The organism is Dietzia aurantiaca (genome assembly GCF_021033825.1).
Classification (GTDB): Bacteria; Actinomycetota; Actinomycetes; order Mycobacteriales; family Mycobacteriaceae; genus Dietzia; species Dietzia aurantiaca.
Genome location: NZ_JAIFXZ010000009.1, coordinates 1 through 57,671 on the forward strand (window position 1 = coordinate 1; position 57,671 = coordinate 57,671).

The following is a 57,671-nucleotide window of genomic DNA, read 5'->3' on the forward strand; positions in this document are numbered from 1 at the left end:
GTGCCGGGCCCGGGTGCGCCCACCTCGGTGGGTGAGCCGCCGACCGCGGTGGCGGCGCCCGGCCCGGATCCCGCGTACGCCGCGGTGGTGGCGTTGATCGCGCCCGCCGCGCTCGTATCCGCGCCGAGCATCCCGGGCATTCGGGGCGCGCCCGGGATCCCGGCGGCGATCGCGTGCATCTCCGCCGTGGGCGCCCTGAGCTCGGTCTGGACCCGCTCCGCGACCTGGATGCCGCGCGCCAGATGCTCGGTGGCCAACGCGAGGAGCGCGGCCTGCCCGGGCGGTGTCACGAGGGTGGGTCCGAGGGCGGCGGCGCGCGCGATGAACTCGTTGACGATCCCGATCACCTCGATCGTCCCGCGCACGACGATCTCGGCGGCCACGGCGGTGACCCGCGCGATCTCCACAGCGGAGTCGGTGAGCGCGCCGACGGTCCGTCCGACCTCTGCGATCGACTGGGCGGCACCCAGGGCGGCGAGGGAGTCCCACGACTCGGACAGCAGCCGCTCGAGGGGCGGCCCCAGCTGCTCGGCCACCTCCAGGCAGTCGCTGACCGGCCGCATGACGTTCTGCGTCTCCGCGGGGACGAACTCCTCGGTCGAGAGCAGGTCGAGGACCTGCCTGATGGGGCCGACATAGGCCAATGCGTCCGCGATCACCGGATCACACCGTCCATTCGGTCAAACCCTGGCCGGCCGCGCCGATGGCCCGGGCGCCCGCGGCGTCGGTGTCCTCGAACAACCGGGCCGACTCCAACACCAGATCCCCGGCCGCATCGGTCACCCGGGCGACCCCGGCGAGCACCTCCCGGTGGCGGGAGGTGGCGGCCAACAGGGCCGACATGAAATCCGCCCCCACCGGCCCCACCACCGGCACCACCGCCGCGAGCGGCAGCGAGTCGACCGCGTCGAGCGCTCCCCCCAGCGTCTCGGCCAGGGTGGTCAGCCCCGTGCCCAGCTCACGTAAACCGTCGACATGGACCTCGATCGCCCCGTCTGCCATGGTCGCGCCCCCTTGTCCTGCCTTCTGTCCCGTCACAGGGTTCGACGAGCAGGGGAGACGGTCCGGTTCCAGCACCCGCGAAAATCTTCTCGTGTGGAATCCTGACGGGCATGGACATCATCGTCGTGGACCACCCCCTGGTCGGGGATCGCCTCCGTACGCTGCGCGATTCCGGCACCGATACCGCGGGTTTCCGGGCCGCGATGGACGCTCTCGGCACCATGCTCTGTTACGAGGCCTTCCGTTCGGTGCCGACGGTAGAGATCCCCGTGACCACCCCCGTGACCGAGACGACCGGTGTCGCGGTGGACGGCGTCCCGCTCATCGTGCCGGTGCTCCGGGCCGGGCTCGGCCTGTTGGAGCCGGCGACCCGCCTGCTGCCCGGCGCGCAGGTCGGCTTCATCGGCCTGGCGCGCGATGAGCAGACCCACGAGCCCTTCTCCTACCTGTGCTCGCTGCCAGATGACCTCGCCGGCAAGCACGTGGTGGTGCTCGACCCGATGCTCGCGACCGGCGGTTCGCTGGTCACCACCCTGGAGACGCTGACCGCCCGTGGCGCGACGGGCATCACCGTGGTGTGCGTGCTGTGTGCGCCGGAGGGCGTCGAACTCGTGCGCGGCTCCGGGCTCGCGGGCACGCTCGTGACCGCGACGATCGACGAGCGACTCGACGAGGCGGCCTTCATCGTCCCGGGTCTCGGTGACGCCGGCGACCGTCTCTTCGGTCCGCGCTAACGCGCCCGGCCGGCGATGGCGTCCGCGACCTGACCGGCCAGACCCGCGAGCCGCTGTTCGACCCCGGCTCGGTCCGCCGGGGAGGGCGCCGGCGGTGTCCACGCCTCGACGTAGGTCTTGAGCAGCGGCTCGGTCCCCGAGGGGCGGATCACCGCGCGGGCGCCATCGACGTCCACACGCAGGCCAGCGGTCCCGTCGAGGGAGTGAACCGCGGGCCGGGCCCCGCCGCCCGCGCCCCCGAGCAGCGTCGCGGCCCTCGCCAGCGCGACGGCGGGATCCGCTCCGACCGCCAGTGGCAGCGTCTCGTTGCGCCGGACGTGCACGCCGAATTCCCGCCCCAGCGCGTCGATTCGTTCACCGACAGTGGGCCCGCCGGCCCCGACCATCGCGGACCAGAGCGCGGCGGCGGAGATGCCGTCCTTGTCGGCCACGACCTCCGGCAGCACGCAGTGCCCGATCGCCTCCTCGTACGCGTACCGCAGCGGCCGTCCGGCGCGCACGAGCCACTTGAACCCGGTCAGCGTCTCCACGTGGCGACCGCCGCGCGCGGGAACGATGAGCGATGGCAACCGCGACGACACGATCGTCGATGCCACCACCGGGAAGTCCTCGCCGACGCCTGCCCCCGGCAGCGGCGCCCGCAGCAGGTGGTCGGCGAGCACGGCACCGGTCTCGTCGCCGTCGAGCATCCGCCAACGCCCGTCCGGCCCGGCCACACCCACGGCACACCGGTCGGCGTCGGGGTCGAGCGCGATCGCCACATCGGCCTCGATCTCCGCCGCCAGCGCGAGCAGCCGTTCGGTGGTCTGCGCGCGCTCCGGGTTGGGGGAGTCGACGGTCGGGAAGTCGGGGTCGGGCTCGGCCTGCTCGGCCACCATCACCACGTCCCGCACCCCGATCCCGGCGAGAACGCGCCGGCAGACCTCGCCGCCCACCCCGTGGACGGGCGTCAGCGCTACGCGCGGAGGCCGGGCGGGAGCGGGGATCCGGGCCACGACGGCGGCGACGTAGTCGTCGACCAGCGCCGGGTCTACCCGCACCTCACCGCGACCGGGGTTGACCGCGGTGCCCCCGCGCGGCGCGGTCTCGTCGTCGTTCCATTCTGACGCGACGGGGACGGTGACGCCCTCTCGCGCGGCCGCCACCAGGTGCGCCTCGATGTGGGCGTCGGTGGGCGGCACGATCTGCGCGCCCCCGCGCCCGTAGACCTTGATGCCGTTGTCGCCTGCCGGATTGTGCGACGCGGTCACCATGAGCCCCGCCGCCGCGCCACGCGACCGAACCGCCGCCGCCACGACGGGGGTCGGGACCGGGCCCGGGGGAACGACGACGACGAAGCCGGCCGCCGCCACCACCGCAGCCGCGACCTCGACGAACCGCGCCGACCCGTGGCGTGCGTCCCCGCCGACGACGACCGTCGACCCGGGCGGCTCCTGCTCACGCAGGTGGCGGGCGACGGCGGTCGCGACCAGGGCGACCGTCCCCTCGTTCATCCGGGCGGGGCCGTCCCCGAGTGGGGCGCGGACACCCGCCGTGCCGAACCGCAGCGGCGCGAGGTCGGGGGCGGCGTCGGAGGTCGGGTCGGGGGGAGTGGGCACGGTCGGCCTCGCTCAGGCGCGGGCGACGGCCGGCACGAGGGCGCGGAGCGCCGTGGTGAGGCGGGTGGCACCGGCCGCCCCGGCGGCGAGCACCTCTGTGTGGTCCAGCGGCTGCCCGGTGACCCCGGCGGCGAGGTTGGTGACCAGGGACATCGCGACCACGTCCAGGCCCAGTCCGCGGGCGGCGATGGTCTCGGGCACGGTCGACATCCCCACCAGGTCCGCGCCGAGCACACGCAGCATGCCGATCTCGGCGGGGGACTCGTACTGGGGGCCGGGCATCGCGGCGTACACGCCCTCGCCCGGGCGGGAGTCGGTGACCCCGGCGGCGGCATCGGAGGCGGCGATGGCGTCGGCGGCCGCCTCGCGCAGAGTCGGGCGGTAGGCGTCCACCAGATCGACGAACAGGGGGCCGGTCAGCGGGGAGCGGCCGGTGAGGTTGAGGTGGTCGCGGATGAGGACCAGGTCGCCCACGGCCAGGCCGTCGCGCAGGCCGCCGGCGGCGTTGGTGAGCACCAGCACGCGGGAGCCGGTGGCGGCGGCGACGTGGGCGGGATGGACGACCGGCTCGGTGCCGCGACCCTCGTACAGGTGTGTGCGGCCGGCGATCGACAGGAGGGTGACGCCGTCCACCAGGCAGCTGGTGACGGTCCCGCGGTGACCGACGGCCGACGGCGTGGCGAACCCCGGCAGCTCCGACACCGGCATCGTCACCGCGGTGCCCGGGTCGGCGAGTCCGGTCACGACCTCCGACCAGCCCGAGCCCAGCACCAGGGTGACCTCGTGCGAAGGGCGGCCGGTGGCGCGGGTGATGGCGTCGGCCGCCGCGGCGGCGTCGGCGGTGGGGGTCAGGAGCGGGGCCACCTCAGGCGCCGGGGCCGACGTTGCGGGACTCGCGGGTGCGCAGCTCGCGCACGTACTGTTCGGGCGCGCCCGCGCACTCGGCGGCGTCGGCCAGCAGGCCGAGGTAGCGCGCCGACGGCAGCCCGCCCTCGAACGCGTCCATCACGTACAGCCACGCGAGGACGGTGTCCTCGGCGGCCGACGCGGCACCGGGCCCGTCCGCCGGGCCGGAGTCGACGGCGAACTCCGACTCCTGGGCGCCCACAGGGGGGCCGTCCGGGACGGTCGGCTGGCGCGTGATGCGCACGCGGATCTTCCGGGCGGGCATCTGGTCGGTGCCCTCCCAACGGTCGAGGGAGAGCGCGTCCTCCTCGGGGACGTCGTAGAGCACGACGAACACCCGCGAGTCACGGTCCTGCACCAGGGTCGCCACCGCGCCCTCCCAGGTGGGGTCGTCGCCGGCGAAGGTGAGTCGCCAGCCCTCGAGCCACCCCGACCCGGCGAAAGGGGAGTGCGGCGCGCGGGTGGTCATCTGATCGGGATGCATGTTGGTCCCGTACGCGGCATAGAGAGGCACGACCCCGACTCTAGTCCGTTCGGCAAGCCCGGTCGGCGCACACTCGGGCCCGGCGCGGGTGGATCGGGTGGCGGATCGGGTGGGTCCGCCACCCTCGTCCACCCGTCTGACGCGGGCCAGTCGACTACCGTGTACGGCGGACGCGACGAGTTCTGCCACCGCGGAACCGGCGCCCGGCCCTGACACCCCGTGAGCCGTGGAGGAATCTTCAGTGACGCAACGCATCATCATCATCGGCGGCGGACCCGCCGGATACGAGGCGGCGCTGGTCGCCGCCCAGTACGGTGCGGATGTCACGATCGTCGACGCGGACGGCATCGGCGGCAACTGCGTCCTCTACGACTGCGTCCCCTCCAAGACCTTCATCGCCACCACCGGCGTGCGCACCGACATGCGCCGCGCGGAGGAGATGGGCGTCCAGGCGCACTTCGACCCCACCGCATACCGGCTCGGCCAGGTCAACGGCCGCGTCAAGTCACTCGCGCGGGCCCAGTCCGCGGACATCCGAACGCAGCTCCAGCGCGAGGGCGTCCGCCTGCTGTCGGGGTGGGCGAAGGTCCACGACTCCCAGCCGGGCATGGCCTCGCACCAGGTCGCCGTGACCTTCGAGAACGGCCAGCAGAAGATCCTCGACGCCGACGTGGTGCTCATGGCCACCGGCTCCAGCCCCCGCGTGCTCTCCGGTGCGGAGCCCGACGGCGAGCGGATCCTCAACTGGCGTCAGCTGTACGACCTCACCGAGCTGCCCTCGCACCTGGTGGTCATCGGTTCCGGTGTGACCGGCGCCGAGTTCGTCTCCGCGTTCACCGAGATGGGCGTCAAGGTCACCATGGTCTCCAGTCGGGACCGCGTACTGCCGCACGAGGACGCCGACGCCGCGCTGGTGCTGGAGGAGGCGCTCAGCGAGCGCGGTGTCTCCCTGGTCAAGCACGCCCGCGCCGACGCCGTGGAGCATCACGAGGACGGCATCATCGTCCGCCTCGGTGACGGCCGCACGGTCAAGGGCTCCCACGCCCTCATCTGCGTCGGCTCGGTTCCCAACACCGACGGACTCGGCCTGCAGAACGCCGGAGTCGAGCTGCAGCGCAGCGGCCATATCAAGGTCGACCGCGTCTCCCGGACCACCGCGCCCGGCATCTATGCCGCCGGCGACTGCACGGACCTGTTCCCGCTCGCCTCCGTGGCGGCCATGCAGGGCCGCATCGCCATGTATCACGCGCTCGGCGAGGGCGTCAGCCCGATCCGCCTGCGCACCGTCGCCTCCGCGGTGTTCACCCGCCCGGAGATCGCCACCGTCGGCATCTCGCACGCTCAGATCGAGAGCGGTGAGGTCCCCGCCCGCGTCGAGGTCATGCCGCTGTCCGGAAACCCGCGCGCCAAGATGCGCAGTCTGCGCCGCGGCTTCGTCAAGCTCTTCTGTCGCCCCGCCTCGGGCGTGGTGATCGGTGGCGTCGTGGTGGCGCCCACGGCCTCCGAGCTCATCCTGCCGATCTCGGTCGCGGTGCGGAACCAGCTCACCGTGGCCGACCTCGCGGGGTCCTTCTCCGTCTACCCGTCGATGACCGGGACCATCACCGAGGCCGCCCGCCAGCTCATCCGCCACGACGATCTGGACTGATCCGCCTCGGTGGGCCGCCCGGCCGGTGGCCGCCCGGCCGGTGGCCTGCCCGGCCCGCTGGTGCCTCCCGCCCCACGTGACACTGCTCCGGGTGACACTGCCCCGAGTGGGGTGCGTGCCCGGAATGCACCTTTTCCACCCACTTGTGCGCCCTGTTTGCTGCAAACAGGGCGCACAAGTCGGTCTGCATGCTGCACACAGGGCGCACAACCCGGCGGTGGCGGGCAGCGGTGGCGGGTGGGCGCGGAGGCAGGAGGCTCAGCCCTCGGCGTCGGCCCAGCCCAGCGTCCGCTCGACCGCATCGCGCCAGCGGGCCATCAGCCGCTCCCGCTCCTCCTCGGGCATCTCCGGCGACCAGCGGTGGTCTTCCCGCCACAGCTCACGCAGCCGGTCGATCGAGTCCCAGGTGCCCACGGCCAGCCCGGCCGCGAACGCCGCGCCCAGAGCCGTGGTCTCGGTGACCTCGGGGCGCACCACGTCGACGCCCAGCAGGTCGGCCTGGAACTGCATCAGGTACCCGTTGCCGACCATCCCGCCGTCCACCCGCAGCGAACCGGCGGCCTCGCCCGCGTCCGCGCACATGGCGTCGACCATCTCGCGGGTCTGGAACGCGGTCGCCTCCAGCGCCGCACGCGCCATGTGGGCCTTCGTGTGGAAGCGAGTCAGACCCACCAGTGCGCCCCGGGCATCCGGACGCCAGTGCGGTGCCAGCAGACCCGAGAACGCGGGGACCAGATAGCAGTCACCGTTGTCCTCCAGTGACATGGCGAGCCCTTCCGTCTCGGCCGCGGTCGAGATGATCCCGAGGTTGTCGCGCAGCCACTGGACCAACGACCCGGCCATCGCGACCGAGCCCTCCAGCGCATAGACCGGATCGGCGTCACCGAGTTGGTAGGCCACGGTGGTGAGCAGCCCGTTGTCGCTGGTCTGGGGCGTCGTGCCGGTGTTCAGCAACAGGAACGCGCCGGTCCCGTACGTGTTCTTGGTGTCACCGGGCTCGAAGCAGGTCTGGCCGAACAGCGCCGCCTGCTGATCGCCGAGAATCCCCGAGATGGGTGTCCCGCCGAACATCCGGCGCCTGGTGACGCGCCCCAGCACACCGGACGAGGGCACGATCTCCGGGAGCATCGCCAGGGGAACGCCGATCTCGCGACAGATCTCCTCGCTCCACTGCATGGTCCCCAGGTCCATGAGCAGAGTACGGGACGCGTTGGTGACATCCGTGACGTGCAGGGCGGCCTCGCCGTCGTCGTCACCACGCCGCCCACCCGTGAGGTTCCACACCACCCACGAATCCATGGTGCCCGCCAGCAGTTCCCCCGCCTCGGCCCGCTCCGTCCCGCGCTCGCCCCGCTCGTCCAGGTGGTCCAGGATCCAGCGGATCTTGGGGCCCGCGAAGTAGGTCGACAGCGGCAGCCCGGTCGTCTCCCGGAAACGATCGGCGCCCGCCGGGTGGCCCTCCGCCAGGCGCGCGCAGATCCCCGACGTGCGCGTGTCCTGCCACACGATCGCGTTGTACACCGGCTTCCCGGTGGCCTTGTCCCACACCACCACGGTCTCCCGCTGGTTGGTGATGCCGATCGCCCGCACCGACGCCGGCTCGAGATCGGCGTCCCCGGCCACGTGCCCCATCGCGGTCCGCACGTTGGACCAGATCTCCATCGGGTCGTGCTCGACCCAGCCCGCGCGCGGCAGGATCTGCGAGTGCTCGATCTGCGCGGTGGCGGTGGCGACAGGCAGGCCCTTCTCATCGAACAGGATCGCCCGCGTCGAGGTGGTGCCCTGGTCAATGGCCAGAATGTAGGTGTTGCGACTCACATCCCCGAGACTACGTCCGCGCGGGCGTAGAGTCGGCCTCGACCGGCCGGAACACCTCACCCCGGCCGCGGAGGGAGACCCCATGCCCACGATCAGGTCCCGGTCCGTCCTCGGCCCCGAACGCCGCGCCGAGGCGTGGCGCAGGCTTTCCGAGGAGACGTTCGACGTCGTGATCGTCGGCGGCGGCGTCGTGGGAACCGGCAGCGCAGTGGACGCGGCCACCCGCGGACTGAACGTCGCGATGGTCGAGGCCCGGGACTTCGCCGCGGGGACCTCCTCGCGCAGTTCCAAGATGTTCCACGGCGGTTTGCGTTACCTCGAACAGCTCGACTTCGGACTCGTCGCCGAGGCACTGCACGAGCGCGAACTCAGCATGACCCGACTCGCCCCGCACCTGGTCACCCCCCTGAAGTTCCTGTTCCCGCTGACCCGCCGCTTCTGGGAACGCCCCTACATGGCCGCCGGCTTCGTCCTCTACGACGTCATGGGCGGCGCCAAGAGCGTGCCCCCACAGAAGCACTACAGCCGCGCCGGCGCACACCGCATCGCCCCCGGTCTGCGCGAGGACGTGGTGGTCGGCGGTATCCGCTACTGGGACACCCTCGTCGACGACGCGCGGCACACCCTCACCCTGGCCCGCACCGCCGCGCGGCACGGGGCGGTCGTGTCCAACTCGACCCAGGTGATCGGCTACCTGCGTGACGGTGAGCGGGTCACCGGGGTGCGGGTCAGGGATGCCGAGACGGGCGCGGAGACGGACGTGCGCGCCGGGGTCGTGCTCAACGCCGCCGGCGTGTGGACCGACCAGCTGCAGCGCATGCTCGGGGACGAGGGCGGCTTCACCGTCCGCGCGTCCAAGGGTGTGCATATCGTCGTGGACCGCGACAAGGTCGACTCGGAGGCCGCGCTGATCCTGCGTACCGAGAAATCCGTGTTGTTCATCATCCCGTGGGGCGAGTACTGGATCATCGGCACCACGGACACCGACTGGCAACTCGACCTCGCGCACCCGGCTGCCACGAGCGCGGACATCGAGTACATCCTCGGCCACGTGAACTCCGTGCTCACCGAGCCGATCACCCGCGAGGACGTGCGCGGCGTGTATGCGGGGCTGCGGCCGCTGTTGTCCGGCGGCGCCGACTCCACCGCCAAGCTGTCCCGCGAGCACGCCGTCATGACGGTCGCCCCGGGCGCAGTGGTGGTGGCCGGCGGAAAGTACACCACCTACCGGGTGATGGCCGCCGACGCCGTGGACGCCGCGGTGGCCGAGATGGGGGAGCGGGCCGAGGAGGTGCCGTCGTCGACGACCGAGCGGATCCCGCTCATGGGCGCCGACGGCTACCCGGCGATGGTCAACCGCGCGGACCGGATCGCGGACGACTACGAGATCCGTGAGGAACAGGTCGAGCACCTGCTGGGCCGGTACGGGACCCTCACCGAGGAGGTGCTCGAGATGGCCGCCGATCGTCCCGAGCTTCTCGAGCCGCTCGCCGGGGCGGAGCGGTATCTGCGCGTCGAGGTGGTCTACGCGGCGGCCGCGGAGGCGGCGCTCCATCTGGAGGACGTCCTGGTGCGGCGCACCCGCATCTCCATGGAGTACCAGCACGGCGGGGTTGCCTGCGCGCGCGAGGCCGCAGAACTCATGGCCGGGGTCCTCGGCTGGGATGCCGGCCGGGTCGAGCGTGAGGTGGGCCTGTTCGAACAGCGGATCGCCGCGGAGGAGGCGAGCCAGGTCACCGAGTCCGACGACGAGGCCGACCGATTTCTGCGCAATGTGCCCGAGGCCCGCGAGTTCCTCACGGACACCTCGTTCGATCCGGCGGTCGCGGAGCCGGTGGTGGCCGGGTCGGTGGCCGCCGACTGACAGCCGCGCGGTCGACACGGCTGCGCTGCGGCAGGCGCCTGAAACACGAGAATCCGCTGCCCCGGATCAGACGTCCGGGTAGCGGATTCTCGCGTGTGCCTGGTCAGGCGGGGGCGACGGCGCCGACCGGCAGGTCCGGCGCCGTCAGCAGATCACTTGATCTCGCAGAGCACCGTGCCCTGGGTCACGGCGGCGCCGGCTTCGACGGACAGGTCGGTGATGACACCGTCCTTGTGCGCGGTGACCGGGTTCTCCATCTTCATGGCCTCGAGCACGGCGACCATCTCGCCGGCCTTGACCTCCTGGCCCTCCTCGACGGCCACCTTGACGACGGTGCCCTGCATGGGGGCCGACACGGCGTCACCGGACGCGGCGGCACCGGCAGCGCCGCCACGGGTGCGGGACTTGGCCTTGCGACGGACCGTGCCACCGTTGTGCGAGCCGCCGAAGGCGAGATCACCGGGCAGCGAGACCTCGACGCGACGGCCGTCCACCTCGACGACGACCTTCTTGCGCTCCACGGGCTCGTCCTCGTCAGCCGGGGCACCGGTCGGCGTCCACGGCTCGATCGGGTTGTCCCACTCCTCTTCGATCCACTTGGTGTAGACGTCGAAGCTCTTGCCGTCACCGACGAACGCCGGGTTGGCGACGATGTGAGCGTGGAACGGCACGACCGTGGCCATGCCCTCGATCTTGTACTCGGCCAGGGCGCGGGCCGAGCGGGCGAGCGCCTGGTCGCGGTCCTCGCCCCACACGATCAGCTTGGCGAGCATGGAGTCGAACTGGCCACCGATGGTGTCGCCCTGCTCGACGCCGGAGTCCATGCGGACGCCCGGTCCGGCCGGCTCCTCGTAGGTGGTGATGGTGCCGGGGGCGGGAAGGAAGCCACGGCCGGCGTCCTCGCCGTTGATCCGGAACTCGAACGCGTGGCCGCGGGGCTCGGGGTCCTCGGTGAACTCGAGCACCTCGCCCTCGGCGATCTTGAACTGCTGCAGCACCAGGTCGATGCCAGCGGTCTCCTCGGTGATGGGGTGCTCCACCTGGAGGCGGGTGTTGACCTCGAGGAACGAGATCGTGTCGCCCTGGACCATGTACTCGACGGTGCCGGCGCCGTAGTAGCCGGCCTCCTTGCAGATGCGCTTGGCGGACTCGTGGATCCGGCTGCGCTGGTCGTCGGTGAGGAACGGGGCCGGGGCCTCCTCGACGAGCTTCTGGAACCGGCGCTGCAGGGTGCAGTCGCGCGTACCGGCCACGACGACGTTGCCGTGCTGGTCGGCGAGGACCTGCGCCTCGACGTGGCGGGCCTTGTCGAGGTACTGCTCGACGAAGCACTCGCCGCGGCCGAAGGCGGCGACGGCCTCACGGGTGGCCGACTCGAAGAGCTCGGCGACCTCCTCCATCTTGTGCGCGACCTTCATGCCGCGACCGCCGCCACCGAAGGCAGCCTTGATGGCGATGGGCAGACCGTACTGCTCGGCGAACTTGACCACCTCGTCGGCATTGGCGACAGGGTCCTTGGTGCCGGCGGCCATGGGGGCCTCGGCGCGCTCGGCGATGTGGCGCGCGGTGACCTTGTCACCGAGGTCGCGGATGGCGTGCGGCGGCGGGCCGATCCAGATCAGACCGGCGTCGATGACGGCCTGCGCGAAGTCGGCGTTCTCGGAGAGGAAACCGTAGCCGGGGTGGATCGCGTCGGCGCCGGACTTGGCCGCGGCGTCGAGGATCTTGTCGAACACGAGGTACGACTCGGCGGACGTGGTGCCGCCGAGCGCGAATGCCTCATCCGCCAGCTTGACGAACAGTGCGTCGGCGTCGGGCTCGGCGTATACGGCCACGCTGGCCAGACCGGCGTCCTTCGCCGCACGGATCACACGGACGGCGATCTCGCCGCGGTTGGCGACGAGGACCTTCGTGATATGAGAGCTGGCATGACTGGGCACTCAGGGCCTCCTGATGATGGACGTCTGAAACGACGGTGTCCCCGATGGGCCCACCGATATTCCTTCGCAGTCTAATGAGAGGCCTCCCTCATGTGTGGTGTTGGGGGTCACCGGGTGCGATGGCGGGGGAGGGGCCGTGAATCCGCTATCGCTCTGACCTGCGGCGCGGCCGACGCGGCGTCGATCTCACGGCCGCAACTCGGGCCGCCAGAGGCTGTGCGCGTGTATCCCGGCGTCCTCGAGGAGCCGCCGCAGCAACGGAAGGCTGAGCCCGATGACGCTCGACGGGTCGCCGTCGATGCGGTCGATGAACCAGCCGCCGAGCGACTCGATCGTGAACGCCCCCGCGCACTCGAGAGGTTCGCCCGTGCGGAGGTAGACGTCGAGGTCCGCATCGGAGGGTGCGCCGAAATGGACCGTGGTGTCCGAGGTGTCCGCGCCGGTGTAGGTGACGACGACAACGCTGTCGTCGTCGTCACCTACACCGGGAACAGCCCCGCCGCCGAGGTCGGCGACCAGCATCGCGTGTCCGGTGAGCAGCACCCCGTGCCGGCCGCGCATCCGGCGCCACCGCTCCATCGCGCGCTCGTAGGTGTGCGGCTTGCCCTCCAGTTGGCCGTCGACCAGCAGCATCGAATCGCAACCCACCACGACCAGTGAGGTGGCCCCGGCGGCGCGGGCCTCGGCGGCGAGCGCCGCGCCCTCACGGTCCATGACGTCCTGCGCCTTGGCCCGGGCCAACTCCTCCACCACGCGGACGTGCGGCGTGCCCGGCGGGAGGGAGGCCTGGAGGGCGTCCTCGTCGACACGGGAGGGTCGGACGACCGGATCCACCCCGGCCTGCTCGAGGATCCGCAGGCGGGACGGGGAGGCGGAGGCCAGGACGAAGGAGATCATGGGCTCAGCGTAGCGAGCCGCTCACTCACGCGGCAGGAGCATCGTGACGGTCAGCGTGGTGGGCTCGAGGGCCCGCACCCGGTGACGCAGCTTAGGCGTGAGGTGCAGAATCTCGCCCGGTCTTAGCCGGATCGTGCGATCGGGGAGTCCGAAGTCCACCCGGCCCCGCAGGATCTGGATGAGCACCGGGTGGAACGCCGCGTGGTCAGGTAGTTCCTGGCCCTCGCCGAACTCGAACGCGACGATCTTGGTGGTCTCGTCCTGGTGGACGATCGAGGCCCCGGGGCGCTCGGGCGCGGGATCGGCCCGGCCGATCACGTCCGTGTGGTGCGTCGCGGTGCCCTCGTCCGTTCCGGCGCGGCGACCGTGCTCGCGATCCTCGCGGCCGGGTTCGCGGGCGGCCGCGGCGCTGTCGGCCGTGCCGGGTGCCGGGGCGGCGTCTTCCGTGGTCATGTCGGGTCCTCCTCGGGGCCGGATATGCGCCAGCCTACTGCCGAGTGGGGGCCCGGAAACGGCGGCGGCCCCGGCCTCCCTCGTGGGGGAGGCCGGGGCCGCGGCGTGGACCGGTGGGTCCTCTCTCACCGACTGACCGTCAGTACTGCCGGCGGTTGAGGAACGAGCTCGGGTTGTAGCCGAACGGTGGCCGGAGGCGGTCCTCGTAGGAGCCCCAGTCGTTCTTGATCCCGTTGTGGCTCTCGCCCGCGTGCGCGGCGTTGCCCTCGGCGGTCGCGAAGACCGCCGTGAGGATGCCCACCTCGACCGCGGACGGGTTGCCACCGACGACCTGGAAGAACGGCTTCTCCTGCTTGGTGGCGTCGCCCGTGTCGGCCGTGCTCTGCTCGCCGGTCACAGCGGGATGTTCCCGTGCTTCTTGGCGGGCACCTCGACGACCTTGCGGTCGAGCAGGCGCAGCGCCTGGGCCACCTGGAGGCGGGTGTGCGACGGCGGGATGACCGCGTCGACGTACCCGCGCTCGGCGGCGACGTACGGGTTGACGAGGGTGTCCTCGTACTCGGCCTGCAGCTTCAGACGCAGTGCGTCGACGTCCTCACCGTTCGCCGCGGCCTCCTTGAGCTGCGGGCGGTAGACGAACCCGACGGCGCCGGAGGCGCCCATGACGGCGATCTCGGCGGTGGGCCAGGCCAGGTTGATGTCCGCGCCCATGTGCTTGGAGCCCATGACGTCGTACGCGCCGCCGTAGGCCTTACGGGTGATGACGGTGACCTTGCCGACCGTCGCCTCGCCGTAGGCGTAGAGCAGCTTGGCGCCGCGACGGATGATGCCGTCGAACTCCTGGCCGGTGCCGGGCAGGAAGCCCGGAACGTCGACCAGGGTGAGGATCGGGACGTTGAAGGCGTCGCAGGTGCGGACGAACCGCGCGGCCTTCTCGGAGGCCTTGATGTCGAGGCAGCCCGCGAACTGGGTGGGCTGATTGGCGACGATGCCGACGCTGCGGCCCTCGACGCGACCGAAGCCGACGATGACGTTCATCGCGTACTGGCCCTGGACCTCGAGGAACTCGGCGTCATCCACGATGTGGCCGATGACCTCGTGCATGTCGTACGGGCTGTTCGACGAGTCCGGGATGATCGTGTCGAGCTCGAGGTCCTCGGGGGTGAGGTTGTCCTCGATGGCGCCCTCGGCGACCGGGAACGGGAAGCGCGGCGCCTCCGCACGGTTGTTGCTCGGCAGGTACGAGAGCAGGTCCTTGACGTAGTCGAGGGCGTCCTGCTCGTCGGCGGCGGTGTAGTGGGACACGCCGGACTTGGTCATGTGCGTGTTGGCCCCGCCCAGCTCCTCCTGGGTGACCTCCTCGCCGGTGACCGTCTTGATGACGTCCGGGCCCGTGACGAACATCTGCGAGGTCTTGTCGACCATCACGGTGAAGTCGGTGAGGGCGGGGGAGTAGACGTGGCCGCCGGCTGACGGGCCCATGATCAGGGAGATCTGCGGGATGACGCCGGAGGACAAAACGTTGCGGTGGAAGATCTCGCCGTACAGGCCGAGCGAGACGACGCCCTCCTGGATTCGGGCGCCGGCACCGTGGTTGATGCCGATCATCGGGCGGCCGGTCTTGAGCGCCAGGTCCATGACCTTGACGATCTTCTCGCCGTAGACCTCGCCGAGCGAGCCGCCGAACACGGTGGCGTCCTGCGAGAAGATGCACACGGCGCGGCCGTCGATGGTGCCGTAGCCGGTGATCACGCCGTCGCCCAGCGGGCGGCGCTCGGCCAGTCCGAAGGTGGTGGCGCGGTGACGGGCCAGCGCGTCGATCTCCACGAAGGAGCCCGGGTCGAGGAGATTCTCGATCCGCTCGCGGGCCGTCAGCAGGCCCTTGTCGTGGGTCCTGTCGATCGCGGCCTGTCCCATCGGGGCGCGGGCCTCGTCGAGGCGGCGCCGCAACTCGGACAGCTTCCCGGCGGTGGTGTGGATGTCGGGGGTCGCGGCGTCCGTGGGGACGTCGGCGCTCACGTCCGGTTCTGAGGCAGTCGTCATGTTGCAAGACTCTAACGAGTCAGTCCCGTCCGTGGCGACGTGACCCGGCCTACATCCCCCGACAGGCGACCCCGCCGCCCTCGTGAGGGAGCCCGTTCAGCCCCGGCGGGGCGCGTCTGACCGGGCACGGGGCGCGCGCGGGCGCGGGATGTCGTACCGGCGACCTACATTGGAAGACGTGCATGCCGACCCCGCAACCGTCACCCCGCCCAGGCTGGACGCCGCCGCGCTCCGCCACGCCCTGGTGGAGGTCGCCGGTGCGCCGTACACCTCTCTCGACGTCGTGGACGAGATCGGATCCACCAACGCCGAGCTGCTTGCGCGTGCGGCGGACGGGGCCCCGGACCGGAGTGTGCTGTTGGCCGAGTACCAGGCCTCGGGCCGCGGTCGACTCGGTCGCGAGTGGACGGCCCCGCCCCGGACCCAGGTCGCCGTGAGCATCCTGCTGCGGCCCGGTGCCGTCACGCCCACGCTCTTCGGGTGGCTGCCGCTGGTGACCGGCCTGGCCGTGCGGGACGGGCTGCGCGAGGCCGCCGGGGTGGACGCCACGCTCAAATGGCCCAACGACGTCCTGATCGAGGGGCGCAAGCTGTCCGGCATCCTCGCGGAGATGACCACCGTGCCCGCGGCCGGGGACTTCCGGGTGCGGCTGCCCGCGGTCGTGGTGGGCGTCGGAATCAACATCTCGCTCACGCAGGACCAGCTCCCGGTCCCGCACGCCACCTCACTCACGCTCGCCGGGGGCTCGGCGGACCGGGACGCGATCGCCCGTGCCGTACTGGAGGCACTCGCGCTGCGTCACCAGCAGTGGCGGGAGTGCGAACGGGGCAGCGGTTCGACCATCTCGGACGAACTCATGTCGACCTACACGGAGGCCTGCTCGACCATCGGGGCCGAGGTCCGCGTCGAGATGCCCGGGGACATCGTCAGGACCGGACGGGCGGCGAGGGTGGACCGGGAGGGCCGGCTCGTCGTCGTCCCCCACGAGGGCGGGGCCTCCGGCGAGGAGTTCGCCGTCGCGGCCGGGGACGTCACCCACGTCCGCGGCGCCGGCGGTCGGTGGGGCGGCTGACCCGTGGGGTTCGTCCGAACGGTCGTCGCGCCGGGGGAGGCGCTGATCGTCCACACCCACCCCCACTGGCGGCAGCTCATCCGACCCGCGCTGGTCGCCGTCGTCGCCGCCGGGCTGGCCGGGATCGCCGGCGGGTTCATCGAAGCGCAGATCCCGGACCCGTCCGACCGCAGCGTCACCTGGGCCATGGTCGCGGTGATGTACCTGCTCGTCGTGCTGCGACTGGCGCTGTGGCCGGCGGTCCGCTGGGCGCGCACAGACCTGATCGTCACCGACGAACGCGTGCTCTACCGGCCGGCCGGCTCGTCGCGAAAGTGCGTCGACGTGCCGTTGCGGCGCATCAGCGCGGTCCGGTTCCGGCACACCCTCAGCGACCGCGCGATGGGCACCGGCTGTCTGATCCTCGAGCTCGGACACCTGCCGCCGGTGGAGATCGAGGACGTTCCCGAGGTGGCCCGAGTCCACGCCGCCGTGTACGACGAACTTCTCCGGCTCCCGCCCCCGCCGCCGCCCACTCCGCTCGCTCCGGCGCCCCGGTTCCGCTGGGGGCTTCCGGGGCGTAGGTGAGCACCCCGCTCCTCGTGAGACGATGAACGGCGTGAACGACGACTCGCGCATCCGCCGCAATCCGCTCGGTACCCCAGTCGTGGCGATGATCGGCGGCGGGCAGCTGGCCCGCATGACCCATCAGTCCGCCGTGGCCCTCGGCCAGACCCTGCGCGTCCTCGCCGCGGACCCGCAGGATCCGGCCGCCCAGGTCACCCCCGACGTGGTGATCGGCGCCCACGACGACCCGGACGCGGTGCGCGCCGCGGCCGAGGGCGCCGACGTGATGACCTTCGACCACGAGCACGTCCCACCGCAGATCCTGCTCGCGCTCGAGGCGGACGGCATCGCCGTGCGGCCCCGCGCCTCCGCGCTCATCCACGCGCAGGACAAGCTCGTGATGCGCAACGCGCTCGCGGAGATCGGCGCGCCCGTGCCCGCCTTTGCCGGCATCGACTCCCTCGACGATGTGCGGCGGTTCCACGACGAGCAGGAGGGGCGGATCGTCCTCAAGGCCGCGCGCGGCGGATATGACGGTCGCGGGGTGTGGATGCCCGACTCACTCGAGGAGGCCGAGCGCATCGCCGCCGAGCAGCTCGAGGCCGGCGTGCCGATGATGGCCGAAGCCCGCGTGCCGTGGACCCGCGAGCTGTCCGCGATGGTGGCGCGCTCGCCGTTCGGGCAGGGCGCCGTGTGGCCGGTCGTGGAGACCGTGCAGCGGGACGGCATCTGCGCTGTGGTCGTCGCGCCGGCCCCCGGCCTGCCCGACGACCTGCGCTCCGCGGTCCAGGCCACCGCGCTGCGCCTGGCCGAGCACCTCGACGTGACGGGGGTGATGGCGGTCGAGTTGTTCGAGGTCGTCGGGTCCGACGGTCGACCGGGCGTGCTGATCAACGAGCTGGCCATGCGTCCGCACAATTCCGGGCACTGGACCATGGACGGCGCCACGACCAGCCAGTTCGAGCAGCACCTGCGGGCCGTCCTCGACTACCCGCTCGGCTCCACCGTCCCCACCGCGCCCGTCACGGTGATGGCCAACGTGCTCGGCGCCGCCGAGACGCCCGAGATGAGCATGGACGAGCGCGTCCACCATCTCGGAGCCCGGTTCCCGCACGCCAAGGTGCACCTCTACGGCAAGTCCGAGCGACCCGGCCGCAAGATCGGCCACGTTAACGTCCTGGGCGATCCGGGGCTCGACCCGGACGACGCGGATCAGGTCGCGGCTGTGCGCTCGGTGGCCGAGCTCGCCGCGCACTGGCTCTCCCACGGGCGTTGGGCCGACGGGTGGGACCCCCACACGGGGGCGCCGGTCGCAGACTTCGAACGCTGATCCTGCGAGCGCTCAGCGGAACATCACGGTGACACCACCTCGACGAAAGGCGACGACATGACCGCGCGACAGAGCGGGCCGCAGGTCGGTCTGATCATGGGCAGCGACTCCGACTGGCCCACCATGGAGGCCGCTGCCGAGGCGCTGGCCGAGTTCGGGATCCCCTTCGAGGTGGGGGTCGTCTCCGCCCACCGCACCCCACAGAAGATGCTCGACTACGCGCAGTCGGCCGCCGGCCGCGGCATCAGGGTGATCATCGCCGGTGCCGGGGGAGCAGCGCACCTGCCGGGCATGGTGGCCTCGGCCACGCCGCTGCCGGTCATCGGCGTCCCGGTCCCGCTGAAATACCTCGACGGCATGGACTCGCTGCTGTCGATCGTGCAGATGCCGGCGGGCGTGCCGGTCGCGACGGTGTCGATCGGCGGGGCGCGTAACGCGGGTCTGCTGGCCGTGCGCATCCTCGGGGCCTCCGACCCCGCTCTGCTCGAGCGCATGGAGGCCTTCCAGGCCGACCTCGAGGCGATGGTCGAGCGCAAGGACCAGGCGCTGCGCGACCGTCTCCTGGGCTGACGCCCACCATCGGTTCCGCGATGCGGAACGAGCTGGCTTTCTCCGGCGGGAACCACAGTTAACCGCTGGTAACGTGGGCGCCTGGGTGCAGCCTGGGATCCCCGGGTCGACATCGGTGCCGGCGAACGACGGACACCTCGGACGGCTCGGCTCGACGCCCGCTGCGCGACCAGCACCGACGATTCCCTCATGGAGGCCCGCACATGTCCGGCAACCCCGATTTCGACCTGTACCGCCCGGCGGAGGAGCACGAGGAGCTCCGGGCAGCGATCCGCGCTCTGGCAGAGAAGGAGATCGAGCCCCACGCCGCGGACGTCGACGAGCAGGAGCGGTTCCCCCAGGAGGCGCTCGACGCACTCAACGCCTCGGGCTTCAACGCCGTCCACGTTCCGGAGGAGTACGACGGCCAGGGCGCCGATTCGGTGGCCGCCTGCATCGTGATCGAGGAGGTCGCGCGTGTCTGTGGTTCGTCCTCGCTGATCCCGGCGGTCAACAAGCTCGGCACCATGGGTCTGATCCTGGCCGGCGACGACGCCCTCAAGAAGCTGGTCCTGCCGGAGATCGCCGGAGGCAAGATGGCCTCGTACGCGCTGTCGGAGCGTGAGGCCGGTTCGGACGCCGCCGCCATGCGCACCCGCGCCAAGGCCGACGGCGACGACTGGATCCTCAACGGCTCCAAGGCGTGGATCACCAACGGCGGCAAGTCGACCTGGTACACCGTCATGGCCGTGACGGACCCGGAGAAGGGCGCCAGCGGGATCTCGGCGTTCATGGTCAACGCGGCCGACGAGGGCTTCGGTGTCTCCAAGACCGAGAAGAAGCTCGGCATCAAGGGCTCACCCACTGCCGAGCTGTACTTCGAGAACGTCCGCATCCCCGGTGACCGCATCATCGGTGAGCCGGGCTCCGGGTTCAAGACCGCCCTGCAGACGCTCGATCACACGCGCCCCACCATCGGTGCGCAGGCCGTCGGCATCGCCCAGGGCGCGCTGGATGCGGCGATCGCCTACACCAAGGAGCGCAAGCAGTTCGGCCGCGCGATCTCGGACTTCCAGAACACCCAGTTCATGCTGGCCGATATGGCGATGAAGGTCGAGGCCGCACGCCTGATGGTCTACACCGCGGCCGCCAATGCCGAGCGCGGCATCGCGCCCGGTGGTCAGAAGCTGGGCTTCCTGGCCGCCGCCTCCAAGACCTTCGCCTCGGATGTGGCGATGGAGGTCACCACCAACGCCGTGCAGCTCTTCGGCGGCGCCGGCTACACGCGGGACTTCCCGGTCGAGCGCATGATGCGCGACGCCAAGATCACCCAGATCTACGAGGGCACCAACCAGGTCTGCCGCATGGTCATGGCCCGCCAGGTCCTGAGCTGATCCCGGAGGCGTACGCGCCTCGAACACCCGCCCGCCCGGAATCCGCTACCCGAGCACCGGATCCGCTACCCGCATTCGGGTAGCGGATCGGGACGCAGGGTAGCGGCTTCCGGCATTTCGGGGCAGTGCGAGCGCAGCGGGCGACCTCAGCGGCGTGGAAACACCCGGCCGGGGCGGGAATCAGGGCCGCGGACGTCTGCCGGGTGGCCTCAGAGTGTCAGCGTGGTGCGTTCGGTGGCGGCGACGTCGGCGACGCCGTCGTCGTCGGCCCCGGCACCGGTGACCAGCACGGCGGTGCCACCGGAGGCGAAGACCCGGGCGAGCACCGACACGATGTCGGTGCGGTCCGGGCCGGGCACGAGGACGCGCGCAGCGAGCTCCGCGTCGACCAGATCGGCCAGGGCGGCGCCGTCGAGTGCGAGAGCGCCACCACCGGAGGGGACGAACGCGTCGGGGTGGATGCGGCACGCCTCGGCGAGGTCGGTGACGCCGGGCGGCACGTCGACGCCGGCCGCCGCGAGCGGCCGCCCCATCGGGTCGGTGGTCATGAGGAGGGTCTCGACATCCGCGGGGTGGCGGTCGAGGCGGTCGGGGGTGGTGATGACGACGACGGCGTCGTCGGCGTCGCGCGTGCAGACCTCGGCACCCGCCCACCACGCTCCGAGCAGGACGCCGGCGGTCAACCAGTGGGCCGGGAGGTCACACACGATCCGCTCGCCCGGCGTCACGCCGATCTCGTCGCGGAGCAGTCCCGCGATCTTGGCGGCCCAGTTCGCGGTGGACGTGACCGACAGCTCGATCCGGGACGGTGCCGCGAGATCGTAGTGCGTGATCATCGGCGCGCCCGGATCGGCGGCGAGGAGCGGCTGGAAGACGGTGTCTGCGGCGGTGTTCACTCGGGGGCCTCCGGGGCTCGGCGGGTCAGTTGACGCAGGGGACGTCCGTTCCGCCTGCATCGAAGGTGGGCCGCTGTGCGATCGACGGCGGCAGCGGGGCGTACGTGGTGGTGGCGGGGGATGCGGACTCGATGCCCGCGGCCTCGCCGGTGGGGCCGCTGTAGTCCTCTGCCAGGACCACCCGGACCGCGCCCGCGGGGATCGCGGGGTCGACCTGGACGGGCAGGCCGCCGAGCGCGTCGGAGACGGCGAACGCGGCGGCGTCGCCGGCGGACGGGGCCGCGACGTGCGAGGTGTAGGCGGCGGCCGGGTCGGTAAGCAGCTCGCCCGGGGCGTAGCCGAGTTCGGCAAGCGATCCGGACACGCGCGAGGCCAGGCCGTCGATGGCGGTGGTGTTGACGACGGCCACGGACACCTCGGCGGGGTCGATGCCGGGGGGCACGGCGGCGGAGGTCTCCTCCTCCACGGCATCGTTCTCGCCCTCTCCGCTGGCGAACCCGGCCACGAACTCGGTGACCTGCTCCGGGTCGGCGGTGACGATGGATTCGCCCCACTCGGTGACCGAATCGATGCTGGTGACCGGGATGGTCTCGAAGCGGACGCTGCCGCCGCTGATGTCCTTGAGCTTGAGCGCGAAGTCCACGAAGTCCCAGTTCTCGTCGATCACGAACGAGCGGCGGGCGGCGTCGATGAGCGCGCCGAGCTTGGTGGGGTCGGCGAGCGTGCCGGCGGACAGGGTCTTCTTGACCAGCTGCGACATGAACGCCTGCTGGCGGACGATCCGGTCGAGGTCACCGGCGGGAAGGTCGTGGCGCTGGCGGACGAAGCTCAGCGCGTCCGACCCGGAGATCGTCTGGACGCCGGCGTGGAAGTTCGCGCCGGACAGCGGCTCGTCGACGTCGGTGTTCAGGCACACCGGGACCCCGCCGACCGCGTCGGTGAGCAGGACGAAGCCCAGCAGCCCTATCTCGGCGTAGTGGTCGGCCCGTACCCCGGTGAGATCCTCGACGGCGCTGATGAGGCCGTTCCGGCCATCCTGAACCGCGGCGCGCTGGTCGTCCTCGGTGAGCGCGCCGTCCGGGGTCGAGGCCACGGCTTCGGCGAGCGAGGCCTCCTTGGAGGCCCCGTACACGCCGTTGATCTTGCTCGGGCCGATCGTGCTGGTCTCCACGTACACATCGCGCGGGATGGAGATCGCGGTGGCGGAGCTGCCGTCCTCGGGGATGCGCACGAGCAGGATGGTGTCGGTGTTCTCGCCGTCCTCCTCGCCGGTCCGGATCGTGGCGAGCTCCTCCTGGCTCAGCGGGTTGCCCTGGGCGTCGGTCCGGTTGTCGGTGCCGACCAGCAGGATGTCGACGGCGCCGTCGAGACCACCGTCTCCCACCTCGAGCCCGCCGGCCGATGACAGGTCGGAGCTGAGGCCGTTGAACAGGGACCACCCGATACCGGTGACCACGAGGCAGAGGACCGCGACGATCGAGGCGACCGCCCGGGCGATGCGCGCGGGCACGGGGCTCGGGGGCGTGGCCCGCCGTCGGCCCTGCGCCCGGCCGGGGGCGCGACGGGGCGTCGCTGGCTGCTCGGCGCTCATCCACCGTCCTTGTCGTCGAGGTCGTAGATTCTGAGCGCGCCAGAAAGTCGGCGGCTCAAGATTTCCCCACGTTACCGCGCCGCGCGCCGGGCGTCGGAATCGGAGGCGCTCGCCGTAGGGTGTTTCGCGTGACGAGCCGACTACCCGTCGTGACGGTGACCTATTCTCCCGGCGACCATCTCCGCGCCTTCGTCGACACGTTGCCCGCTGCCACCGGGCGCCCTGTGGGGCTGGTGATGGCAGACAACGGGTCGACGGACGGTGTTCCCGAGGCGGTGGCCGCCGATTACGACTTCGCCGAGTTCTTCCCGACCGGTGGGAACCTGGGATACGGGACAGCCATCAACCGCGCGGTGACGGAGATCTCCCGGCGCCCCGAGGAGTTCGACCAGGAGTTCGTCCTCGTCGTCAACCCGGACGTGACCTTCGAGCCCGGTTGCGTGGACGAGCTGTTGGCCGCCGTCCGGCGTTGGCCGCGCGGGGCGGCGTTCGGCCCGCGCATCGCCGAGACCGACGGTTCGGTCTACCCGTCGGCGCGGTCGGTGCCGACTCTGGGCGCCGGGATCGGGCACGCCGTGCTCGGCCCGGTGTGGCCGGGTAACCCGTGGACGTCGCGATATCTCGCCGATCAGGACATGTCGACGGAGCGGGCCGCCGGCTGGCTGTCCGGGTCGTGCCTGCTGCTTCGCCGGTCCGCCTTCGACGCCCTCGGCGGTTTCGACGAGCGCTACTTCATGTATCTGGAGGATGTCGACCTGGGGGATCGGCTCGGGCAGGCGGGCTGGCAGAACGTCTACGTGCCGTCGTCGGTCATCCACCACGACCAGGGTCACGCGGCGAAGACCGTGCCGGAGTTCACGCTCCGCGCCCATCACCGCAGCGCCTACCTGTTCCAGGCGGACCGGCACCCACATGCATGGCAGGCGCCGATACGCTGGGCCCTCAAGGCGGGGCTGGAGCTCCGGTGCCGCCTCGCGATCCGATCCGCCGAGCGCGCCCTGCGCTAGTGGGCCGGACCTCAACGACACGAACCGGCCCGCCGGGACCGCACCCGCGCGTCCCCGGGCCCACGAGAGCGGGAGCAGACACGTGACCTCGACGATCTCCGGGAGCGCCGCGGACGACGACCTCATCGCGGACACCGAGGCGGTGGTACTGGTGGGCGGCAAGGGGACCCGCCTGCGGCCCCTGACCATCTCGGCGCCCAAGCCGATGCTGCCCACCGCGGGCCTGCCGTTCCTCACGCACCTGCTCTCGCGGATCCGGGCCGCCGGCATCCGTCGCGTGGTGCTGGGCACCTCGTTCAAGGCCGAGGTCTTCGAGGAGCACTTCGGGGACGGCTCGGAACTGGACCTGGAGATCTCGTACGTGGTGGAGACCGAACCGCTGGGCACCGGCGGCGGTATCCGCAACGTACTGGCCGAGCTCTCCGCGTCCACCGTCATGGTCTTCAACGGCGACGTCCTTGGTGGCACCGACCTGCGGCAGGTCCTCGACCTGCACCACGCCAAGAACGCCGACCTGACGATGCACCTGGTCCGTGTCTCCGACCCACGGGCGTTCGGTTGCGTCACCACCGACGACGACGGCCGGGTCCAGGAGTTCCTGGAGAAGACCCAGGATCCGCCGACCGACCAGATCAACGCCGGCTGCTACGTCTTCCGTCGCGAGATCATCGAACAGATCCCCGAGGGGATCCCGGTCTCGGTCGAGCGCGAGACGTTCCCGCAGCTGCTCGCCGAGGACAAGCGCGTGTACGGCTTCGTCGACTCGGCCTACTGGCGCGACATGGGCACGCCCGAGGACTTCGTCCGCGGCTCGTCGGATCTGGTGCGCGGCATCGCGCCCTCGCCGGCGCTCGAGGGTCACGAGGGGGAGGCGCTCGTGCACGAGGGTGCCGGGATCGGTGCCGGGGCCGTGCTCGTCGGCGGGACCGTGGTGGGCCGCGGGGCGGAGATCGGCGCGGGAGCTCGGCTGGACGGCGCGGTCGTGTTCGACGGCGCCAAGATCGAGGCCGGAGCGACCGTCGAGCGCTCGATCATCGGGTTCGGTGCACGCATCGGTCATCGTGCGCTCGTCCGCGACGGAGTGATCGGCGACGGCGCCTCGGTGGGCGCCCGCTGCGAGCTCCTGCGCGGGGCCCGGGTGTGGCCGGGTGTGGAGATCCCGGACGGAGGGATCCGGTACTCGACCGACATGTGATCGAGCCGTCCGGCCAGCCCCGCCAGTCAACCCTGCCCGCCCGGCCCGCCGACGCCGCCTATCGGATAGCGCGCCACCTACCGGATTGCGCAGGTGGCGCGACATCGGATAGGCGGCGTGGGTCTGGGTCTGGGGCTAGGGCGAGGTCTGAGGTGAGGGCTGGGGCTGGGGCCGGGCCGGGCGGAGGTCCGGCCCGGCTGGTGTACTGCTGCCGACTCACCCGATGGTCAGGTACGCGTCCCCGGCGGGCCGGGGCACCCGCGGCGGGGCTGGCTCGGCCGGCATCCCCACGGCAACGGCGCCGAGCGGCCGCCACGACCCCGGGACGGCCAACTCGCGGCGGGTTGTGTCGGCGGCGAAGATCGTCGACCCGATCCAGCACGAGCCCAGCCCGCGGGCGGCCAGCGCCACCAGCAGCGACTGCACCGCGGCACCTCCGGCCACGGTGAACATCGTCTCCTCGCAGGCGTTGCGGCGCTCGTCGGGGTAGTCGTGCGCGCCGGCGGCGTCGTCGACGAACGGCACGATCAGCTCGGGACAGGTGCGCAGGAGGTCCCCGCGCCCCAGCCGGCGGGCGAGCACCTCGCCGGTGTGTCCGTCGGCCCGCAGATCGCGCTCCCAGTCCTCGCGCAGCGCGGCGAGCAGCCGCGTGCGCGCCTGCCCGGTCACGCGCACGAACCGGATCGGCCTGCTGTGGTGCGGCGCCGGCGCGGTCAGCGCGTCCGTCACGGCCTCGGCGAGCAACTCGGCGTCGACGGGCTCGTCGGCGAAGCTGCGGACCGAGCGGCGCGCGGGAACGGCCTCTCGCCGCCCCTGCGCCAGCGCCTCGCTGGTGCCCAGCCGGAACAGGTCGAACTCGCCGTCACGCACGAGGTCCCGCGCCCGCCGGGGGATGTCGGCATTGTCGTCGTCGTGGGGCCCGGCACTGCTCCCAGCCGCACCGCCTCCGACCGCACCGCTCCCGCTCGCATCGGCTCCGTCGGCTCCGTCGGCGCCACGCGCGGCGCCGAGGCCCTCGTCGTCGAGCATCAGGTGCGCCAGGCCGCGCACCACGGCGACCGGCCGCCCGCCCAGCTTGCCCTTGACCAGGTCGGCGGCCGCCGCAACCTCGTCGGCCACGGCTACGTCGGTCACCAGCAGTTCGTTGCCCTGGCGGTCCACGGCGCCGTCGTATCCCACCGACACCCGCATCCCCGCCGCGCCGATCGCCAGGTCGATCTGGCCGGTACGCCACGCGCGACCCATGGTGTCGGTGACGATCACGGCCACGCGCGCGCCGGTGAGGCGGCGCAGGTCCGCGGCGAGTGCGCAGGCGGAGGCGTCGGGGTCCTCGGGCAGGAGCGCCAGTTCACCGGCCTCCACGTTGGAGCCGTCGACGCCCGCGGCGGCCTGCACGATCCCCAACCGGTTCTCGGTGATGAGCGTGCGGTTGACGCGGGCCACCACGCGCACGGACTCGTCCTCCACGAGGTGCCGCCGGAGGGCGTCGCGCTCAGCCGGGTCGGTGGGGGCGGCCACGATCCGCCCCTCGGTCTTGGACAGGACTTTGGAGGTCAGGACCACCACGTCGCCGTCGGTCAGTCCGTGCGGGTCCGTGGTGAGGGACTCGGCGAGGATCCGCGCGAGGTCGTCGCCGGGGCGGAACTCGGGTAGCCCGTCCGGGGCCCACATCGTGACGTCGGAGGGGGCGGCGTGCTCCGCCGTCCAGCGTCGGATCTCGGGAATCGCGGCGTCGGTCACCGTGCGGCCCGCCCGGGCACCTCGAGGCCGGCCAGGCGGATCGCGGCGGCGAGCATCTCGGCGGTGGCCTCGGGGTCCGTCATGAGGAGCGGTGCCTCGGTGACGGGGACGCCGTCGACGTCCACGACGCCGGTGTCCGCACCCTCGGGGCCGTCGCCGGGGGCGACCAGCCAGCCGTCGAGGAGCCCCGTGCCCGCGCGCGCGCCGAAATGGCGGGCCACGGCCAGGGCGTCGGTCTCCACGCCGATCGCGGTCAGACACGCGTCGCCCATGCCGCGCAGGACCGCACCGCCGATCACGGGGCTCACGCCGACGACCGGCGCCGAGGTGGAGCGCAGCGCGGCGCGGATCCCGGGGACCGCGAGGATCGCGCCGACGGAGACCACGGGGTTGGAGGGGGCGACGACGACGAGGTCCGCGCTCTCGATCGCCTCCAGCGTCTCCGGGGTGGGGCGGGCCTTGTCGGCTCCGATGTGGACGAAGCCGGACGCGGGCAGTTGCGCCCTGTGCTTGACCCACCACTCCTGGAAGTGGATCGCGCGCGGGCCAGCGGCCGGAGCGGCCCCGTCGGTCGAGTCATGTGCGGCCGTGGATCGCGCTCCGGCTTCCTCCGGGCAGTCGGTGACCACGACGTGCGTCTCGCAGCGCTCGTCCGTGACGGGCAGCAGGGCGACCCCGGGGGACCAGCGTGTGCACAGGGCCTCGGTCACGTCGGTGAGTCGGTAGCCGGCGCCGAGCATCTGGGTGCGGACGAGGTGCGTGGCCAGGTCCTTGTCGCCGAGGCCGAACCAGTCCGGCTGCACACCGTATGCGGCGAGCTCGTCGCGGCAGTTCCATGTCTCACCGGCGTGGCCCCAGCCGCGCTCGGGATCGATTCCGCCGCCGAGGGTGTACATGCAGGTGTCGAGGTCCGGGCAGATGCGGACGCCGTGCATCCACGCGTCGTCCCCGACGTTCACCACCGCGTCGATCCGGTGCGGGGAGTCCGCACGCGCGGCCACCTCGTCCAGTCCGAGAAGTCGGCGGGCGCCGAGCAGGAAACGGGCGCCACCGACGCCACCGGCCAGAACACAGATCCTCACAGCGCTCAAGGGTAGTGACCCGGTCCGACGGGGTGGTCGGCGCCGTGGGGGACGCGAAGTGCCGGGGCGGGGCGGCACGGCGAACCCGGTCGGAGAATCCACCTGACCGGGTGGCAGAAGTGTCCCACGCCACATTTTTGACGGCGTGTCAGGGGGGACCGGGGGATGTGAGAAATGCTAGGTATCTCGGATTTCGCTTGACCCGGGCGGCTTGCATGTGTGTAATCACAGGTGTGTCATTCCCTGGTGGGTGACCCGAAGAACGCTCCGTTCGCGTCAGAGCGAATATTCAAACACCCAAGCAGTTCACCATGCGTATGCAGCTCACAACGAAGGGATGACCGTGGATCGACAGGCACGCACCGTGGCAGGACCCGACCTGGCCCTGGTCGACCTCGGCGTCCCCGGCCTGTTCGCTGAGGACGAGGAGGAGAGCTGGCAGGATCGCGCTCTCTGCGCCCAGACGGATCCCGAGGCGTTCTTCCCCGAGAAGGGCGGCTCCACCCGGGAGGCCAAGAAGATCTGCACCGGCTGCGAGGTCAAGGCGGAATGCCTCGAGTACGCGCTGGCCAACGACGAGCGATTCGGCATCTGGGGCGGCCTGTCCGAACGCGAGCGGCGTCGGATCAAGCGCGAAGCCGTGATGTGAACCGCGTCGGCGAGTCCTCGCCGACCGGCGGCGTCGCAGCCGCCTGTTTCTGACCGTCCCGCGGGGCGGTCACCAGTCATTTTCGGCCCGGCCCTCCGACGATCGGCCACGGGCAGCCCGGCGCCCGCCCTAGGTGCGGTCGGGGCCGGCCTCGACCTCGTCGGGCGAGATCTCCAGATGCTGCGAGACCAGCTCGACGAGGACCGAGTACACGAGGTCGCGCAGGTCGTCGCCGTCAGGCGCGCGCCGGGTGAGTGGCTTCCGGAACAACACGAGCCGGGCGCGGGTCGGCTGTCCGCTGCGGTCCACCCCCGCAGGGACCAGACGGGCGAGGGGGACATCGCCGTCCGCCACGACCTCCTCGGGCCATGTCTCCCCGGGGCGTAGCCGCATACGGGGCACCATGTCCACGGCCAGATCGAGGTGGACCAGCTGGCTGTGCCAGTGCTGGTCGATCTCGGCGAAGGCCTCGAGGGCCGCCGCGTCGAACTCGGCCGAGCGGCTGCGCCACCGCGGGACCTCCGGCGGCAGGATGGGGCCACGGGGGCCGTGGCCGCGGCGTTCGGCCCGGCGGGAGGTCACCACGCGGGGGCCGCTACGCCCCGGGTCGCCGGGGAAGTCCCGGACCGAGATCCGGCTCCCCGCGGCCACGTCGGTCTGGCCGGCGCCGGGGATCGCGGTCCCGGTCGGCGGCCGTCCGGGAACATGGGAGCTGGGAGTCATGGCGCGAGGATAGCGCCGTCCGCTCCCGGCCGGCCGGAGCGGACCGGGTGGATCGCCTCGGCGTGTCGGGCGGGTCGGGGGGTGCGTCGGCGTTCGTCGGGGCTACGCTGGGATCTCGTGAGTGAGAACCGTCGTTGCTGCCGCCCGGGATGTCCGAATCGTGCGGTCGCCACGCTCACCTACGTCTACGCGGACTCCACCGCGGTGGTCGGACCGCTGCCCGCGGTGGAGGAGCCGCACGCGTGGGACCTGTGCGCCGCCCACGCCCTGCGCATCACCGCACCTCGTGGTTGGGACCTGGTCCGGCACCCTGACATCGACACCTCCGCCGAGGACTCGGATCTCACGGCTCTCCTCGACGCCGTCACCGGCGGACCGGTCGGTGGTCGTCGCACCGGGGCCGCGCTCGTCGACGCCGAGCGCCTGCGCCGGTTGGGGGTGTCCGAGCCGGGCCCGCTGTTCGCGGACGACGCACCCGAGTTCCCTACCGGACGTCCCCACCTGCGCGTGGTTCCGGACGCCCCGGAATCCGCGGGCAGCGCGGCGGGCGGGCCCGGCGACGGCCCCGGGGAGCCGGGACCGGGGATCGGTTGATCCCCGCCCGCGAGGCGGATCCGTCGGGGGATGCGCGCGGGTAGTGTCGCGGGTGACATTCACCCGCCTCATCCCTGGAGCAGCACGTGGCACGCAGCGCCGAGTCCGTCCGAGCAGTCATCAAGGCCTACGACGTCCGTGGGATCGTCGGTGAGCAGATCGACGAGGATTTCGTCCGCGAGGTAGGCGGCTCCTTCGCGCGCCTCATGCGCTCGGAGGGGGCCGGCGCCGTCGTCGTCGGTCATGACATGCGGGACTCGTCCCCGTCGCTGTCGGCCGCATTCGCCGAGGGCGTCACCGCCCAGGGCCTGGACGTGGTGGCCATCGGTCTCGCCTCCACCGACCAGCTCTACTACGCCTCGGGACTGCTCGACTGCCCCGGCGCCATGTTCACCGCCAGCCACAATCCCGCCCGGTACAACGGCATCAAGCTGTGCCGCGCGGGCGCCAAGCCGGTCGGCCAGCAGTCCGGGTTGCAGGTCATCTCCGAGGAGGTGACAAGCGGCGTCCCCGCTTTCGAGGGAGCGGCCGGCACCGTGTCCGAGCGCGATGTCCTCGACGGGTACGGGGAGTACCTGCGCGGGTTGGTCGACCTCTCGGGCATCCGGCCGCTCAAGGTGGCCGTGGACGCGGGTAACGGCATGGGTGGGCACACCGTCCCCGCCGTCCTGGGCGGGCTCCCACTGGAGATCGTGCCCCTGTACTTCGAGCTCGACGGCAACTTCCCCAACCACGAGGCCAACCCGCTCGAGCCGGCCAACCTCGTGGACCTGCAGGCCCTGGTCCGCGAGAGCGGCGCCGACATCGGGCTGGCGTTCGACGGTGACGCGGACCGGTGCTTCGTCGTGGACGAGCGCGGTGAGCCCGTCGCCCCGTCGGCCATCACCGCCCTCGTCGCGGAGCGGGAGCTGGCCAAGGATCCCGGCGCCACGATCATCTACAACCTCATCACCTCCCACACGGTGCCCGAACTGGTCGAGCGGCAGGGTGGCGTCGCGGTGCGTACGAGGGTGGGCCACAGCTTCATCAAGGCACAGATGGCCGACACCGGCGCGGTGTTCGGAGGCGAGCACTCGGCGCACTACTATTTCCGAGACTTCTGGGGCGCCGACTCCGGGATGTTGGCGGCGATGCACGTCCTGGCCGCGCTCGGCGGGCAGGACGGCACGCTCTCCGACCTCATGGCCGAGTACACGACCTATGCCGCCTCGGGCGAGATCAACTCGACCCTGAACTCCGCCGAGGCACAGGCCGAGCGGATGGAGGCCGTCGTGGCGACGTTCACCGACCGGGCCGTGTCCATCGACCGGCTCGACGGCGTGACCGTCGATCTGGGGGAGGGCACCTGGTTCAACCTGCGTGCCTCCAACACCGAGCCTCTCCTGCGACTCAACGCCGAGGCGCCGACCAGCGAGGGTGTCGGCGCGATCGTCGACGAGGTCCTCGCGATCGTCCGTGCCTGACCTGTCGAGCGACACCGGATCCGGCCGGATCGATCTCGACGACGCCGAAGCGCTCCGCGCGGCGGATGCGACCGGGGCGCTTCTGCACGCCTCGATGGGGGGCGCGCAGGTCCGGACCGTCGCGACCGCGGTGGCGGCAGGGCTCCTCGACGAGCTCGACGGCGTGCGGCCCAGGGCGGTGGTCTGGGTCGGTGGCCGGTCCGCGCGCGCCCGTCAGGCGGCCGACCTGGTCGTCGCGCTGACCGAGGCCGTGGGCGGCCCGGCCGTCCCGCCACTCGTGGTGGCGCACAGCCTGCCCGCCTGGGTGGGTGCGCTCGACGTGGTTCTGGTCTCCGGCGACGATGCGGGGGATCCGGGGCTCGCCGCGGCGATCGACACCGCGGCCGGTCGTGGCGCCGCCGTGGTGGTGGACGTGCCCCGGGAGGGGCCGGTCGCGGAGTCCGGCCGGGGGCAGGTCATGTGGCTCGAGCCCCTGCCGTACCTGCCCCCGCATCGCGGGGTCCTGCGCCATGTCGCCGCCGGCATGGCGGTGCTGACCGCACTGGGCGCCCGGGGCCTGGATGTCACCGCCGCCGCCGACGCGATCGACGTCGAGCTAGAGAGCCTCGGCCCTGAACTCTCGACCCCGGTCAACCCGGCGAAGCTTCTCGCCGCCACGGTCGCGGGGCGGGACCCACTGGTGTGGGTCCACGCCGACGCGGTCTCGGAGGCCGTGTGCGCCCGCGCGGTCGCGGCGTTCTGCGACGCCGGCCGGGTCACCGCGACGACCTCCGTCTCCGATGCGGTGCGAGCGCAGGCCGAGCGGGCCCAGGGCCGCCCGCCGGCGGACCCGCTGGCCAGCCTTTTCCACGACGACGAGCTGGACGGGCCGCGGGATGACCTACCGGCGCGTCACCTCGGTATGGTGTTGAGCGCGGACGAGGATCTCGTCCGGCTGGCCGCGGGCCCGCTCGCGGATGTCGAGTGGATCACCGACCGTGGTCAGGACACGGTCGGCGATGCTCCGACCCCGTTGAGCGGAAAGGTGGCCGCGTTCATGGCCCGGACCGAACTGTCGGCCGCATACCTCCTGGTCGGGGGGCTGTAGGCCAGTGGTGGCACTCAGCCCGGTGGTCCAGGCGTACGCCTGGGGCTCCCGGACCGCTCTCCCCGAGCTGTGCGGGACGGCCTCCCCGGCCCCGCACCCCGTCGCCGAGCACTGGTTCGGGGCCCACGACTCGGGCTCCTCGCTCTGCACCGACGGACGCGGTCTCGACGCCAGGATCGCCGCCGATCCGCGGGGTGAACTGGGGGACAGGGTTGTCGACGAGTACGGCGGAGGGCTGCCGTTCCTCGTCAAGCTGCTCTCCGCCGAGCAGGCCTTGTCGCTGCAGGCGCACCCGTCGCCGGAGCGGGCGCGCGAGGGCTATGCGGCCGAGGACGCACGCGGGATCGCCCTGGACGCGAACAACCGCAACTACCGGGACGTCAACCACAAGCCCGAGATCCTGGTCGCGCTGACCGAGTTCCACGCCCTCGTCGGCTTCCGGCCCGTCGAGCGCACGATCGCCCTGTTCGACGCCCTGGACGTGGCTCTCCTCCGCCCCTATCGGGACATGCTGGCGGGTCAGCCGGATGCGGAGGGGCTGCGCGCTGTGTTCACGACCTTCGTGACGATGCCGCACTCGGCCCTCGCCGATGTCGTGTCGGACCTGGTCGGATGCGCTGTCGGCTATCTGTCCGCACACGGGGTCGACGGTCCCTGGTCGCCCGTGGCCGCCACGGTCACCGAGCTCGCGGAGCGCTACCCCAGCGATCCCGGCGTGTTGGCGGCGATGCTGCTCAACCGGGTCAGCCTGCATCCCGGCGAGGCCGTCTACCTGGGCCCCGGGCAGCTTCACGCCTACCTGAACGGCGTCGGCGTGGAGGTCATGGCCAACTCGGACAACGTCCTGCGTGGTGGCCTGACGCCCAAGCACGTGGACGTCCCCGAGCTCATGCGGGTGCTCGAGTTCACCCCGCTGCCCGACCCCACGGTGCAGCCGACGCCCGTGGACCGCGGCATCCCCGGCGAGGTCGACTACCCCACGCCGGAACCTGATTTCGCCCTGTCGCGTATCGACCTTCCTGCCGGAACCGAGTCCGTGTGGTGGCGGCCCGAGGGACCTGAGGTGCTGTTGTGCACTTCCGGATCCGTCCGGGTCCACGACGGTGACTCGACCGAGGTCCTCGGCGCCGGGGGCGCCTGCTGGGTGCCGGCGTCGGCGAACACGGTCACGCTGTCCGGTGCGGAGAGGGCCACGGTGTTCCGGACCCGCGTCGGGGACCGGTGACCGGACCACCGGCGCGGGAGGACTCCCGCTAGTGTGGTGCGGAAGTCTTCACAGAGATCGACAAGGAGCTGGTCGCACACATGTCCGCTGATCTGCAGGTGCAGTCCGTCAACGGTATCGAGTTCAAGGTGGCGGATCTCTCGCTCGCGGAGGCGGGCCGCAAGCAGATCCGTCTCGCCGAGCACGAGATGCCGGGTCTGATGGCGCTGCGCGAGGAGTACGCGACCGAGCAGCCGCTGGCCGGCGCCCGGATCGCCGGATCGATCCACATGACCGTCCAGACCGCGGTCCTCATCGAGACCCTCACCGCGCTCGGCGCCGAGGTGCGCTGGGCGTCCTGCAACATCTTCTCCACCCAGGACGAGGCCGCCGCCGCCGTCGTGGTGGGCCCGGAGGGCTCCCCCGAGGCGCCGGCCGGTGTGCCGGTCTTCGCCTGGAAGGGCGAGACGCTGGAGGAGTACTGGTGGTGCACCGAGCAGATCATGACCTGGCCGGGCGAGGCCCCCAACATGATCCTCGACGACGGTGGGGACGCCACGATGCTCGTCATCAAGGGCACCGAGTTCGAGGCCGCCGGCGCCGTGCCGTCGGATGACGAGGCGTGGTCCGCGGAGGAGAAGGTCTTCCACGCGCTGCTGCGCGAGTCGGTCCCGGCGCACCCGGGCAAGTTCACGGCGATCGCCGAGTCGGTCCAGGGCGTGACCGAGGAGACGACCACCGGCGTGCACCGTCTGTACCACTTCCACAACGAGGGTGTGCTGCCGTTCCCGGCGATGAACGTCAACGACGCCGTCACCAAGAGCAAGTTCGACAACAAGTACGGCACCCGCCACTCGCTGCTCGACGGGATCAACCGCGGCACCGACGCCCTGATCGGTGGCAAGAAGGCCCTGGTCTGTGGCTACGGCGACGTGGGCAAGGGCTGCGCCGAGGCGCTCGCCGGCCAGGGCGCGCGCGTCCAGGTCACCGAAGTCGACCCGATTAACGCCCTGCAGGCGCTCATGGACGGCTTCGACGTGGTCACCGTCGATCAGGCGATCGCCGACGCCGACATCGTCATCACCGCCACCGGCAACAAGGACATCATCACCTTCGAGCACATGAAGGCGATGAAGAACAAGGCCATCCTCGGCAACATCGGCCATTTCGACAACGAGATCGACATGGCCGGTCTCGAGTCCGCCGCCGACGTCACCCGAATCAACATCAAGCCGCAGGTCGACGAGTTCGTCTTCGAGGAGGACGGCCGTTCGATCATCGTGCTGTCGGAGGGACGCCTGCTCAATCTCGGCAATGCCACCGGACACCCGTCGTTCGTGATGTCCAACAGCTTCTCCGATCAGGTCATCGCCCAGATCGAGCTGTTCACCAAGGCCGATCAGTACCCGGTCGGCGTGCACCTGCTGCCCAAGATCCTCGACGAGAAGGTCGCCCGGCTGCACGTCGAGGCGCTCGGCGGCACGATCACGCGTCTCGCCAAGGATCAGGCCGAGTACATCGGCGTGGACGTCGAGGGCCCGTACAAGCCCGAGCACTACCGCTACTGATCGACCGGATTCCGGACCGGGGGCAAGGGCAGTGAACGGCAGGCTCGCTGTCATCGAAGGGCTGGACGGCGCGGGGAAGAACACCCTGACCACCGCGCTCGCCGCGGAGCTGACCGGCCGCGGACTCACGGTGGGCCGCCTGGCCTTCCCCCGCTACGGGACCCTGCATGCCGACCTGGCCGCCGATGCACTGCACGGCGGCCAGGCCGGCACCGCGGATTCCCCGCACGCGATGGCGCTGTTGTTCGCGATGGACCGCCACGCCGCATCGGCGGAGTTGTCCGCACTGGCCGAGGCGAACGATGTGGTCCTGCTGGACCGGTACGTGGCCTCCAACGCCGCCTACACAGCGGCCCGACTCGGCGCGGAGCGGGCCGATGAGGCCGTGGAATGGATCGGCGCGTTGGAGTTCGAGCGCCTCGGCCTGCCCGTCCCGGACCTCCAGATCCTGCTCGACACCCCCGTCGCGGTCGCCGCCGAACGGGCGGGCTCCCGCGAAGAGTCCGATCCGGGCCGCGCCCGCGACCGGTATGAACGCGACTCGACCCTCCAGGCCGACACGTCCCGGGCCTACCGACGGCTCGCCGAGACCTCTTGGCGTTCGCCCTGGACGATCCTCGGGGCCGAGCCCGACGTACAGGAGTTGGCCGACGTCGTCGTCGGACTCTAGATCCCCGCGCGTACTCCGGCGGCGCGAACACCGGCCGCTCCGGCCGGCGGTGGGCTCGTCTCGGAGGTCGAGCCGTGCCCACGTGGTGTCGGTCCGGGCGGGTAAGGTCTGTATGAGCAGGAACACGACCCGTGGAGCGTTCCGACGGTCGCGTGCGCCTGCCGCCCCGACACGATACGCCGACAACAAGTGGTGACAATGACCCCCAAGATCCTCGTCGTCGACGACGACGCCGCGCTGGCAGAGATGCTCACCATCGTCCTGCGGGGCGAGGGGTTCGAGACCGAGGTCGTCGGCGACGGCGTCCAGGCCAGCGAGACGTTCCGCGCTGCACAGCCTGACCTGGTGCTGCTGGACCTCATGTTGCCGGGCAAGAGCGGGATCGACGTGTGCCGGGAGATCCGCGCGGAGTCCCGCGTCCCGATCGTCATGCTCACCGCCAAGACCGACACGGTCGACGTGGTGCTGGGCCTGGAGTCCGGCGCCGACGACTACATAATGAAGCCGTTCAAGCCCAAAGAGCTGGTGGCCCGCATCCGGGCCCGGTTGCGGCGGGGCGAGGACGAGCCGAGCGAGGTGCTGCACATCGGCGACGTGACGATCGACGTGCCCGCGCACACCGTCACCCGCGAGGGGACACCGATCCCGCTCACGCCGCTCGAGTTCGACCTGCTCGTGGAGTTGGCGCGTAAGCCCCGACAGGTGTTCACGCGCGAGGTCCTCCTCGAGCACGTGTGGGGCTACCGCCACTCGGCCGACACCCGCCTGGTCAACGTCCACGTCCAGCGTCTGCGCGCGAAGATCGAGAAGGATCCGGAGAACCCCGAGGTGGTCCTCACGGTTCGTGGAGTCGGCTACAAGGCGGGCGCGGTCTCGTGACCGCCGCTCGCCCGGGCGACGCGGCGGCGTCCCCCGGGGGCGAGCGCGACACCCGCGACCTGACGGACGCGTCGCCGACCCTCCGCGAGAGGCTGGCGGACCTGGACCCGGGGGCGCTGGGGCTACGGATCGCTCGGCTCTGGCGGCGCTCACTGCAGTTGCGCGTCGTCACCTCGACCCTGGCGTTGTCGATGGGCGTGATCCTGACGATCGCGTTCATGCTCCAGAGCCAGATGACCGCGCAGTTGCTGTCAACCAAACTCGACGCGGCCGTCGAACAGGCGGGCCGTCTGCGGCTCACGGTGGAGGCGCAGATCGCGGCCACCGACGAGGGCACCAGCGAACAGTCCAGGCTCGACCAGGCCCGCAGCGCACTCGGCGAGCGCGGGCTGGCCTCCGGCGGGGACTCGGTCCACGCGGGCACCTTCGACCCGATACTCGTGATCCCCGACCAGACCGGCCGGGGGCAGGTCGTCAGCCCTGCCGGGGCGCAGGTCCCGCCGGAACTGCAGTCCCTCGTCCAGCGGGGCCGGATCGCCTCCCAGTACGTCACCATGGATTTCCGTGGCGAGCAGGTGAAGGCGCTGATCATCGGCACGCCCACCGACTCGTCGATCCCGGGGCTCGAGCTGTATCTGGTCTATCCGTTGATCGCCGAGGAACAGACGCTCGGGATCATGCGTGGCATCGTCGCCACCGCGGGGCTCGCCATCATCGTGCTGTCCGCGGCGATCGCCTGGATGGTCGCCCGACAGGTCGTCCTGCCGGTGCGGCAGGCCGCCTCGATCGCCCAACGTTTCGCCAACGGGCACCTCAAGGAACGAATGGTGATCCGCGGCGAGGACGACGTGGCGCGACTGGCGATGGCGTTCAACGACATGGCACAGAGCCTGTCCGACCAGATCACTCAACTCGAGGAGTTCGGTGACCTGCAGAAGCGGTTCACCTCCGATGTCTCCCACGAGCTGCGCACCCCGCTGACCACCGTCCGCATGGCCGCCAGCATCATCTCCGACTCGGCGGAGCACCTCGACGCGCCCACCAAACGAGCGGTCGAGTTGCTCGAGTCGGAGCTGGATCGCTTCGAGAGCCTGCTCACCGATCTGCTCGAGGTCTCCCGCCACGACGCCGGTATGGCCGAGCTGTCGGTGGCCGAGATGGACGTGCGTAACGCCGTTCAGGATTCAGTCGAGACCGTCGCCCACATCGCCGAGTCCGCGGGGGTCGAGGTCGAGGTCGACATGCCGGACGATCCCGTCATCGCCGAGGTCGACTCGCGACGTGTCGAGCGGATCCTGCGTAACCTCATCGCCAACGCCCTGGACCACTCCGAATCGAAACCGGTCAAGGTGACGATGCGGATGTCCGACGCCGCGCTGGCGGTCTCCGTCCGCGACCGGGGCGTGGGACTCAAGCCGGGGGAGGAGGCCCTGGTCTTCAACCGTTTCTGGCGGGCCGACCCCTCGCGGGTACGCCGCTCCGGCGGGACCGGTCTGGGCCTGGCCATCGCGCTCGAGGACGCCAAGCTCCACGGTGGCCGACTGGACTGCTGGGGCAGCCCGGGCGAGGGCTCCTGCTTCCGACTCACCATCCCCAGGCAGCACGGCGGAACCCTGACGTCCAGCCCGCTGCCGCTGACCCCGGAGGACGAGGCGCGGCAGATCCGGTCCGATTCGCCCACCCCGCTCGACCGTGTCCCCGGGACCGCGGACGGTGAGGGATGACCAGGGCCCGGCTGCTGTCCCTCCTGGTGGCGCTCGTGAGTGCGACCGGGTTGGTGGCGACGGGCTGTGCGACGCTGCCGTCGTCGTCGTCTCCCCAGGTCATCGACACCTTCGCCCCCTCCTCGCCCGACCTGTCGGTTCCCACGCCGGTCCCGGACCAGGAGCCCGACCTGCTGGTCCGCGACTTCATCAAGGCGGCGGCAATCGCCGACCAGCGGCACGCCGCCGCCCGCCAGTTCCTCACGCCGGAGGCAGCGGAGCAGTGGGACGACTCCGCCGAGACGACCATCGTGCTGCGCGCCGATCTCAGCGCCGAAGGCGGCCGCTCCGCCGACCGCGCGGAGTACACCCTGCGAGGTGAGAAGGTCGGCACACTCGACCCGGGCGGGATCTTCCGCGACGACACGGGGCAGGTCGAGGTGACCATCGGACTGACCCGCGCCGATGGGCAGTGGCGCATCGACGAGCTCCCGCCCGGCGTGGTGATCGAACGCACCGAGTTCTTCTCCACCTATGCGCAGCGTGAGCTGTTCTTCCTCTCCGGCTCCGCCGATTCCCTCGTCCCCGACCCGCGCTGGACCGCCGCCGACCGCACCGATCTGGGGTACTCGCTCGTCAATCTGTTGGCAACCGGGCCCCGGCCGGCGTTGGACGGGGCGGTGCTCTCGCGGGTCCCGGACTCGGTGTCCGTCCGTCCGACCGAGTCCGCCGACGACGGGGACCAGCCCGGAACGACCATCGATTTCACCGGACTGCCCGTGTTGAGCAGCCAGGCCACCACCCAGTTCGCGGCCCAGGTGGTCTGGACCCTCGCCAGATCGGACGTTCCGGGGCCCTATCGGCTCGAACGCGACGGCGCCCCGCTCGACGAGCGCTACGCCGAAGGCTGGACGACGGAGGACGTCCGCGACTTCGATCCCTACCCACCCGTCGAGCCCATGCGCCACGCCCTCACCGCCGCCGACGGCCTGGTGCGACTCGACGCAGGCGGCGCCCGCCCGGCCGACGGGCCCTGGTCCGCGGTCCGCGGGGGGCGGAGCGCCGCCATGTCGTATGACGGTCGCACCGTGGCCGTGGTGGCCGGCGACGCGCAGACCGGACCGCGCCGCCTCATGGTGGGCGCACTCGACGCGGAGCCCGTCGAGGCGATCAGCGCCCGCACGGTGGCCGGCCCGACCTTCCACCCCGTCGACGGACGGGTCTGGGCGCTGGTCGACGGCAGCCGCCTGGTGCGGATCGGGGTCGGCGGAGACGACCCGTCGATCCAGGAGATGGACGCGCGACCAATCCTGGAGCTCGGGTCCGGGGTGTCGGACCTGCGGATCGACCGATCCGGTGCCCGCATGGCCGTGGTGGCCGACGGCAAGGTGTTCATCGGCGCATTGTCGGACGAGACCGGGCAGCCGCTCGCCGGCTCGTTCCGCCAGATCGGTCGGACCCTGGGCGAGACCGTGACGTCGGTGGCCTGGCGTGACCGGTCGACCGTCGTGGTGGGACGCGATACCGCGGAGGCGCCGGTCGTGACGATCTCGGTCGACGGGGCGATCACCGAGCCGCTCTCACAGCGCAACATCTCCGGCCCGGTCACCGACGTGGCCGCCGCCGGCCGCGAAGTGTATGCGGTGGACCAGCGCTCGCTCCTGCGCCTGGACACCGCCGCCGAGACAAGTGATCGCTACTGGCGCGAGATCAACGGGCTCGCCGCGATCCGCGCCGAGCCGGTGGTCGCGGGCTGATCCGGTCGTGCCCGAACCCGGCCCTCCAGGGGAGCCCGCGCGCCCCGGACGGTCCCACTCCGACACCGTCCGCCGCGGTGAGGGCGGCGGGAAGGGCCGTCGTGGCTTCACCTGGGGCGCCGCCCTGGCGGACCTCGTCGTACCCCTGGAATGCGGCGGTTGCGGAAGGCCGGGGGAGCGGTGGTGCGCCGGCTGCGCGGAGACCCTCGCGGGGCCGCTGCTGCGGATCCGTACCCGCGCCGATCTGACGGCACCGGCCTGGGCGCTGGCACGGCACACAGGGGCGGCCGCCCATGCGGTCTCCGCATACAAGGACCGGGGACGGGCGGACCTGGCGCGGACGTTCGGTGCGGCGCTGGCGGTCGGCATCGATCGCCTTCGTGCAGCCGGGGAGATCGCAGAGGCCGGGGAACGGCCGGTGGTGCTGGTTCCCGCACCGGCGTCCGCGCGGGCCCGCCGCCGGCGCGGGTTCGACCACATGCGGGTGGTGGCGGACGCGGTGGCCGCCGACCTCGTCGGTTCGGTCCCGCCGGACACGGCGGCGGTGGCGCCCCTCCTCGAGGTGCGGGGGCGGGTGCGCGACGCCTCCGGGCTCGGGGCGCAGGCGCGCACGGACAACCTCGCCGGCCGGATCAGGCGACGTCCCGCCGACACGGCGCTCCGGGTCTCGCCCGGGGCGCCGGAGACCGTCGCCGCACTGCTGTGCACTCCGGCGACGATCCTCGTCGTGGACGACGTGGTGACGACCGGGGCGACCGTGGCGGCGTGCGTGGCGGCGCTGGGTTCCGGGGGGCTGAAGGTGGCCGGGGTGCTCGCGCTGACGGCCGCCTGACACCTCGGGTGGGCGACTTCTGCGGGACCCGCGGCCGACCTCCAGATGACCGGGTAGGGTGGGTTTCGGACGCGGTTCACCAGCACGTTCACTGTTATTGGTGGTTGGTGGGCCACGTCCGAGAGTGTCCACTCAGCCATGTGGGTTGACCCTTCGGCCGGTTTTCCGGGCGGTGTCCGGGAGCGGCCGGAGTGGTCCGCCGCAGGCCCGATGAGGAGGAGCTTCGATGGCGAAGACCCCCGCAGTCCTGCTTGACCCCGCCACCTTCGACGGTCCCGTGACCGACGATCCCGGCACTCCGGACGCCCCGGTGACGATCAGGGGCCGGAATGTCGAGGTACCCGAACACTTCGGGGCCCGGATCAACGCGAAGCTCGCGAAGATCGAGAAGATCTCGCCGACGAACATCCAGCGCTTCGACGTGATCCTGTTGCACGAGAACAACCCGCGGTTGTCCAAGGTGAGTCAGCGCATCGAGATCACCGTCAAGGGCAAGAGCGGCGTCGCCCGTGCGGAGGCGGCCGAGGATACCTTCTACGGCGCTCTCGAGTCGGCGGTCGCCAAGCTCGAGCGCCAGATGCGTAAGGCGCGGACCCGGCGCAAGATCAGCCATCAGGGGCACCGCCGTCCGCAGTCGGTGGCCGAGGCGACCGCCGAGCTCGCCTCCGACGCGGCGCCGGCCGAGGTGCTCGACGAATACGCGGACGCGATCGAGCACGACGAGCAGCTACCCGGCCAGATCGTGCGCCGCAAGGAGCACGACAGCTCGCCGATGACCGTCGACGAGGCGTTGGAGAGGATGGAACTCGTGGGTCACGACTTCTACCTGTTCCGTGACTCCGAGTCCGGCCGCGCCACTGTCGTCTACCGGCGCCATGCGTTCGACTACGGTCTGATCACCCTGACCGAGTAAGCGGGGCCGGCAACCCGCTGTCCGCACCGCACGAGGGCGGTCCGATCCGAAGGGACCGGACCGCCCTCGGCGTGTACGGACGGCCCGGAACACCTAGGATGTGCGAGGGACCGGTGTGGTAACACGCCGGTTCGTGAGAACCCCGACCACATCCCCGACCACGAGGACGTTCGAGACTGTGTCCATCCTTTCCAAGCTGCTCCGGGCCGGCGAGGGGCGAAAGCTCAAGAAGTACACCGCTCTCGCCGACTACGTGGACTCGCTCTCCGCTGACGTGGAGAAGCTGAGCGACGACGAACTCCGTGCGAAGACCGACGAGTTCAAGAGCCGGGTGGCCGAGGGTGAGACGCTCGACGCGCTGCTGCCCGAGGCCTTCGCCGTCGCCCGTGAGGCGGCTTTCAGGGTGCTGGGCCAGCGGCCCTACAAGGTGCAGATCATCGGCGGCATCGTGCTGCACACCGGCGCCGTCGCCGAGATGAAGACCGGTGAGGGCAAGACGCTCACCTGTGTGCTGCCCGCCTACCTCAACGCGCTGTCCGACGACGGCGTGCACGTAGTGACGGTCAACGACTACCTGGCCAAGCGTGACGCGGAGTGGATGGGGCGGGTCCACCGGTTCCTGGGCCTGTCCGTCGGCGCGATCCTCAGCGGCATGACCCCGGCCCAGCGTCGCGAGTCCTACAACGCGGACATCACCTACGGCACGAACAACGAGTTCGGCTTCGACTATCTGCGCGACAACATGGCGCACGACACCGCCGAGCTCGTCCAGCGCGGTCACAACTTCGCGATCGTCGACGAGGTCGACTCGATCCTCATCGACGAGGCGCGGACACCGCTCATCATCTCCGGCCCCGCCGACGGTTCGAGCAAGTGGTACGGCGAGTTCGCCCGCATCGCGCCGCTGCTCGAAGAGGGCACGCACTACGAGGTCGACCGCAAGAAGCGCACCATCGGTGTGACGGAGCCCGGCGTAGAGTTCGTCGAGGACCAGCTGGGTATCGACAACCTCTACGAGGCCGCCAACTCGCCGCTGGTGAGCTACCTGAACAACTCGATCAAGGCCAAGGAGCTGTTCACCAAGGACAAGGACTACATCGTCCGCGACGGCGACGTGATCATCGTCGACGAGTTCACCGGTCGCGTCCTGGACGGTCGCCGCTACAACGAGGGCATGCACCAGGCCATCGAGGCCAAGGAGCGTGTCGAGATCAAGGCCGAGAACCAGACGCTGGCCACGATCACCCTCCAGAACTACTTCCGGCTCTACGAGAAGCTGTCCGGCATGACCGGCACCGCCGAGACCGAGGCGGCCGAGCTGTACTCGATCTACAAGCTCGAGGTCATGCCGATCCCGACCAACCGCCCGATGGCCCGCCAGGACCAGGGTGACCTCATCTACAAGACCGAGGAGGCGAAGTTCGGCGCCGTCGTCGAGGACATCGCGGAGCGGGTGGAGAAGAAGCAGCCGGTGCTCGTGGGTACCGCTTCGGTCGAGCGCAGTGAGCACCTGTCCCGACTGCTCACGCGCAAGGGGGTCAAGCACCACGTCCTCAACGCGAAGTTCCACGCCTCGGAGGCGCAGATCGTCGCGCAGGCCGGTCGCCCCGGTGCCGTCACCGTCGCCACCAACATGGCCGGCCGCGGTACCGACATCGTGCTCGGCGGCAACGCCGACATCATCGCGGACCTCAACCTCCGCGAGCGCGGCCTCAACCCGGTGGACACCCCGGAAGAGTATGAGGCCGCCTGGGATGAGGAGATCGAGCGCATGCGCGCGCTCACCAAGAAGGAAGCCGACAATGTCCGCGAGGCCGGTGGCCTCTACGTACTGGGCACCGAGCGGCACGACTCCCGACGGATCGACAACCAGCTGCGTGGCCGCTCCGGACGTCAGGGCGATCCGGGCGAGTCCCGCTTCTACCTGTCGCTCGGTGACGAACTCATGCGGCGCTTCAACGGCGCGGCCGTCGAGGCCATCATGAACCGGCTGAACCTGCCGGACGATGTCCCGATCGAGGCCCGGATGGTCTCGAATGCGGTGAAGAACGCCCAGACCCAGGTCGAGTCGCAGAACTTCGAGATCCGCAAGGACGTCCTGAAGTACGACGAGGTCATGAACCAGCAGCGCACCGTGATCTACAAGGAGCGCAAGCGGATCCTCGAGGGCGAGGACATCACCGACCAGGTCGAGTCGATGATCTACCAGGTGGTCAGCGCGTACGTCGACGGCGCGACCGCCGAGGGTTACGTCGAGGACTGGGACCTGGAGAAGCTCTGGGATGCACTCGGGCAGCTGTACCCGGTGTCCATCAGTGCGGAGGAGGTCCTCGACGGGGACGAGTACGGCGCCGCCGGTGACCTCAGCTCCAAGAACCTCCGGGACGCCGTACTGGACGACGTGTTCGCCCGCTACGACGAGCGCGAGGCCGAGATCGAGGGCATCGGTGGCGAGGGCGCGATGCGCCAGCTCGAACGTTCGATCATGCTGCAGGTCCTCGACCGCAAGTGGCGCGAGCACCTGTACGAGATGGACTACCTCAAGGAGGGCATCGGTCTGCGGGCGATGGCCCAGCGTGACCCGCTCGTCGAGTACCAGCGCGAGGGCTACGACATGTTCTCCGGGATGATGGACGGGGTGCGCGAGGAGACGGTGGCGTTCCTGTTCAACGTCAAGGTCGAGGCCAACCAGCAGCGCAACACCGTGGCGGCGCCGTCCGCCACGCAGGCTGCCGCCCTGGCCGGCGCCAACCCGATCCTGCAGGCGGCAGGGACCGGCCGTGACGTCTCCGACGAGCAGATGCAGTTCTCGGGGCCGTCCGAGTCCGGCGACGCGGAGCTGGTCGACGAGTCCGGTGCGGGCAACCGCGCCGACCGTCGCGCCCAGGACAAGAAGGAGCGCGCCGAGCGGCGCGAGCGTGCCGCCCGGTCGGCGGGCAAGGGGCGCAAGGACTGACCCCTGGTCGCGCTCCGGGTCAGACCATCCGGAGCGCGACGCACGAGGCCCCTGTGGGGGTCACCCGGATGCGGGCCGCGACTGCGAACAGTCGCGGCCCGCGCGCGTATGTGGCGCAGACCTCGTAGTCGGTGGACCGTGGGTCCGCTTCGCCTCCGGCACCGCCACCGGCGTCGGCTGTGTGGCCCGCCCCGGTGCCCCCGTCCCCGGCCGGGGCGGGATCCGCCCCGGCCGGATGGATGTGGAGGCGATGGATGCGGGCGGGGCCCAGCCGCCTGCCGGGGACGCCCGTGCGCGCCAGAGTCCGCAACATCTCCACCAGATGCTCCGGGAAGGCCCCGCGCATGTTGTTCGGCGAGCGTTTGCGGTCCACCACCTCGAGCGCCATGACCACCAGCGCGTGCGCCGATCGCCGGGCCGGGACGGGAACCCCGCGCTCCGGGGCCGGTCGCGGGCGCCTCGGCCGACCCTCGACCGGACGACCGGAACGGGCTCCCGGCGACGGTTCCGTGGAGGGAAGAGGACGGACCCCGTCGTCGTCATAATCCTCGTCGACCCCGGGGCGGACAAGGCGCTCCCGGGCGTCGATCCGCCCCGCTCCGGGCCGGGTCACCTGCGTCGCGGACATGTCAGCTCTGCTCCCTCCACCGCCGGACCGGGGACGGTCCGGCGTCGTCTAACCCCTATGACGGGCCGGGAGCGGCGCGTGGTTCCACCTCGCTTACTGCGTCATGGCCCCGCGTTGCCTAGGCTGTTCTCATGCGAGGACTGATTGTCGACTACTTCGGGGTGCTGGACGGCACGGAGGAGGACCGCGAGAACTGGCGGTCCATCCTGACAGGTGCCAGGGAGAATGATGTCCGGCTCGCTGTTCTCAGCAACGAGCCCGAAGGGCCGGGGGCGGAGCGGGTCCGCGAGGACGCCCGCGCGTACGGGATCGAGCACGTGGTGCTCAGCGGTGTGACCGGTGTCGAGAAGCCCGAGTCCGAGGCGTTCCTGGAGGCGGCACGCCGGCTCGAGTTGGAGCCGCGTGAGTGCGTGATGGTCGACGATGCGATCGAGAACGTCCTCGGCGCCGTGCAAACCGGAATGATCGGTGTGTTCTACCAGGTGTTCGACCGGGCGGCCGTGGAGATCCGCGGGCTGCTGGGATTGGATGAGGTGGTCTGACCCGTGGCGACCAGGCTGGCGACGGCGGACGCGGATCTGCTGCTCGGGGATGCCGCGCGTTCTCGAAGCCGTCACTCGTGCTCCCTGGCGCTGGTCTCGAGGGACCGGCCGTGGGACATCGATCGGGTGATGGAGTTCGTCGACGCCCGCCTGGCTGATGCGCCGCGGTTCCGGCAGCGGATCCGACAGGTGCCGTTCGGGCTCGCCAGAGCCGTCTGGGTGGACGATCCGGAGTTCGACCTGAGTTTTCATGTGCGGCGTTCCGCACTGCCGGCCCCGGGTGGGATGCGGCAGCTCGCCGACCTGGTGGCCCGACTCGTCGACCGGCCGCTGGAACCCGACCGCCCGCTGTGGGAGCTCTATCTCATCGAGGGCGTGGAGGACGGCAAGCTTGCCATCCTCACCAAGACCCACCACGTGCTCCTCGGTGGCCCCAACGCCGTGGACCTGGCCCAGGTGCTGACCGCCGAGTTCCAGGCCTCAGCGGACGCGCACGAGGTCGCCACGTGGACGCCCATGCCGTCCCCCGGGGACGGGGTGCTCGTGCTCGACGCCCTCATGACCATCGTCTCCGACCCGCTGGAGCTGGTCCGCCGCTCCGCGCGGCTCGTCCACGCGATCGAGCGGACGACCCGGGGCCTGGCGGGAGCGGCGAGCTTTGCGGTGCTGCGGTCGGGGGGCGGGCTGTCGGAGATGTTCCGCACCGAACGCGCCCGGGGCAGCCGCGTGGGCCTGGCGTCGTTCCCGCTGTCCACGGCCCGGGAGATCGCCCGGGCCCACGGATGCAAGGTCAACGACGTGGTGCTGGCCGTGCTGTGCGGGGCACTGCGTTCGTGGATCCTGTCGTGCGGGCATCCGCTGATCACCTCCGACGTCCTGCGGGTGATAGTCCCGATGGCGGTGACGTCCGAGAGCGACCCGGGTGAGGACCACCGGGACGTGACCTCCGCGGAGATCGCCTCGGCGCTCATCTCGATGCCGGTGGGGGAGCCCAATCCGCGTATGCGGCTGGCGCAGATCGCACGCGAGACGGCGACCCAGCGCAATCCCCGCGAGGCCGTCGGAGCCAAATCGCTGGCCCGGCTGTCCGGCTTCGCGCCGCCGACCCTGCACGCGCTGGGCTCGCGCGCGGCGATCATGCTGCCGTCGGACAGCTACGACCTCGTGGTGACTAACGCGCCCGGGCCCCAACACACGATGTTCTGGGGCGACGGGGAGCTCGTCGAGGTCTACCCGATCCCGGCGCTGCTCGAGCACAAGGCGCTGGCGGTGTCGATGAGCAGCTACTCCGGCATCGTGTACTGCGGATTCACCTCCGATCGTCAGGCCGTCCCGGATGTCGAGGAGATCGGTGAGCTCATCTCCGGCGCGCTGGAGGAGCTCGTCGGCATTGCCACCTGATCGGTACCCGCGCGGCGCCGCCGACCCGGACGGCGTCGCCCACTGACCGTCCCGGTCGGACCGATGACGCCGACTGACCGCCACCAGCACTTCGAGGAAGGCCCCACCATGCGCTTGTTCATACCCGCCACGTTGCCGATGCTCGAGACCCTGCTCGCCGACGGGGAGATGCCGGTGCGTAGCGGCACCGCGTTCGCGGCCACGCCGGCGCTCATCGAGTCGTACGCGGAGGGCGATCTCGAGGAGATCGAGCACGTCGCGTTCCTGGAGGCCGCCCGCGCCTCGCTTCGGCTGCTCGGAGGCGAGATCGACTCCGGCGCCGCACACAGCACCCACCCGCACCGACGGGTGGTGGTGAGCGTGGACCTGCCCGACGAACGGATCACGCTGCGCCCGGACCTGGACACCGCGGTGGTGCGGATCAGCGGCGGGACCGTGGAGTCGTCGGACATCGCGGCGGTGCACGTGGATCTCGCCGGGGCGGTGGACCTGGTCAGGGACGCGATCGACGCCGTGGATCGTGCCGATCTCGGGGACGAGGATGCGGAGCTCACCGTGGGAGACGCGCTCGATGTGGATCTGGCCTGGTACGACGCGGCGGAGTTGCCGTTCCTGTTGACGCTCCTCTGAGCACGGTGCAACGGTTGTACAGGGCCGATGACGAGGGCCAGCCGACTGTCGCGAACAGCACTGTGGTCTCCCGTCCGGGTCTAACCTACGCTACCGTAGGTTGGTGTTCGTCAACGCCGACCCGACCCTCGGGCGAGCGGGCGGCCGGACGTCGAGGGAGGCACCAGTGTCGGAGTCGAAGAGTGGACTAGGCCGGATCCTGCGGGCAGCCGCCGCGAGGGTCCCCGAACCGCGCACCGCGCACCGGTTCCTCAACCGGCTCACCCACCCGCTGCGCGTGGACGACTATTCGTCGCTCGTCTACCCGCTGTGGTCCTCGCGCGAGCTGCGCGGCGAGGTGGTCGCAGTGCGACGTGAGGCCGACGACGCGGTGACGCTCGTGATCAAGCCGGGCTGGGGCGCCACCCCCACCTACCGCCCGGGTCAGTACCTGGGGATCGGCGTGCTCGTCGACGGCCGGTGGACCTGGCGTTCGTACTCGCTGACCTCCGCGCCGACCAGCGGGCGGGGCGAGTACTCGGTGACCGTCAAGGCGATGCCCGAGGGCCTGCTGAGCAACCACATCGTCGGCACGGTCGAGCCGGGCACGATCGTGCGCCTGCAGGCCCCGGCGGGCGACTTCCACCTGCCCTCGCCCACGCCGGACAAGCTCATGTTCGTCAGCGCCGGCTCGGGCGTCACCCCGGTGATGGGCATGCTCCGGTCGATGGACCGCCGCTCCGGTCAGGAGCGGTTCCCGGACGTGGTGCACGTGCACTCGGTCCGTACCCGCGAGGACGCCCTGTTCTACGACGAGCTGCTCGCCCTCGAACGCACCCAGCCCGGTTACACCCTGCACCTGCGGGTGACGGCGGAGGAGGGGCGCATCAACGCCGCGCAGATGTCGGAGCTGGTCCCGGACTGGTCGGAGCGGCCGACCTGGGCCTGTGGCCCGTCGGCGATGCTGGACGAGCTGGACGAGCACTTCGGTGCGTCCGGCCGCGAGGACCTGTACGTCGAGCGGTTCACCGTCAACCGCGACGCCGGCGCCTCGGGCGGCACGGTCACCTACGGCTCGACCGGCAAGACCGTCGAGTTGGACGGCGCCACCACGATCCTCGAGGGCGGCGAGAGCGTGGGCGTGCAGATGCCGTTCGGTTGCCGGATGGGCATCTGCCAGACGTGCGTGGTCCCGCTGGAGGACGGCCATGTCCGCGACCTGCGCAACGGCACCGATCACGGCCCCGGAGAGCGCATCCAGACCTGCGTGTCGGTCGCGCTGGGGGACGTGGAACTCAACCTCTGACGGCGGTCGCCGGCTCAGGCCGGATCATTTCTGTCCTGCCCCAGCTCCCACGGGTCGTTGGACTGCAGCGCGCCGAGCAGCTCGCGGACGGCCAGCGCGCGCCGGTGCGTGGCCGGGTCCTCGATCGCGTCGAACGCGCACTCGGGATCGGCGGGCGGCCCCTGGTGGGTGCAGCCGCGTGGGCAGTCCTCGGCGATCTCGTGCAGGTCCGAGAAGGCGGCAACCACGTCGTCCGGGGAGACGTGCGCGAGTCCGAAGCTGCGGATCCCGGGGGTGTCCACCACCCAGCCGCCCGCGCCCAACTCGAGCGCCACCGACTGGGTGGATGTGTGCCGACCCTTGCCGACCCCGGAGACCACGCCGGTGGCCCGGCCGGCGTCGGGGACCAGGCGGTTGACCAGGGTCGACTTGCCGACGCCCGAATGGCCGATCAGTGCCGAGATCCGGCCGTCGATGGTCTCGTGGAGCTCGGCGAGGTCGTCGTCGACCCCCACCATCAACACCGGGACGTCGAGCGCGGTGAACTCCGCGGCGAACACCGACGGATCGTCGAGGTCGCCCTTCGTCAGGCACAGCACCGGCGTCAACCCGCCGGTGTAGGCGGCGACCAGCGCGCGGGCGACGAAGCCGGCGCGCGGCGGCGGATCGGCCACGGCCACCACGATGAGCAGACGCTCGGCGTTGGCCACCACCACCCGCTCGTACGGGTCGGAGTCGTCGGCGGTGCGGCGTAGCACCGTGGAACGTTCCTCCACCCGCACGATCCGTGCCAGGGTGTCGCGCGCGCCGGTCAGGTCCCCGACCACGCCCACGTGATCACCCACGACGATCGGTGTGCGCCCGAGCTCGCGGGCGCGCATCGTCACCACGCGCGTGCCGGCGGCGTGGGTGGGCCCGTCGTCGAGCAGCACGCACCCCCACCGTCCGCGGTCGACGCTGACGACCATCGCGGCGGCCGCGTCGTCGTGGCTCGGGCGCAGCTTGGTGCGCGGCCGTGAGCCCTTTCCGGGCCGGATCCGGACGTCGGACTCGTCCCATCCGCGTGCGCCGCTGGTGCCCCGTCGGCCCGCCATGGCGGCGCGTCAGCCCCGCCCGGCGAGCATGTCGGACCACATTCGCGTGAAGCCGGGCATGGTTTTGGAGGTGGAGTCGATGTCGTCCACCTCGACACCGGCGGTGACCAGGCCGATGATCGCGCCGGCGGTGGCCATGCGGTGGTCGGCGTAGGCGCGCCACGGGGCGCCGCGCAGGGGGGCGGGCGTGATCACGAGGCCGTCGGCCAGTTCTGTGACCCCGCAGCCCACGGCGCCGAGCTCGGCGGCCAGGGCCGCCAGGCGGTCGGTCTCGTGGCCGCGCAGGTGGGCGATCCCGGTCAGGCGGGAGGGGCCGTCGGCGAGCGCGCAGAGCGCGGCGACGGTGGGGGTGAGCTCACCGATGGCGGACAGGTCCATCTCGACCGGGGAAAGGCGTTCGGGTCCGACGACGACGAGGGTGCCGCGCCCGGCCCCGTCGGCGCTCTCTCCGGAGCCGTCGTCCGCGTTCTCGATAGTGACGGTCGCGCCCATGGCCTGCAGGATGCCGCGGATGGCATCGCCGGGCTGGGTCGTGGTGGTCGGCCAATGGGGGACGCGGACGGTGCCGCCCGTCACCGCGGCGGCGGCCAGGAACGGGGTGGCGTTCGACAGGTCCGGCTCTACCACACGGTCGACCGCGAGGATCGGGCCCGGGGCGACCCGCCACGAGGACGGGGTGGGCTGCTCGACGGCGACCCCCGACTCGCGGAGCATCTCCAGCGTCATCTCGATGTGCGGACCCGACGGCACGGGGGAGGCGGCGGTGTGGACCAGCTCGACGCCCTCGTCGAAGCGTGCTGCCGACAGCAGGACGCCGGAGACGAACTGGGAGGAGGCGGAGGCGTCCATCTCGACCCGCCCGCCCTTCAGCGTCCCCGCGCCGGTGACGGTGAACGGGAGGGTGTCGCCCTCGATGTCCGCGCCGAGCGCGCGCAGCGCGTCGAGCACGGTGGCCTGCGGGCGCACCCGGGCGGCCGGGTCGCCGTCGAAGGTGGAGGAGCCGGTCGCCAGTGCGGCCACCGGCGGGACGAAGCGCATGACCGTCCCGGCCAGACCGCAGTCGACGTGGGCGCCCCGCAGCTCGCCCGGCGTGATCACCAACTCGGTGTCGCCGGCCGCGAGCGGGCGGTCCGGGCCCTCGATCCGGGTGCCCAGTGCCTGCAGCGCGGCGATCATCAGGTCGGTGTCCCGGCTGCGCAGCGTGCCGGTCAGCCGGGAGGGGCCGTCGGCCAGGGCTGCGAGCACGAGCGCGCGGTTGGTCAGCGACTTGGATCCGGGGATCGCGACGTCGGCATCGACGGGCGCGGCGGCGACAGGGGCATTCCAATGACTCACCTGGCCATTGTCGCCCATCATCTCGTTCTCCGGCCGATCCGGGTGCGAGGATGTCCGGTATGTGTGGACGCTTCTCGCTCTCCTCCGACCCGGCTCGGCTCGCGGTGGAGCTGGACGCCGTCGACGAGGCCTCGGCGCCACCGCCCGGGTTGGCGCCGGCCGAGGGTCCGCTCGCACCGCGGTTCAACATCGCCCCCACCACGACGATCGCCGTGCTCGCGCTGGACACCCCGCGCGAGCGCTACGAGGAGGGGCGGGCCGGTGCCGCGGCCGGGGCTGTAGGTGGGGCTGACGCCGCGGCGCCGACGCGGGTGATGCGGGCGATGCGCTGGGGGCTGGTCCCGTCGTGGGCGCGTGACTCGCAGAAGCTGCCCAACCTGTTCAACGCGCGGGTGGAAACGGCGTTCGAGAAGCCCGCGTTCCGGGCGGCGGTGAGACGCCGGCACTGCGTCATCCCGATGGACGGCTGGTACGAGTGGGTGCCGGGCGGACCCGCAACCCCCGGTGGCAAGGCGGGGCCCAGACAGCCGTTCCACATGAGCATGCCCGGTGACCGGGGGTTGCTCATGGCGGGGCTGTGGGAGACCCGGCGGGATCCTGATGACGAGTCCGTCACCCAGCTGTCGTGCACGATCCTGACAACCGAGGCGGTGGGTCCGCTGCGGCAGATGCACGAGCGGATGCCGCTGGTCGTGTCCCCGGACATCCTGGCGGACTGGCTGGACCCGGGCGTGATCGGCGATCCGCGGGCGCTGGTGGACGGCGCTGGCTATGACCTGGCGCAGTGGGCGGACGCGGTGGAGATCCGTCCCGTCTCGCGGGCGGTATCAGGCGTCCGTAACGACGGCCCCGAGTTGGTGCGGCGCGTCGACCCGGACGAGGGCATGCTCTTCTGACCCGCGGGGTCGTCGAAGGCGGCGCTGACCGGGCGCGGCGTCGGCGCTATCCGGTGCGGACCGCCGTCACGGGCGCGGTGACCGCGTCGGTGAGTGCCACCAGGTCGGCTCCGGCCAGTTCGATCTCCCAGCCGCGGCGACCCGCGCTGCACAGGACGGTCGGGTGCTCGAGGGCGGAGGAGTCCACCACGGTGGCCAGAGCGCGCTTCTGGCCGAGCGGGGACACCCCGCCCACCACGTAGCCGGTGGTCTTCTCCGCCACATCGACCGGCGCGAGGGTGACCTTGCCGCACCCGAGCGCGGCGGCCGCGGCCTTCAGATCGAGCGAGGACGTCACGGGCAGGATCGCCACCGCCAGCGACAGCCGTGACCCGGCGGGCGGGCGGGCTGTCGCCAGCACGAGGGTCTTGAAGATCCGACTCGCCTCCACGCCGAGGCGCTCGCCCATCACGCGGGCCGCCTCGTCGCCGTAGTCGCTGCCGGTCGCCTCGTACGTGTGCACGGTGTGCTCGACCCCGGCTGCGCTCAGTGTCGCGATCGCGGGGGTCGCGGCAGCACCGTCTCGTCCTCTGTTCCTGGCCACGCGTCGACACTAGTGCGCGGACGGTGCGGAATACCGGGTGGCGGGGTGGCGTTGATCTAGATCGAGAGCCCGGGGGTGGCACCCGGGATCGGGAAGGAGGGTGCGATGCGGACCGCGGTCCTCGACGCCCCGGGCGTGCGACTAGACTCCGGGAGACCAACAGGTGAGGAGTTCCGGTTGCCGACCGAGTTGCAGCCCGACGAGGCAGACCAGCGTGCGGAGCAGTTCGAGGAGTTGGCGATGCCGCTGCTCGATCAGCTCTACGGTGCCGCGCTGCGGATGACCCGGAACCCGGCGGATGCCGAGGACCTGGTGCAGGAGGCCTACGCGAAGGCCTTCGCAGGATTCCACTCGTTCAAGCAGGGGACGAACTTCCGCGCGTGGATGCACCGCATCCTCACCAACGCGTACATCAACCATTACCGCAAGCGGCAGCGTCAGCCGGCGCAGTACCCGACGGACGAGATCACGGACTGGCAGCTGGCGGCGGCGGCCGAGCACACCTCGACGGGCCTGCGGTCCGCCGAGGTCGAAGCGATGGAGTTGCTGCCGGATGACGAGATCCGGGCGGCGCTGGCCGAGTTGCCGGAGGAGTTCCGGATGGCGGTGTACTACGCCGACGTCATGGATCTGCCCTACAAGGAGATCGCCGAGATCATGGACACCCCGCTGGGGACCGTGATGTCGCGCCTGCACCGCGGCCGAAAGCAGCTCCGCGAGCTGCTGCGCGACGTCGCGGCCGACCGTGGTTACGGACGCGATCGCCAGGAGGGGGAGAACTGATGAAGGAACACGATCCCCGCCTCGACGAGATCGACTGCGGAGCGGCCCTGCGGGACCTGTCCCTCCTGGTGGACCTGGAGTGCGACGACGCCTGCAGGTCCCGCCTGGAACACCACCTGGCCGGCTGCCCCGACTGCCGCGAGAAGTTCCTCTCCGAGCGCCGGCTCAAGGCCAAGCTGTCACGGTCGTGCTGTGAGAAGGCGCCCAGCGGTCTGCGCGAGCGACTGATGGTGGAGATCCGCCGGACGACCGTCACCACGACCGACGCGGACGGAACGACAGTGGTCCACCGTCGCACCACGGTGGAGCGCCGGGACCTTCGCTGACAGCGGCTCGAGAAATGCCATGAGGGGCGGGCACCGATCAGGTGCCCGCCCCTCATGCGGTCAGTAGTCCGAACTCAGCTGTTGGGACGCTTGCCGTGGTTGGCGTTCTTCTTGCGGCGATCCCGCCTCTTGCGGCCACGCTTGCTCATGGTCAGCTCCTTTCGTTCTGTGCGTCCAAGTCTCCCACGTCCGGGCCCGTGTGGTTGCATTGGAGTTGTCCGGGGGCCGTCGTGGAAGAAGCAGAGGAAGCAATCTTATGGCTGAACAGGTCCGTGCCGAGATGGTCGCAGGCGTCATGGAGGTCGTCGCGGCCGTCGGTGCCGAGGTGTCCGAAGGCGACACGATCGTCCTCCTCGAGTCGATGAAGATGGAGATCCCGGTGCTGTGTGAGACCTCCGGCACCGTGACCGAGGTGGCCGTGGCCCCGGGTGACGTCATCCAGGCCGGCGACCTCATCGCCGTGATCGACTGACCCGCGTGATCGACTGACCCGGTCGGTGGGCTGCCGCCGTGCCGCGTGCGCGTGCTGGCGGGCCCGGTGATCGGAGACGACTGAAGGCCGGTTCCCCTTCCCGGAGGAGGAGAACCGGCCTTCTGTGTCTGTCTGTCTGCCTGTCTGTGGATCAGACGGTGGTGCGGGTGCGGGCGCGGCGACGCTTGAGTGCGCGACGCTCGTCCTCGCTCATGCCACCCCAGACGCCGGCGTCCTGGCCGGACTCGAGGGCCCAGGAGAGGCACTCCGCGGTCACGGGGCAGCGGTTACAGACGATCTTCGCCTCGGCGATCTGGGCGAGGGCGGGACCGGAATTGCCGACGGGGAAGAACAGCTCGGGATCCTCGTCGCGGCAGATGGCCTTGTGGCGCCAATCCATGGGGAACTCCTTGTTGTGTGAGACCGTGGTCGGATGCGCCGGGCAGCACGAAACCACCGTCGTCGACGCGCAGACCGGTACGATCTACGGATAGACGAGCGTGATGTCGACACCCGGCGGGGTGGTGGGGATGTACCCGCTCCGCGGGCTCACTCCGTTTCGGAGAGGCTCCCGGTTAAGGCAAGGCAAACACGGTGTGTCTGCGCTGTTACGAATGATCGTCCCACGATTTGCGGACAAGTCAACCCTCTTCGGCGGCGATGTGGTAAAGGTCACGCGGTTTGTCAAATCACGCAGAAAGCGCACCACAGAGCACGTAATCGGTGTTACGGATCGCACTCCGACCGGCCGGTACGCCCTCCCCGAACCGCGGCGGCCTAGTCTTGGGTGGTGAACACCAGGCGACCTGATAACCACGGCCACCCGGCCGATCCGCGAACCGCGATCCCGGCCCCGGTCCGACTCGCCGGCTGGATCTCCTCGGCCCAGGGGCTCATCGGGCTGGTGACGGCGCTCGCGTTGATCGTGCGCGCGATCGGCGGCCACCGCGAGGAGACCGTGGTGATCAGTGGCTACGCGACCGCCGGTTGGTTCGTGATCCTCGGGGGCGGTCTCATGGCCGCCGGGATCGGCCTCCTGACAGGTCGTCGCTGGGGCCGCGGCCTGGTGCTGATCGCCGAGCTGCTGATCCTGGTCGCGGTGGGGTCGAGCGTGTTCGGAGCCACCGGGTCGGCGATCTTCGGCGAGGTGGGACTCGTCCTGTACGCCGGTGCCATCGCCCTGGCGGTGTCGTGTGCGGTCGCGCTGGCGTCCCTGCTGCGGCGCGAGGCCGTCGAGTGGTACGCGGCCTGATCCCGGAGCCGTGTGGGCAGCCCTCAGGCGTGCATCTTGTAGGCGTGGATCTCGCCCGAGCGGCGCTCGTAGAGAATGTCGCCGATCTGTGACAGGCCGGTGATGTCGGCCTCGTCGTCGTCGTTCTGGAGGGCTGCGCCGGCCCCGTGGTCATCACCGCCGCCGTCACCGCCGTCGTCGGCGGGCGAGGCGTCCAGTCGCCGGATCTCCACCCCGGAGCCGTGGTCGACGGCCAGGAACCCGCCCGCCCGCGGGACCAGCACCCAGTCGCGCGCCGTGCGATCCTCCGGGTCCGGCGACCACCCGCCCGTCAGACCGGGCCCCGTGGTCTCGAGCGCCGTCCACACGTACGCGCCGGTGCCCAGGTCGAAGACGTGCGTGGCGGCGCCGTCGAACCAGCGGAGCTGCTTGTCGTCGCCCGCCACCGCGGAAGGGGAGGGCAGACGCCCGGGCTCGCCGGGAAGAGCCAACACGGGGGAGTAGTCCGTCGGTGAGGTGAACCATTCGACCGCCCAGTCGTCGCCGCGGCGTGTCAGCCCCAGCGCACCGTCGTCGGTCGTGCCGAGCACCCACAGCTCGTCCGCCCCGGTCACATCGGAGGCGATGTCCTCCGGCTTCCGGTTGTCCTCCGGCACTGTCTCGGACAGCGTCAGGCGCGCGGAATCGTCATCGGGGCAGCGCTCCGCCACGACGAAGCGTTGGTCGGTGAGGGCGGCCGAGCCGAGAGTGCATCCGCTACGGGGCTGCATGCCCGCCTCCTGCGGCGCGTCCACGGCCCCGTACTCGATCGTGCGGACCAGGTCGTCACGCCAGATCTCCAGGCGCTCGGGGCTCATCGCGAGCGCGTGCCGCCAGGTGCTGGTCAGCTCCATGGTGTCCGGGAAGGCGCTCTGGCGGGTGCCGGCGTAGTGCTGGGCTGTCGGGTCCAGTGAGGTGACGTCGCTGCAGCCGGCCGCCCCGTCGAAGGCCGCGACGAGCACGTCGGAGTAGAAGGTGGCCGCGCAGAAATGGCCGACGTGTGAGTAGGACCAGCGCTGCTCGCCCGAGCCGGCGTCGCGGCCCACGAGCGTGCCGTCGGGGCTGACGGTGACGAGGTTGCCCTTGGTGGTGAGCGGGGCGCCCGTGCCCGCGGAGCCGTGGGACCAGAGCGGCTCGAGGGTGGACGGGGTCGCGGTGGCCGGACCGTAGACGGGCTGCTCGACGTCGGCGGGGGCGAATTCGGACCGGGTCGCCGAGCCGTTGACCAGGATGAGGCCGGCGGTCACCGCCATGACTAGCGCGATGGTCCCCGCGGTGACGAGGTCACGCCGAGTCCGCCTCTCGGAGGGGACGCGGCGTCGCGCCGCGGGGGTGGGATCGTCCGGGGCGACGGGGCCGTCCGCGTCGGCGCGGTCCGATCCCGACCCCGCGGGTGGTGCGGAGCTCAGCCCTGGCTCGCCTGGTCGCCGGCGCCACCCTGACCGCCGGAAGAAGGACGACGACGCCGCCGACGCCGCCGCGGGGAGCTTCCCTCACCGGACGAGGTGCCGGGGTCCGATGAGTCGGGCCCGGCCCCCGAGTCGCTGGCGGGGGGCGAGTCGTGGTCCCGGGTCCGGCCCGGGGTGCCGTTCTCGCCGGAGGGCCCTCCCCGGGTACGCCGGCGGCGCGGCTGCGACCCGGAGTCGCCGCCCGCGCCGCC

At 71.4% G+C, this 57,671-nt stretch carries 55 protein-coding genes and 1 pseudogene (1 of these 56 running past the window's edge); 32 read left to right on the forward strand and 24 right to left on the reverse strand.

Features of this window, described 5'->3' with window-relative positions:
• Both K3888_RS10545 and K3888_RS10550 read right to left on the reverse strand, forming a co-directional pair.
• Positions 1–659 (reverse strand): annotated as a pseudogene (locus K3888_RS10545) (C40 family peptidase); the annotation flags it as partial.
• Between the two features lie 4 nt (positions 660–663).
• A complete protein-coding gene (locus tag K3888_RS10550; RefSeq protein ID WP_230930227.1) occupies positions 664–1,002 on the reverse strand; it encodes a type VII secretion target in 339 nt (112 codons plus the stop codon).
• Positions 1,003–1,112: 110 nt separating this feature from the next.
• Between K3888_RS10550 and upp the strand changes: the two genes are divergently transcribed.
• Positions 1,113–1,736: a uracil phosphoribosyltransferase gene (gene upp / locus K3888_RS10555; protein ID WP_230930228.1), complete on the forward strand. Its 624-nt coding sequence runs from the start codon at positions 1,113–1,115 to the stop codon at positions 1,734–1,736.
• Here upp and K3888_RS10560 read toward each other — a convergent pair.
• From K3888_RS10560 to K3888_RS10570, 3 genes are read right to left on the reverse strand one after another with little or no spacing between them, the layout of a single operon-like run.
• A complete protein-coding gene (locus K3888_RS10560) occupies positions 1,733–3,334 on the reverse strand; it encodes a phosphohexomutase domain-containing protein (protein ID WP_230930229.1) in 1,602 nt (533 codons plus the stop codon). The two genes, upp and K3888_RS10560, sit on opposite strands and share 4 nt — an antisense overlap.
• A gap of 12 nt (positions 3,335–3,346) precedes the next feature.
• A complete protein-coding gene (locus K3888_RS10565) occupies positions 3,347–4,198 on the reverse strand; it encodes a purine-nucleoside phosphorylase (RefSeq protein WP_230930230.1) in 852 nt (283 codons plus the stop codon).
• A 1-nt stretch (position 4,199) separates the two neighbouring features.
• Positions 4,200–4,754 (reverse strand): gamma-glutamylcyclotransferase family protein, encoded by a 555-nt coding sequence (locus K3888_RS10570; RefSeq protein ID WP_230930231.1) that lies wholly within the window; start codon positions 4,752–4,754, stop codon positions 4,200–4,202.
• A gap of 211 nt (positions 4,755–4,965) precedes the next feature.
• On the opposite strand from K3888_RS10570, the gene K3888_RS10575 reads away from it, so the two are divergent.
• Complete coding sequence (locus tag K3888_RS10575; protein ID WP_230930232.1) at positions 4,966–6,372, forward strand: NAD(P)H-quinone dehydrogenase; 1,407 nt, start codon at positions 4,966–4,968, stop codon at positions 6,370–6,372.
• Positions 6,373–6,630: 258 nt separating this feature from the next.
• Here the strand turns inward: K3888_RS10575 and glpK are convergent, their stop codons facing one another.
• Complete coding sequence (gene glpK / locus K3888_RS10580) at positions 6,631–8,190, reverse strand: glycerol kinase GlpK (protein ID WP_230930233.1); 1,560 nt, start codon at positions 8,188–8,190, stop codon at positions 6,631–6,633.
• A gap of 82 nt (positions 8,191–8,272) precedes the next feature.
• Here glpK and K3888_RS10585 point away from each other — a divergent pair, with 82 nt between their 5' ends.
• Positions 8,273–10,054, forward strand: coding sequence for a glycerol-3-phosphate dehydrogenase/oxidase (locus K3888_RS10585; RefSeq protein WP_230930234.1), 1,782 nt, complete (start codon positions 8,273–8,275; stop codon positions 10,052–10,054).
• Between the two features lie 152 nt (positions 10,055–10,206).
• On the opposite strand, the gene K3888_RS10590 is transcribed toward K3888_RS10585, so the two are convergent.
• The 5 genes from K3888_RS10590 to K3888_RS10610 form a co-directional block, all read right to left on the reverse strand.
• The gene (locus K3888_RS10590; RefSeq protein ID WP_230930235.1) at positions 10,207–11,994 is read right to left on the reverse strand and encodes an acetyl/propionyl/methylcrotonyl-CoA carboxylase subunit alpha; all 1,788 of its coding nucleotides are present in this window, start codon (positions 11,992–11,994) and stop codon (positions 10,207–10,209) included.
• A 186-nt stretch (positions 11,995–12,180) separates the two neighbouring features.
• Positions 12,181–12,891, reverse strand: a complete 711-nt coding sequence (locus K3888_RS10595) for a Maf family protein (protein WP_230930236.1) — start codon at positions 12,889–12,891, stop codon at positions 12,181–12,183.
• 21 nt (positions 12,892–12,912) lie between these two features.
• The gene (locus K3888_RS10600) at positions 12,913–13,344 is read right to left on the reverse strand and encodes a cupin domain-containing protein (RefSeq protein ID WP_230930237.1); all 432 of its coding nucleotides are present in this window, start codon (positions 13,342–13,344) and stop codon (positions 12,913–12,915) included.
• A 139-nt stretch (positions 13,345–13,483) separates the two neighbouring features.
• Positions 13,484–13,741, reverse strand: a complete 258-nt coding sequence (locus K3888_RS10605) for an acyl-CoA carboxylase subunit epsilon (RefSeq protein WP_230930238.1) — start codon at positions 13,739–13,741, stop codon at positions 13,484–13,486.
• Positions 13,738–15,387 (reverse strand): acyl-CoA carboxylase subunit beta, encoded by a 1,650-nt coding sequence (locus tag K3888_RS10610; protein ID WP_230930239.1) that lies wholly within the window; start codon positions 15,385–15,387, stop codon positions 13,738–13,740. Before K3888_RS10610 ends, K3888_RS10605 begins: the two co-directional genes overlap by 4 nt.
• 148 nt (positions 15,388–15,535) lie before the next feature.
• Between K3888_RS10610 and K3888_RS10615 the strand changes: the two genes are divergently transcribed.
• From K3888_RS10615 to K3888_RS10635, 5 genes are all read left to right on the forward strand, one after another.
• Positions 15,536–16,459, forward strand: a complete 924-nt coding sequence (locus K3888_RS10615) for a biotin--[acetyl-CoA-carboxylase] ligase (protein WP_269075064.1) — start codon at positions 15,536–15,538, stop codon at positions 16,457–16,459.
• Between the two features lie 3 nt (positions 16,460–16,462).
• Positions 16,463–17,026, forward strand: coding sequence for a PH domain-containing protein (locus K3888_RS10620; RefSeq protein WP_230930241.1), 564 nt, complete (start codon positions 16,463–16,465; stop codon positions 17,024–17,026).
• Positions 17,027–17,048: 22 nt separating this feature from the next.
• Entirely contained in the window at positions 17,049–18,335 is a 1,287-nt protein-coding gene (locus tag K3888_RS10625) for a 5-(carboxyamino)imidazole ribonucleotide synthase (protein WP_230930242.1), read from the forward strand.
• Between the two features lie 57 nt (positions 18,336–18,392).
• Positions 18,393–18,905, forward strand: coding sequence for a 5-(carboxyamino)imidazole ribonucleotide mutase (purE, locus tag K3888_RS10630; protein ID WP_230930243.1), 513 nt, complete (start codon positions 18,393–18,395; stop codon positions 18,903–18,905).
• Between the two features lie 203 nt (positions 18,906–19,108).
• A complete protein-coding gene (locus K3888_RS10635; protein ID WP_230930244.1) occupies positions 19,109–20,278 on the forward strand; it encodes an acyl-CoA dehydrogenase family protein in 1,170 nt (389 codons plus the stop codon).
• A 209-nt stretch (positions 20,279–20,487) separates the two neighbouring features.
• On the opposite strand, the gene K3888_RS10640 is transcribed toward K3888_RS10635, so the two are convergent.
• A complete protein-coding gene (locus K3888_RS10640) occupies positions 20,488–21,174 on the reverse strand; it encodes a TIGR03089 family protein (RefSeq protein WP_230930245.1) in 687 nt (228 codons plus the stop codon).
• 25 nt (positions 21,175–21,199) lie between these two features.
• A complete protein-coding gene (locus tag K3888_RS10645) occupies positions 21,200–22,765 on the reverse strand; it encodes an LCP family protein (protein ID WP_230930246.1) in 1,566 nt (521 codons plus the stop codon).
• Positions 22,766–22,893: 128 nt separating this feature from the next.
• Between K3888_RS10645 and K3888_RS10650 the strand changes: the two genes are divergently transcribed.
• A complete protein-coding gene (locus K3888_RS10650; protein WP_230930247.1) occupies positions 22,894–23,772 on the forward strand; it encodes a glycosyltransferase family 2 protein in 879 nt (292 codons plus the stop codon).
• An 82-nt stretch (positions 23,773–23,854) separates the two neighbouring features.
• A complete protein-coding gene (gene manB / locus K3888_RS10655) occupies positions 23,855–24,967 on the forward strand; it encodes a mannose-1-phosphate guanylyltransferase (RefSeq protein ID WP_372459561.1) in 1,113 nt (370 codons plus the stop codon).
• A 216-nt stretch (positions 24,968–25,183) separates the two neighbouring features.
• Here manB and K3888_RS17865 read toward each other — a convergent pair whose 3' ends face one another.
• Entirely contained in the window at positions 25,184–26,707 is a 1,524-nt protein-coding gene (locus tag K3888_RS17865) for a coenzyme F420-0:L-glutamate ligase (RefSeq protein ID WP_372459562.1), read from the reverse strand.
• The gene (gene cofD, locus K3888_RS10665; protein WP_230930248.1) at positions 26,704–27,789 is read right to left on the reverse strand and encodes a 2-phospho-L-lactate transferase; all 1,086 of its coding nucleotides are present in this window, start codon (positions 27,787–27,789) and stop codon (positions 26,704–26,706) included. Before cofD ends, K3888_RS17865 begins: the two co-directional genes overlap by 4 nt.
• 337 nt (positions 27,790–28,126) lie before the next feature.
• On the opposite strand from cofD, the gene K3888_RS10670 reads away from it, so the two are divergent.
• On the forward strand, positions 28,127–28,438 hold the full coding sequence (locus tag K3888_RS10670; protein WP_230930249.1) for a WhiB family transcriptional regulator: 312 nt from the start codon (positions 28,127–28,129) through the stop codon (positions 28,436–28,438).
• 129 nt (positions 28,439–28,567) lie between these two features.
• Here the strand turns inward: K3888_RS10670 and K3888_RS10675 are convergent, their stop codons facing one another.
• Positions 28,568–29,089 (reverse strand): metallopeptidase family protein, encoded by a 522-nt coding sequence (locus K3888_RS10675; protein WP_372459564.1) that lies wholly within the window; start codon positions 29,087–29,089, stop codon positions 28,568–28,570.
• A gap of 189 nt (positions 29,090–29,278) precedes the next feature.
• On the opposite strand from K3888_RS10675, the gene K3888_RS10680 reads away from it, so the two are divergent.
• The 12 genes from K3888_RS10680 (at position 29,279) to secA (ending at position 44,787) form a co-directional block, all read left to right on the forward strand.
• Positions 29,279–29,755: a DUF3499 domain-containing protein gene (locus tag K3888_RS10680; protein ID WP_230930250.1), complete on the forward strand. Its 477-nt coding sequence runs from the start codon at positions 29,279–29,281 to the stop codon at positions 29,753–29,755.
• Positions 29,756–29,841: 86 nt separating this feature from the next.
• Positions 29,842–31,218, forward strand: a complete 1,377-nt coding sequence (locus K3888_RS10685) for a phosphomannomutase/phosphoglucomutase (protein WP_230930251.1) — start codon at positions 29,842–29,844, stop codon at positions 31,216–31,218.
• Positions 31,211–32,305, forward strand: coding sequence for a hypothetical protein (locus K3888_RS10690; RefSeq protein ID WP_230930252.1), 1,095 nt, complete (start codon positions 31,211–31,213; stop codon positions 32,303–32,305). The genes K3888_RS10685 and K3888_RS10690 overlap by 8 nt, the downstream gene beginning before the upstream one ends.
• Before the next feature lie 7 nt (positions 32,306–32,312).
• Positions 32,313–33,530 (forward strand): mannose-6-phosphate isomerase, class I, encoded by a 1,218-nt coding sequence (gene manA, locus K3888_RS10695; protein WP_308281978.1) that lies wholly within the window; start codon positions 32,313–32,315, stop codon positions 33,528–33,530.
• An 80-nt stretch (positions 33,531–33,610) separates the two neighbouring features.
• Positions 33,611–35,077, forward strand: coding sequence for an adenosylhomocysteinase (ahcY, locus tag K3888_RS10700; RefSeq protein WP_230930254.1), 1,467 nt, complete (start codon positions 33,611–33,613; stop codon positions 35,075–35,077).
• Positions 35,078–35,108: 31 nt separating this feature from the next.
• Positions 35,109–35,747, forward strand: coding sequence for a dTMP kinase (locus K3888_RS10705; RefSeq protein WP_230930255.1), 639 nt, complete (start codon positions 35,109–35,111; stop codon positions 35,745–35,747).
• A gap of 198 nt (positions 35,748–35,945) precedes the next feature.
• Positions 35,946–36,626 (forward strand): MtrAB system response regulator MtrA, encoded by a 681-nt coding sequence (gene mtrA / locus K3888_RS10710; protein ID WP_269075066.1) that lies wholly within the window; start codon positions 35,946–35,948, stop codon positions 36,624–36,626.
• Positions 36,623–38,350, forward strand: coding sequence for an MtrAB system histidine kinase MtrB (gene mtrB, locus K3888_RS10715; RefSeq protein WP_230930257.1), 1,728 nt, complete (start codon positions 36,623–36,625; stop codon positions 38,348–38,350). The genes mtrA and mtrB overlap by 4 nt, the downstream gene beginning before the upstream one ends.
• A complete protein-coding gene (locus K3888_RS10720) occupies positions 38,347–40,086 on the forward strand; it encodes an LpqB family beta-propeller domain-containing protein (protein WP_230930258.1) in 1,740 nt (579 codons plus the stop codon). Before mtrB ends, K3888_RS10720 begins: the two co-directional genes overlap by 4 nt.
• A 7-nt stretch (positions 40,087–40,093) precedes the next feature.
• The gene (locus tag K3888_RS10725; RefSeq protein ID WP_230930259.1) at positions 40,094–40,918 is read left to right on the forward strand and encodes a ComF family protein; all 825 of its coding nucleotides are present in this window, start codon (positions 40,094–40,096) and stop codon (positions 40,916–40,918) included.
• Positions 40,919–41,144: 226 nt separating this feature from the next.
• Positions 41,145–41,831 (forward strand): ribosome hibernation-promoting factor, HPF/YfiA family, encoded by a 687-nt coding sequence (gene hpf, locus K3888_RS10730; RefSeq protein ID WP_230930260.1) that lies wholly within the window; start codon positions 41,145–41,147, stop codon positions 41,829–41,831.
• A 178-nt stretch (positions 41,832–42,009) separates the two neighbouring features.
• Positions 42,010–44,787 (forward strand): preprotein translocase subunit SecA, encoded by a 2,778-nt coding sequence (gene secA / locus K3888_RS10735; protein WP_230930261.1) that lies wholly within the window; start codon positions 42,010–42,012, stop codon positions 44,785–44,787.
• A gap of 19 nt (positions 44,788–44,806) precedes the next feature.
• Here the strand turns inward: secA and K3888_RS10740 are convergent, their stop codons facing one another.
• Entirely contained in the window at positions 44,807–45,415 is a 609-nt protein-coding gene (locus K3888_RS10740) for an Rv3235 family protein (protein ID WP_230930262.1), read from the reverse strand.
• 131 nt (positions 45,416–45,546) lie between these two features.
• Between K3888_RS10740 and K3888_RS10745 the strand changes: the two genes are divergently transcribed.
• The 4 genes from K3888_RS10745 to K3888_RS10760 all read left to right on the forward strand — a co-directional run bounded on the left by K3888_RS10745 (position 45,547) and on the right by K3888_RS10760 (position 49,273).
• A complete protein-coding gene (locus K3888_RS10745) occupies positions 45,547–45,957 on the forward strand; it encodes an HAD family hydrolase (RefSeq protein ID WP_230930263.1) in 411 nt (136 codons plus the stop codon).
• A gap of 3 nt (positions 45,958–45,960) precedes the next feature.
• Positions 45,961–47,358 carry a wax ester/triacylglycerol synthase family O-acyltransferase gene (locus K3888_RS10750; protein ID WP_230930264.1) on the forward strand — a complete coding sequence of 466 codons (1,398 nt, stop codon included), beginning with the start codon at positions 45,961–45,963 and terminating at the stop codon, positions 47,356–47,358.
• 108 nt (positions 47,359–47,466) lie between these two features.
• Positions 47,467–47,988 (forward strand): DUF6912 family protein, encoded by a 522-nt coding sequence (locus K3888_RS10755; protein ID WP_230930361.1) that lies wholly within the window; start codon positions 47,467–47,469, stop codon positions 47,986–47,988.
• A 166-nt stretch (positions 47,989–48,154) separates the two neighbouring features.
• Positions 48,155–49,273, forward strand: coding sequence for a ferredoxin reductase (locus tag K3888_RS10760; RefSeq protein ID WP_230930265.1), 1,119 nt, complete (start codon positions 48,155–48,157; stop codon positions 49,271–49,273).
• A 14-nt stretch (positions 49,274–49,287) separates the two neighbouring features.
• Here the strand turns inward: K3888_RS10760 and rsgA are convergent, their stop codons facing one another.
• Complete coding sequence (gene rsgA, locus K3888_RS10765; protein ID WP_230930266.1) at positions 49,288–50,346, reverse strand: ribosome small subunit-dependent GTPase A; 1,059 nt, start codon at positions 50,344–50,346, stop codon at positions 49,288–49,290.
• A 9-nt stretch (positions 50,347–50,355) separates the two neighbouring features.
• Complete coding sequence (aroA, locus tag K3888_RS10770) at positions 50,356–51,699, reverse strand: 3-phosphoshikimate 1-carboxyvinyltransferase (RefSeq protein ID WP_230930362.1); 1,344 nt, start codon at positions 51,697–51,699, stop codon at positions 50,356–50,358.
• A gap of 41 nt (positions 51,700–51,740) precedes the next feature.
• Between aroA and K3888_RS10775 the strand changes: the two genes are divergently transcribed.
• Positions 51,741–52,577: an SOS response-associated peptidase gene (locus K3888_RS10775; RefSeq protein ID WP_230930267.1), complete on the forward strand. Its 837-nt coding sequence runs from the start codon at positions 51,741–51,743 to the stop codon at positions 52,575–52,577.
• Positions 52,578–52,623: 46 nt separating this feature from the next.
• On the opposite strand, the gene K3888_RS10780 is transcribed toward K3888_RS10775, so the two are convergent.
• A complete protein-coding gene (locus K3888_RS10780; RefSeq protein ID WP_230930363.1) occupies positions 52,624–53,079 on the reverse strand; it encodes an aminoacyl-tRNA deacylase in 456 nt (151 codons plus the stop codon).
• Between the two features lie 186 nt (positions 53,080–53,265).
• Between K3888_RS10780 and K3888_RS10785 the strand changes: the two genes are divergently transcribed.
• Together K3888_RS10785 and rsrA are read left to right on the forward strand one after the other, a co-directional pair.
• Positions 53,266–53,943, forward strand: coding sequence for a sigma-70 family RNA polymerase sigma factor (locus tag K3888_RS10785; RefSeq protein ID WP_230930268.1), 678 nt, complete (start codon positions 53,266–53,268; stop codon positions 53,941–53,943).
• Positions 53,943–54,269, forward strand: coding sequence for a mycothiol system anti-sigma-R factor (gene rsrA / locus K3888_RS10790; RefSeq protein WP_230930269.1), 327 nt, complete (start codon positions 53,943–53,945; stop codon positions 54,267–54,269). Before K3888_RS10785 ends, rsrA begins: the two co-directional genes overlap by 1 nt.
• 74 nt (positions 54,270–54,343) lie before the next feature.
• On the opposite strand, the gene K3888_RS17975 is transcribed toward rsrA, so the two are convergent.
• Positions 54,344–54,418, reverse strand: a complete 75-nt coding sequence (locus K3888_RS17975; RefSeq protein WP_370452405.1) for a 50S ribosomal protein bL37 — start codon at positions 54,416–54,418, stop codon at positions 54,344–54,346.
• 107 nt (positions 54,419–54,525) lie between these two features.
• On the opposite strand from K3888_RS17975, the gene K3888_RS10795 reads away from it, so the two are divergent.
• Positions 54,526–54,741: a biotin/lipoyl-binding carrier protein gene (locus K3888_RS10795; RefSeq protein WP_230930270.1), complete on the forward strand. Its 216-nt coding sequence runs from the start codon at positions 54,526–54,528 to the stop codon at positions 54,739–54,741.
• A 151-nt stretch (positions 54,742–54,892) separates the two neighbouring features.
• On the opposite strand, the gene K3888_RS10800 is transcribed toward K3888_RS10795, so the two are convergent.
• Positions 54,893–55,141: a WhiB family transcriptional regulator gene (locus K3888_RS10800; RefSeq protein WP_163376657.1), complete on the reverse strand. Its 249-nt coding sequence runs from the start codon at positions 55,139–55,141 to the stop codon at positions 54,893–54,895.
• Positions 55,142–55,531: 390 nt separating this feature from the next.
• Between K3888_RS10800 and K3888_RS10805 the strand changes: the two genes are divergently transcribed.
• Entirely contained in the window at positions 55,532–55,993 is a 462-nt protein-coding gene (locus K3888_RS10805) for a hypothetical protein (RefSeq protein WP_230930271.1), read from the forward strand.
• 23 nt (positions 55,994–56,016) lie between these two features.
• Here the strand turns inward: K3888_RS10805 and K3888_RS10810 are convergent, their stop codons facing one another.
• A complete protein-coding gene (locus tag K3888_RS10810) occupies positions 56,017–57,420 on the reverse strand; it encodes an Rv3212 family protein (protein ID WP_443652045.1) in 1,404 nt (467 codons plus the stop codon).
• A protein-coding gene (locus K3888_RS10815) for a DEAD/DEAH box helicase (RefSeq protein WP_230930273.1) crosses the window boundary here: on the reverse strand, positions 57,417–57,671 show its end. Its footprint extends 1,332 nt past the window's final position; the window shows 255 of its 1,587 coding nt (coding positions 1,333–1,587); the start codon falls outside the window, past its right edge; the stop codon is at positions 57,417–57,419. The genes K3888_RS10810 and K3888_RS10815 overlap by 4 nt, the downstream gene beginning before the upstream one ends.

Bases quoted from the DNA above. Each gene is read 5' to 3' on its own strand.
- K3888_RS10670 (WP_230930249.1), top strand. From the start codon at position 28,127: ATGACCGTGGATCGACAGGCACGCACCGTGGCAGGACCCGACCTGGCC.
- K3888_RS10645 (WP_230930246.1), bottom strand. From the start codon at position 22,765: ATGAGCGCCGAGCAGCCAGCGACGCCCCGTCGCGCCCCCGGCCGGGCG.
- hpf (WP_230930260.1), top strand. From the start codon at position 41,145: ATGGCGAAGACCCCCGCAGTCCTGCTTGACCCCGCCACCTTCGACGGT.
- K3888_RS10595 (WP_230930236.1), bottom strand. From the start codon at position 12,891: ATGATCTCCTTCGTCCTGGCCTCCGCCTCCCCGTCCCGCCTGCGGATC.
- K3888_RS10635 (WP_230930244.1), top strand. From the start codon at position 19,109: ATGTCCGGCAACCCCGATTTCGACCTGTACCGCCCGGCGGAGGAGCAC.
- K3888_RS10720 (WP_230930258.1), top strand. From the start codon at position 38,347: ATGACCAGGGCCCGGCTGCTGTCCCTCCTGGTGGCGCTCGTGAGTGCG.
- K3888_RS10795 (WP_230930270.1), top strand. From the start codon at position 54,526: ATGGCTGAACAGGTCCGTGCCGAGATGGTCGCAGGCGTCATGGAGGTC.
- K3888_RS10785 (WP_230930268.1), top strand. From the start codon at position 53,266: ATGCGGACCGCGGTCCTCGACGCCCCGGGCGTGCGACTAGACTCCGGG.
- K3888_RS10745 (WP_230930263.1), top strand. From the start codon at position 45,547: ATGCGAGGACTGATTGTCGACTACTTCGGGGTGCTGGACGGCACGGAG.
- K3888_RS10625 (WP_230930242.1), top strand. From the start codon at position 17,049: ATGAACGGCGTGAACGACGACTCGCGCATCCGCCGCAATCCGCTCGGT.
- K3888_RS10610 (WP_230930239.1), bottom strand. From the start codon at position 15,387: ATGACGACTGCCTCAGAACCGGACGTGAGCGCCGACGTCCCCACGGAC.
- rsrA (WP_230930269.1), top strand. From the start codon at position 53,943: ATGAAGGAACACGATCCCCGCCTCGACGAGATCGACTGCGGAGCGGCC.
- purE (WP_230930243.1), top strand. From the start codon at position 18,393: ATGACCGCGCGACAGAGCGGGCCGCAGGTCGGTCTGATCATGGGCAGC.
- K3888_RS10600 (WP_230930237.1), bottom strand. From the start codon at position 13,344: ATGACCACGGAAGACGCCGCCCCGGCACCCGGCACGGCCGACAGCGCC.
- mtrA (WP_269075066.1), top strand. From the start codon at position 35,946: ATGACCCCCAAGATCCTCGTCGTCGACGACGACGCCGCGCTGGCAGAG.
- K3888_RS10755 (WP_230930361.1), top strand. From the start codon at position 47,467: ATGCGCTTGTTCATACCCGCCACGTTGCCGATGCTCGAGACCCTGCTC.
- K3888_RS10775 (WP_230930267.1), top strand. From the start codon at position 51,741: ATGTGTGGACGCTTCTCGCTCTCCTCCGACCCGGCTCGGCTCGCGGTG.
- rsgA (WP_230930266.1), bottom strand. From the start codon at position 50,346: ATGGCGGGCCGACGGGGCACCAGCGGCGCACGCGGATGGGACGAGTCC.
- aroA (WP_230930362.1), bottom strand. From the start codon at position 51,699: ATGGGCGACAATGGCCAGGTGAGTCATTGGAATGCCCCTGTCGCCGCC.
- K3888_RS10585 (WP_230930234.1), top strand. From the start codon at position 8,273: ATGCCCACGATCAGGTCCCGGTCCGTCCTCGGCCCCGAACGCCGCGCC.
- K3888_RS10800 (WP_163376657.1), bottom strand. From the start codon at position 55,141: ATGGATTGGCGCCACAAGGCCATCTGCCGCGACGAGGATCCCGAGCTG.
- K3888_RS10615 (WP_269075064.1), top strand. From the start codon at position 15,536: ATGTCGTACCGGCGACCTACATTGGAAGACGTGCATGCCGACCCCGCA.
- K3888_RS10740 (WP_230930262.1), bottom strand. From the start codon at position 45,415: ATGTCCGCGACGCAGGTGACCCGGCCCGGAGCGGGGCGGATCGACGCC.
- ahcY (WP_230930254.1), top strand. From the start codon at position 33,611: ATGTCCGCTGATCTGCAGGTGCAGTCCGTCAACGGTATCGAGTTCAAG.
- K3888_RS10550 (WP_230930227.1), bottom strand. From the start codon at position 1,002: ATGGCAGACGGGGCGATCGAGGTCCATGTCGACGGTTTACGTGAGCTG.
- upp (WP_230930228.1), top strand. From the start codon at position 1,113: ATGGACATCATCGTCGTGGACCACCCCCTGGTCGGGGATCGCCTCCGT.